This window comes from Neptuniibacter sp. UBA6509 (assembly GCA_002435145.1).
In the GTDB taxonomy this organism is placed as follows: domain Bacteria; phylum Pseudomonadota; class Gammaproteobacteria; order Pseudomonadales; family Balneatricaceae; genus Neptuniibacter.
Window position 1 is genome coordinate 27,030 of sequence record DJLT01000094.1, and the last position, 57,671, is coordinate 84,700.

Here is a 57,671-nt window from a genome sequence, read left to right on the forward strand (position 1 = left end):
GGAGCAGGTGCTGCGACCGGAGCTTCAACTGGCAATTCAGCCACCCGAGGAACTGCTTGTGGGATGCGCTGTGGTCGCGCCTCACCTGTACGTGGTACAGACGTACCACCTAGATACATTGACATAACGTTTTCCTGACTTTCCAGGAATTGACGCATCATATCAAAGTACTCTGCCATCACTGCCGGACCACCAGCATTTGGTGCTTGCCTGCGCCCATCCATTGTTCGCTCCTTGTTATGCTTAAAATGAGTTCTATTACTTTTTGGGTTTGTAGCCATTGGTGCCAGCGCTGTAGACGTTTCATGCACAATACTCGTAGCTTCTGCTAGCGGAGTCTTTTGCATTTGCATCTGTGCCTGCTCCAAGGTTACACCTATCTGTTTTATCGGATCTGATGCACGTCGTGCACCGCTACCATTTAGAATCCAAGCATGTTTAGACACCGGACTCTGTTTTACAAAACCGTTAAGCGCGTCAGATTTTTCAGTCTCACACGCAAGGCCTGCTAATAAAGGAAGTAGATCAAGTTCAACCCCTTCACTAATCAGTTGCCCTAATGCGCTAAGAATGCCGTAAACACCCTCTTGGCTATTATCAAGTGCAACTGTTGTATGAGGAAGATCCCCTAATGTTTGAGCAATGAGTCGTGACAATATAGATTTAGGCCCAACCTCAACAAAGACCCGAGCGCCATCTCGATACATTGATTCAATCTGTTTTACAAATTCAACAGGATTGACCAGATGCTCTGCCATTGATGACTTTAACTGCTTAATTTCAGACTGATGAATATCACCCGAGCTATTAGAATAAACAGGAGACTCTGGGGCACTCCAATCAGTTTGCTCAATTAGCTTCGCAAGATGTGATTGAGCTGGCTGCACAAACTGCGAATGGAATGCAGCGGCTACTGGAATAGGGGTTGCTGTAATATCAGCCTTAGATAACGCCTTAATTGCTTTATCTATTCCCTCTTGAGAGCCAGAAATAATACATTGTGCAGGTGCGTTATGGTTCGCAACAATAACGCCCTCAACCCCAGCAATAGCAGATTCAACTTGATCACGCGTTGCTTGAGCAGCCGCCATTGTTCCAAGTTCACCACCCGCTTTACTAGATTCATCAACAATGAAACGCCCGCGCGCTTCAGATAATGCGATCAATGTTTCGTAATCAAAGCCACCTGCTGCATGCAATGCAACAAACTCACCATAGCTATGTCCGGCAAACATATCGGCTTTGAAATCTAACGACTGTAGCAGTCGCCATAAACCTGTCTCAACTGCACCCAAAGCAGGTTGAGCCACATCAGTACTTGTTAAGGCTTTTGTAGCTGCTTTTTTCTGTTCTGCTGTATAAGTCGCACGCGGATAAACAAAATCACTCAGCGTAAGGTTTTTTCCAAACCGTTCAGCAAATGGAGTCTTCAAAAAACCATCAGCTTCAGCCAAAGCGGCATTAACCGCAGGGAATGTGTAAGCAACTTCACGCGCCATATGCGTGTATTGAGCCCCCTGCCCAGGGAACATCGCAGCTACTTTACCTTCAGTTTTCTGACCATTACCGTGATATACACCTTCAGGCAGCGCTGAAATTTCATCTTTCAAATAACCTAGCGTTGCGACCACTTTTTCAACAAGGTCGGCATGATCTTTCGCAACAATAACGACTGTCTCAAGACCCGCTTTACGCTTTTTAATAAGATTGAATGAAAGCTTTTTCAGATCTAAAACATCAACTGAAGCGAGTTCATTCGCAAGTTCAGAAAACTTAGCGATTAACTTCTCGCCCGATTCCGCACTCCAGATAAGAAGTTCAGCAGGCCCATTTTGACGCGCAGCTTTCTTCATCCAAGGACGGTATTCACCTTGATATTCTTCCAAAACAACATGAAAATTGGTGCCACCGAAACCAAATGCGCTACACGCTGCACGGCGAGGCTCACCTTTACTTAACCAAGGCTGAGCCTCATCAAGTAAATAAAGCGGAGAAGATTCATCAGCAAGCACGTTATTTGGCTTTTCTACACCATAATGGGGAGGCAGAACCTGATGTTTCAAAGCCAAAGCAGCTTTAATCAAACCCGCCACACCAGCAGTTGCTTTCGTATGACCGATCATTGTTTTGACCGAACCGACAACCGCATGTTTAGCTTCAACGCCCGCTTCTTTCAGCAGCCTAGTTGTACTTTCTAGTTCCGCAGTATCGCCGGCAACCGTACCTGTGCCATGAGCTTCAAAAAGACCTACGGTTTCAGGACCGAAGCCCGCTTGTTGATAAGCGCGACGCATAGCTCTGAGCTGGCCTTGAGGAAGAGGAGCGGTTAAGCCTTTCGCTTTACCATCACTGCTACCACCAGCACCTTTAATAACTGCGTAAATTTGATCGCCATCCCGTTCAGCATCCTCAAGGCGCTTCATTGCGACCATTGCGATACCTTCAGAAATAACAATGCCATCGCCCGTTGAATCAAACGTACGACATCGACCACGTGGCGATAAAGCTTGGGTTTTACTGAAGCAAAGGTAACCAAACGGGCCTTGAACTGTATCAACCCCCCCAGCAAGGACAAAATTACTGCGACCTGCAGTTAATTCAGAAATGCCCTGATAAATAGCTGTCAAAGATGATGCACATGCGGCATCAGTGGTAAAGTTTACACCACCAAAATTCAGACGATTTGCTATACGCCCAGCCATTACATTGATCAATATTCCGGCGAACGAGTCTTCCGTCCATTCAGGTAACATATCAGCAATATGGTCAGGCAGATCGCCTTTAAAACGAGGCATCTCCGCACGTAATCCATACTGCATGCCTACATCACCGGCCCCACCACTGGCACCAATGATAACGGAAGCATTCTCACGATCGAATTCACGTTTATCATAACCTGCATCAGCAAGTGTTCGCGAAGCTACCTCCAAAGCCATTAACTGCATTGGATCGACCGCATCTACGGACTTTGGCGGCATCCCATATTTTGTAGGATCGAATGCCAAATCATCAATAAAACCACCCCAACGGGAGTATATTTTATCTTTCGCATCTCGATTTTCATCAAAATACAAACGCCAATCCCAACGGTGAGAAGGGATCTCTGTGATAGCGTCCACTTTATCAAGAATATTTGACCAATATTCTTCAGTAGAGTTTGCCTGCGGGAAAAGACCTGAAATACCCACAATAGCAATATCAACAGGCTTAGAGTCAGCCTCATCCGCTTGCTGAGCATCAACGGCATTGGCAGCTAGCAATGCAAGCCCACCTCCAGTTACTTGCTCATGCAAAGCATCAATATTTAAGAGATCTGTTCGCAGAGTCGCGACCTGACCCAGCATATACATACCATCAGCATGCTGAGTTTTCTCATCAAGCGCCGTTAATTTGGCATTTTCACCTACACGCGCACAACCTTTAGAGGCAATACGTAAACGGCCCATTATCAAATCATCAAGCGTAGCGCGTGCCTCATCCACAGGCACAGACTGCTCAATCATCTCACGGCGTTTATTAAAAAACATTTTTGCAAAAGGCGTGTAAGCACAACGACTCGCATGACCCGGACCCGATTCCAAGCTTACCGTATGCTCACACTCAACAACCTCTTTCTGGAAAGCAGGAACAATAGCCCCCGATTCAACAATCTCCTTAGTGAAGAGATAGCTACTTCCCATTAGCGCACCGACTTGAACGCCCTTACTCAGTAATGGCGCTGCTAATACCTGCACCATTGCAGCAGACACTTCATCATGAACACCACCAGCAAACAGTACCTGAATACCCTCAGCCTTGGATCTACCTGAATCAATCTCCTCCAAAAGGCGATCAACCATTGTACTCCACAAGACGAAGCTGCTTAGCGGTCCAATATGCCCACCACACTCACGCCCTTCAAAAATAAAGCGATGAGCACCTTCTTGTAAAAACAGTGGAATCAAATTAGATGAAGGCACATGCAAGAAAGACTGAACCCCTTCCTGCTCTAGCTTTACAGCCTGATCTGGACGACCACCCGCAATAATCGCATATTTAGGCTTATATTTTTGCGCTAGAGATATCTGCTCATCCAATAAGGATTGAGGGGCAAACCCCAACAAACCTATACCCCAAGGTTTATCACCTAAACGCTTATCAGTGTCATCCAATAGTTTATCTAACGCAGCACCTTTCAATAATGCAAACGCTAACATTGGCAAGGCACCACCATCAGCAACAGCACCTGCAAATTCAGCATTATCCGATACACGACTCATCGGCCCCTGAACAAGAGGGAAGCGAATCCCAAGAGCTTCAGCTAGAGGTGCATTTTCCGATAAAGGCTTATGTTCAAGCGCTTGCTCAATCGATTCACCAACGGTTTGATCAATCGCGGTAAACAGATCTGATAAGTAGCCATATTTATCACGCCAAGCTTTGGCAAAACAAATATCTTGGCCTAGCGGCAACAAACCTTTCTGAGGAGAATCCCAATTCACCTTACCTAGAACATCTTCAGGCTTAACCACCTGACCTGACATTTCAGTATTAAATGACTGAGCATTACGATAACCCGGACGAACTAGAACTCGAAAATAAGCGCCTAACTCCTCATCACCGATCGCTACCGTTTCATTGCCTGATAAGTTGCCAACATATGGAGCGAGATTATCTGCTAAAGGTGAATCTTTTAACAAAAGAACTTGGCTTTCTAATACGCCACCTTGAGCACCTACAGCACTACAAGCGGCAGCAACATGCGGTGTAATACCACCACGCACAAACAGCGGCAGCGTAGTTTTCCCTGCCCATTTTTGCAAAAGAATAAAGCTACTACCTTCACCCACAAATCCGCCAGCTTCATGGCCTTTAATCATCAAGCCATCAGCATGCTTTGCCAGCATTGCTTCATCGGTGTGGGCATCCACAACCTCAACGAAGACAATTACACCCTTCTCACGTAAACGCGCAATTTCTTTAGCTAGAGAAGCAACTAGAAGGTCATCTATAATCAGATAACTAAAACCTTGATCGATTTTAGCTTCTGCGGCAGCCAGCAGTTCTGTATTAACCGTATCCAGCTTTAAACCAAACTCATTACGACCATGCTTAGATAACAGATCTAATTGCTCAAGCAATTTGGCAGATTCGACACTCAACTCAGCATTTAATATACCAACGCCACCCGCTCGACACGCGGCAATAGCAATAGAAGCATCACTATAACCTGCTGGCGTATATACAAATTTCTTAAACTTATTCATCTAATCATCCTTGCCAAAACAATACTGCCCGCAGTTTAAATACAGACAGAGCATTTAATCTTTTGTATAAATACATGATAAATATTTAATGAGACCGTCAAATGGACCTTAATAGAAACTTAATATGACTATACCTGAGCTTTTTTGCAACGCAACACAACCCTGCTGATAAAACTACACTATCCTATAGACAGATCATGACATTTCCGTGAAAAAAGCTCAAATTACGCACTATCAAGCCCCTTCTCAACCATCGCTACAGCACTAAAAATAGCACGCCCTTTATTCATCGTTTCCTTCCACTCCAAACGAGGAACCGAATCAGCCACAACGCCTGCCCCCGCCTGGATATGCAAAATTTCATCTTTGATAACTGCTGTACGTATCGCTATTGCAGTATCCATATTTCCATTCCAAGATAGATACCCCACAGCGCCGCCGTAAACCCCACGCTTTACAGACTCCATCTCATCAATAATCTCCATTGCCCTCACCTTCGGAGCACCACTAAGCGTGCCCGCTGGCAATGTTGCTCTTAGCACATCCATTGCAGAAACTTTAGGCTTAAGCTTTGCATTAACATTGGAAACTATATGCATAACATGCGAATAGCGCTCGATGACCATTTTATCTGTCAACTCAACGCCACCCACTTCGGCAACACGTCCGACATCATTACGACCCAAATCAATCAGCATCAGATGCTCAGCAATCTCTTTAGGATCAGCCAAGAGCTCTTTTTCCATTGCCAGGTCTTCTTCAGGCGTAGCACCTCGCTTACGCGTTCCAGCAATTGGACGAACACTGACCTGACCATCCTCAACGCGGGCCAAAATCTCCGGAGAAGAACCAACCACATGAAAATCATCTAGATTTAGCACATACATGTAAGGAGATGGATTCAAACAACGTAGCGCACGATAAAGATCTAACGGCTTACGGCTGAACGGTATAGACATACGCTGAGAGATCACGCACTGCATAATGTCACCATCAAGCACGTACTCTTTGATCTTATCCACAGACTCCATAAAAGCCTGTTCACCAAAGCTAGACTTAAACTCCGTCTCTTTAACCTCTCGCTGATCCTCTACTGCTGGCTTATCATACGGAATCGCCGCTCTTAACTGCTCAACAAGAACATCCAATCGATCTTGTGCAGCCTCGTAAGCGCCCTCTTGAGCAGGGTCTGCATGACAAATCAATACGAGCTTACCAGCCAAGTTATCAAACACTACGACCTCATCAGAGACCATCAGCAAGATATCTGGCGTGCCTAACACATCTTCAGGACAGCTATCTTTCAGGCGCTTCTCAACATAGCGAACGCAATCATAGCCAAAGTACCCGACCAACCCACCATTAAACCGAGGCAATCCTTCAAGCTCAGGAACGCTGTAGCGCTCTTGAAAACGTTCAACGAACTCTAAAGGATCTTCGACATCATGAGATTCAACCAACTCACCGTCATCAAAAATAGAAACCTGTTCACGCTGAACTTTAAGCACCGTCCGACAAGGCAAGCCAATAATTGAGTAACGCCCCCAAGTCTCGCCACCTTCAACAGACTCCAGAAGGTAACTATAAGGCGCATTAGCCAGCTTTTTATAGGTTGATAAGGGCGTATCCAAATCAGCAAGCACTTCACGTGTTACGGGGATACGGTTGTAATTCTGCGCGGACAGTTCCGCGAACTGTTCAGGTGTCATAACAGGTCACTCTTAATGCCAAAAATTATATTCAAGGAGGCGAAAGAGCAGACATTTTAGAAAAGGAAGGGATATCAGATACTTCTTACTGCTGGAGCGTAATCCAAATAATGCGAATACATCAACTGATTACTTAACCTGCCTAGACCCATGCCTGCTTTTGAAAATCAGACACGCCATCGCCATCGTCTATCCGAACAGGATAAACACACTAATTCAGCATCAAATCTTTGCATTGCTGGAGAAACGGGCATTTTTTAGGCTTACATTAAGTTTATGGAACTATAAACAATATAGCAGCGATCAATTTGAATCAACCGCTGGCATTAAATAGACAGCTTCAAGAACAGAAAAAAGCCCCGAGAACGGGGCGCACAAATGCTGTGATAAGAGCCTGCAAGTTCAGATCTTTCAACTTAGCAGTACAAGCCAATATATGAGGGATGGCTTGCGAGCCACTCTAATATTAAAGGAATAGGATTTTTAAAAAAATCGATTTTAATCATTCAATTGATCGCTTTTTACGACATACAATAAAACCAACTAGCGTAAAAGATGATCTAAGCGCTCAACCATAAGATCAGGAGCGGATAAGGAGATACACTCACCATGATTATAGCCATAAGGAACGCAAGCCACTGCGCAGCCAGCAGCTCTTGCAGCACTCACATCACTGATAGAATCACCTACCATTAATGCTCTATCCGCAGCTACACCACACTGACGCATAATTTCTTGCAAAGGCAGCGGGTCTGGCTTTTTCTTGGCAAGACTGTCTCCACCTAAGATCACCTCAAAGAAGCCCGTTAACTCAAAACCATCAAGCATGGTACGAGTAAAGCTAATAGGTTTATTGGTCACCAAACCCATCTTGATGCGATTCTCTTTTAATAACTTCAAACAGGCTAGAGCCCCTGGGTACAACTGACTTTGATCCGCAGTTGCCTTAGCATAGAACGCCATAAAAAGAGATAAACCTTTTTCATAAAGCTCTTCTTCATGAGCATCAACGCTCATATTATCCGCTAAGGCTCTTCTTACTAGTACGGCAGCGCCATTACCAACCCAATTTCTGACTTTACCAACACCTGCTAGTGGCCGATCCAGAGCCTGTAACATTCGATCAATAGCCACAGCCAAATCTGGCACGCTATCAACCAGCGTGCCATCTAGGTCAAACATCACCAACTCAGGATTGACCCCATCGAACAGCTCTTTCATCCTTATGAGCCTACTAAAGCCAGCTGCTTACGCATCTCTGCGATTGTCGTCTGATAATCATCCGTATTAAAAATTGCTGAACCCGCAACAAAAGTGTCCGCACCCGCCTCAGCGATTTCACGAATATTCCCTATACCAACACCACCATCAATCTCTAAGCGGATGTCATAACCACTTTTATCAATCAGTTCACGCGCTTGCCTAAGCTTATCTAGTGTACCTGGGATAAACTTCTGCCCACCAAAACCGGGGTTCACAGACATCAGCAGAATCATATCCACCTTATCCATCACATACTCAAGCTGGCTTAACGGCGTAGCTGGATTAAAAACTAAACCTGACTTACAGCCACCATCACGAATCATCTGCAATGAACGATCGACATGCTCTGAACCTTCCGGATGGAAAGTAATATAGCTCGCACCCGCTTCAATGAAATCACCGATAAGGCGATCAACAGGCTTAACCATTAAATGAACATCAATCGGAGCTGTTACACCATGCTTTCTCAAAGCAGTACAAACCATCGGCCCGATAGTTAGATTAGGAACATAATGATTATCCATTACATCAAAATGAACAATATCCGCACCAGAAGCCAGTACGTTATCCACTTCTTCACCTAAACAAGCAAAATCAGCAGAAAGTATTGATGGGGCAATTTTAAAATCAGGCATGGTTTATTGTCCGAAATAATAAATGTGAATGCTATTTTAACGGAGCAAGTATCTTGCTGTCAGCCAGCTTCTTACTCATAATCCACATTATGAGATTTATTTTATCTACTTTTGCCACAATTCTGCTTCTTTCTTTGCCTAGCTATGCTGCCGAAGGTGAAGAAAACTCTAGCACTGAGAACACAGCTGAGGCTGGTAGCTCTCCTACACCTGCACCCCAAATACCGAGAACAGAACCCAATACAGATAAAAACCGTATTCTAGAACTACTTAAAAGCCAAGATCCTGAAACCGAGATACTTCAACTAGATACCGGCAAAGAAGATGAAAAACTAATTGCCTTCTATCGCATTGAAGGGAGCGGGATCAAACAGGGGGGCATCATCATGTTTCCTGACCAAAGCACTCATATGGATTGGCCTGATAAGATAAGCTACCTCAGAGAAGGCCTCTCAGATTATGGCTGGTATACACTGTCTATCTACCTTCCTCAGCCTGCAAGAAACCAAATCCCTAAACGAACCCTACCTGTTCTTTCCGCAGTAAAACCGGACTCACCAAATGAAGCGAGCACAGAAGAAGGTAGTGGTGGTGAAGAACAAACAGAACAGAACCCTATCGAGGAGCAACCAGCACCTCCAGCCGAAGCACCAAACAACACAGACGCGGCTACGCCCGAAGATAATGCAGAACAAGAACCAACCGAGCCTTACCAAGATAGAACGAATCGCTTAGGCAAAGCAGCCTTCAACCACATGAAAGCCAGTGATGATCTAAACCGTTTTATTATTCTGGGGGTTGGCACAGGCGCTACATGGGCCGCCCAATACGTTCAACAAAACGAAAAGGAGCAAGATTTAAGGCTCCTAATGATCGACGCAAGAGACCCATTACAAGAGAATGCGCCCAAGCTACTCTCTCTGCTGCCAGAAATCTCAAGCACCATTATCGATCTGCACCATAGCTCACGGATAACAAACGAAAATGATTTAACACCCGAATCACCTGCTAGACGTTTACGCCTCGCTAGACATAAACGAATGAATAATTTCCATCAAAGCAGAATGCCCGAAGTTTCAGATAACTGGAAACGAAACAACTCTTGGCTCCTTAAACATACACGCGGCATGATCAACACTTACATTATTAAAGCCGAACAAAACAAGCGTGCTATTCAGCTAGATAATAATCAAGTTACCGAGTCAGAAAAAGCGCCGGGGTAAACGATAAAAAACATAAAAAAATCAAGCCTTCCTAGCGTTTTTAATACGCTCATAGGCCGCTTGAATTTCCTGTGATTTTTCTTTGGCTATTTCAATCATCTCTTCAGGCAATCCTTTAGAGACTAATTTATCAGGATGATGCTGACTCATCTGACGACGGTAAGCCTTCTTAACTTCAGCATCACTCGCACTTTCTTCGACACCTAAGACCGCATAAGAATCCTTAAGCAATACTTCACTATCAACACCCTCTTGACCATGCTGATAGAAATCTCTTTGCGCCTTAACTCTTGCGATGACCTCATCAACAGAATCCGCACCAAAATCCAACGCAAGGCACAAAGCCTCAATAACTCGTAACTCCTGCGTACTTACTTCACCATCAGCCATAGCGGCTTGCAGCTGTATCTCTACAAACATCAATTTCACAGAAGGTCTGCGCTTCAGCATAATGGAAAGCGGCTTAACGACTTTATTTAGATCAAATGCAGGGTCTTTACCCTCAGTAAAGAACTGCATAGCCTGACGCCTTCTAGCCTCATCCAATCTCATCTGAGCCATAACATTGCGCGCATACTGGATTTCATCCTCAGTAACACGCCCATCAGCCTTTGCAATTTGCCCCATCACAGAGAATGTCGCACGAAAAAAGGCTTCTTGAGGATTAAGCGATGCAACAGCTTTCTTTAACGCCCGACTAATTAAAAAACCGACAACGCCACCAAAGATCAGCCCCCAAAAACCACCTGAAAACAGACCAACTACAGCCCCCAACAAAATTGAGGTAGAGTGCCTTTTAAATGTATCGCCTAACTCAGCACCTTTCTCTTGCGCATCAAAAGCCATCTATCTTCTGCTCCTTAGTTCGTTGATCAACTTGCCTTAAACGTTCTGGCGTACCTACATCAGTCCAAAAGCCTTCGTAAAGCTCAGCACCTACTTTCCCTGATGCTATAGCGCAGCGCAAGATAGGCCCTAGCGCTTCAGGCTTATCCAACTGAAGTTCCTGAAACATCGCTACAGGCAACACACTGACACCACTATATGTATATTTTTCACCTAAATGAGGATCTAACACCCCCTCAACCAAACCGAAATCCCCCGCTGGGTTATGCGAAGGATTAGGCACTAAAACAAGGTAAGGCGCTTTTACCTCTTCGGCAAGCAATCGTTCAAAAGGATAATCTGTAAAGATATCACCATTTACAACTAGAAATGCTTCTTCACCCCCAGCGGTTAGCAAAGGTAACGCTTTACGAATCCCCCCTGCTGTTTCCAATAACTCAGGTTCTACAGAATAACTAATTCTCGCACCAAACCGCTCCCCAGCCCCTAAATATGCTTCAATCTGCTCCCCTAGCCATGAGTGATTGATAACAATATCTTTACAGCCCGCGGCGACAAGTGCTTTCACATGATATTCAATTAAAGGAATACCTGCGACTTCAAGCAAAGGTTTAGGTTTGGTAAGCGTTAATGGCCTCATCCGTTTACCCAGCCCAGCAGCCAGTATCATCGCTCTCATTCAACAACCCAATTATCGAGTACATTAGCTTCAAAATAAGGGCTCTGCCTCATTTGAGGCACCACCTTTTGCACCAACCACCCCGCGATAGGTTTCAACTCTTCAGTTTTAGCAGCAACAGCGATGAGATAATTCATTGTCCGCGGAATATCAGCTAAATAACCCGACTTACCATCACGAATATTGAGTCGTACAAAGATCCCTATCGCCTTCAGATGACGCTGAGCACCCATCAGATCAAACCAACGTTTAAAGTAAATTGAGTCAGGTAACACTTTCCCCCGCTCAATCAGGCTTAAACGAAAATCTTCCACCCATTCATATACTTGCTCATCGGGCCAGCTAATATAGCAGTCTCTCAAAATCGAGACCAAATCATAGGTGAGAGGACCTTCCACCGCGTCTTGAAAATCAATCACACCCGGCGCTTTATTTTCACGATACATTAAATTTCTAGAATGATAGTCGCGATGAACAAAGACCGTAGGCTGCTCTAACGCGGCATCGATAACATAGTTAAACAAAAACTCTACCATCTCTTGCTCTTGTTCATCGAGCGTCATACCTAACAGCTTTTGTAAAAACCATTCCCGAAACAGCTCGACCTCTCTCGACAACAAAGGCCTATCATAAAGAGGAAACATTCGGCCATTTGAAGGCTGGCACTCTTGCATGGCAAGCAAAGTATCTAAAGCTTGCCCATAAAGGCGACCGACAGTCGTCTCATTTAACTTGGCCATATAGAGATCATCACCAAAGTCTTCAAGCAACATAAAGCCTTGAGACAAATCATGCGCATGAATATGCGGAACCGATATACCCGCAGATTCCAGTTCGCCTGCAATCGTTACAAATGGCAAACTATTTTCTTTTTCAGGGGGCGCATCAACAGCGATCCAACTCATATCGCCAGACTGAGCACGAAAATAACGTCGAAAACTCGCATCTCCCGATACTGCAGATAATTGCCATTCACATCCATCATATGTATCTAGCTTTGGCAACTCTTGCTCCAGCCAGTTTTTCAATTGCGCGCAACGCTGATCCATTAACTACAACACCCTAATAAAAGAAACATGTTCGTTTAAGCGTATTATTACATTTCAACCACAAAAAAAGGTATTAGATCATAAACTTTCAACCTCATTAATTGCTTCATCCACATAAAAACCACCCGAACGCTACACTCGCTGCTGAGAATGATTTATCATTCCTCGCTTTACGCTTTCTTCAGGGGTTCGGATTATGGTCGAATTCTCCGAAAAACTGTTAAAACGGATTTAGTTAATAGATGCCCTTCGCCAAACGCTCTACCTATACACTGACACTTGCGATTAGCGCAGCTCTCGTATCGGGTTACTCCTGTGCTGAAGCGACGCCTTCCGAAGCTGAAATGGCTTGGAACTGCAGCATGACAAAAGATGGCGGCTGGGACTGCGATGTCAATGAAGAAGCAATAAAACGAGCAGAACAGGAATCTCAAAGCGAGACTGTCTCTAATCAGGCAAGTGACCGAACTTCAATCCAAAACCAAGAGCCTAATACTGAAAGCAACGTTGCGACCGAAGAAGTTACAATTAAACCTGCCGCAACAGCTACTGCCGCCACTATAACTACAATCCCCAAAAAAAATCCCCAAAGCACTCCAACTGCCCCAACATCAACGCCTAAACGTCAAATAACATCACAACAAACAAACAATGGTGTTTGGGACTGCGTCGCAGGTGCGAATGGTGAATGGTTATGTAACGGTGAAGGTGAAGGTGAAGGTCAAAGCAATCAAGAACTTGCTGTACAACCACAACAGACGCAACCAGCAGAAACTGCTGCTTACGTAGCTAGTAGCCCGCAAGTTGCAGCCAGCAATAAACCTGTTGTCACAAACGAGGTTATTGGGAGTGAATGGCAATGTGGAACATCAGCTAGTGGCGACTGGGATTGCAACAAAGTCAACATACATGCGTTATCTGTACCGACCAACAGAGCAGCCTCTGCTACGGCAATCGCTGCGACCAGCTACATTACCGAAAACCCATACTCTCATTTAGATTGGGCCTATTACCGCGACCAAAGCCAACAACAATGCGCAGGACGTTACCTAGAGCCTGAGTTTGCGATTAACGGTGATGAAAATAATCCAAATCCGCCTTTACATTTAGAAGCGGACCGTTCATCAACAGTGATTGGTGGACTTAGCACCCTAAGCGGCGGCGTTAATATGCGCCAGGGCAATAGACGCCTAATTTCCAGCAGAGCTGAACTTGATCAAATAACTAATAAAGCCCGCTTTGAAGGAAACGTTCAATACCGTGAGCCTGGCTTACTCATGTTAAGCGATAATGCTCAGATAGACACAACGACCCAAGAGGCAATCTTCGACAATGCTCAATATGTCCTTCATGAAGATGGCTTACGTGGTAAAGCAGATCGTGTTATTCGCCTAGAGGACAAACGCCTAAGGCTTGAGGATGGTGATTATACCTATTGCCCTCCATACAGTGAGGCGTGGAAACTCAATGCAGACAGCATCGTACTCAATAAAGAGAAGGGCTATGGTGAGGCAGAAGATGCTGTACTGAAAATTGCCGGGGTACCCGTATTTTACACCCCTTACTTCACTTTCCCTATAGACGACACAAGACGCTCTGGTTTCTTGTACCCTAGCATTGGCTACAGCAACGACAACGGATTAGATCTCGCTGTTCCATATTATTTCAACATCGCACCGAACCTAGATGACACACTAACACCTAGAATCATTTCCGATAGAGGGCTTCTTCTGGAAAATGAACTGCGATATTTAAATAGCTGGTCAAACAACACTCTAAACACAGCTTACCTACCTGACGACGACATAAAGAATGACAACCGCTGGTTATTAGGCATTGATCATAAGGGCACACTTGCTAAAAACTGGCAGACTGATATCGATTACACATCAGTCAGCGATGTCGACTATTTTGAAGATTTAGATACTAATTTAGAAGTTGTGCGTCAGGACCATCTAAATCAAAAAGCAAGCATCACCTACAAAGCTAAAAGCTGGAAATTCCAAGCTAAAGCACATGATTATCAAACAATAGATGATGATAGCAAAGCACCTTATAAGCGATTACCCCAGCTATCATTAATTGGTGATAATGAATTTGGCTCCGGCGGAAACTTCACTTACGAGGCCGAATACACCCAATTTGATCGCAATATTAACGGGCTAACAGGGTCCGATCGAGTTATCGGTGATCGTCGATTCTTTCTACCCAGCATCAGCTATTTATGGCAATCCCCATGGGGTTATCTGAAGCCCGAACTAGGCTTATGGAATAGCTCTTACTCTTTAGAAAACCAAGTCACAGATTATAGCTCAAGCCCAAGCGTGAGCGCGCCAATACTTAGTGTTGATAGCAGCCTAGCCTTCGAACGAGTGCTCGCGAGCGGTAGCATACAAACATTAGAACCTCGATTCTTTGGTCTCTATGTACCTGAAGAAAACCAGGATGCAGTACCAGATTTCGATACAAGCTCACTGACATTTAATTATCAATCTTTATTCCGTCAAAACCGTTTCAGTGGGTATGACAGATTAGGTGATGCTCAACAAATCTCTTTAGGTTTAACAAGCAGACTTTATACCGAGAATGGCAATGAAACTGCTAACTTCAGTATAGGCCAAGCCTACTATTTTAAAGACCGTACAGTACAACTGGACAGCTCTACACCTGATGAAACAGACGGTCAAAGCGATATTGCGACTCAAGCGACTTGGTATGTATCTCCTAACTTTAAAGCCAGCCTAGATGCCATATTCAGTCACAGTAACTTTAAAGCAACTGAAACAAATACTCGACTCCGCTACAATAGCGATATAAATCATCAAATTGACTTTCGTTATCGCTACAAAGAAGATAAACGAGATCAAACTGATCTATCATTCATCTGGCCCATCACTCGAAACTGGACAGGCATGGGCCGCTGGCTTTATGACATTGAAGACAGTGACAGTTTAGAAACCGCATTAGGTCTAGAATACGAAAGCTGCTGTTGGAAAGTTAGCGTTGCAGGTCGCCGCTGGCTAGACGACACAGATGAATTTGATACAGGCGTATTCCTTAACTTTACCCTAAAAGGACTCGGCTCATTTGGAAGTGGTACTAATGACTTCCTAAATGACATCATAGGCTATGAAGAGCGTGAAGAGCAAAATGACAATTAAGCTTCGCAAATTACTATCTATTGCAGTATTCGCACTGCTTACTCCCACTCAAACCTTATTGGCTGAAGCAATACCGCTTGATCGTGTCGCTGCCGTTGTCAATGAAGGTATCGTTATGCAGAGTGAGCTAACGCAACGAATCGCGATTACCAAAGAGCAACTATCCGCACGAAAAACACAACTTCCTCCTGAGCATATTTTGCGCAAACAGGTGCTCAACCGTCTAATTTTGGAAAGCATTCAAAAACAGATGGCAAGCAGACAAGGCATCCGTATCTCTGATGGTCAGCTAAACGGAGCACTAGGCCGTATTGCGAGCCAAAATGGCCTATCCATTGAACAGTTCCGCGAAGCTCTAATAGCAGAAGGCCGTGATTACAAACAGGCGCGCGAACAGATTCGTAATGAGCTTTTAATCAACAGCGTACAACAGAACTTTGTTAACCGACGTATTCGTGTTACCGAGCAAGAACTAAATAACTTCCTCAACTCTGAAAATGGTAAAGCTGAGTTATCCGCTGAATACTCACTAGGCCATATACTGATCGCCACCCCTTCTCAAGCGTCTCCTGAGATCATCCAAGCTGCGGAGAAATCTGCTCACGAGGTTTATAATAAACTAGAAAGTGGTGCGGATTTTTCACAGTTAGCCGTAGAATTTTCAAATGCACCCAACGCATTAAAAGGTGGTGACTTAGGCTGGAGAAAAGCGGCTGAGCTACCTGAAACTCTTGGTGATGCAGCGCGTAAACTCTCACCTGCTGAGTTCAGCAAACCTATTCGCTCGCCAAGTGGCTTTCATATCATTTTAATGAAAGATAAACGCGGTGGTGCTGTACAATTAGTCGAACAGCTTTTGGTTAGCCATATTTTACTTAAACCAAGTGAAATTCGCACATCAGCCCAAGCTAAACGCCAGATAAACCAATTAAGCCAACGCATCCAGAGCGGTGAAGAGTTCACCTCGATTGCTAAAGAGTACAGCGATGATTCAGCAAGCGGCTCTGAAGGGGGCTCTTTAGGCTGGACTCAAAATGGGCAGATGGTGCCAGAATTTGAGCAGGTGATGAACAATACACCGATTGGCCACGTTTCAGCACCTTTTGAATCCCGTTTTGGCTGGCACATTTTGACCGTGCTAGATAAACGTACTCAAGATCTTGGTGAAGAGATGCAAGAAAGTCGTGCCCGTGCTGTAATCCAAAAGCGAAAGTTCAATGAAGAACTAACAAACTGGTTACGCGAGATACACTCTCAAGCTTACATCGACATCAAGGAGTAATCACTTGGGGATCAGTCGCCTTGCCATTACACCTGGAGAGCCTTCGGGCATAGGCCCCGATCTGTGCATTCAAATTGCACAGTCCGGGCATCCTGATGAGCTGGTCGTTATTGCGGACCCTGAACTACTTCGCAAGCGCGCCAGCCTGCTTCAGCTGCCACTTTCAATTGAGCAGTTTGATCCTCAGCTACCTGCATCACCAACACCTGCACGTACCCTAAAGGTCATTCCTGTAGAGCTGAAAGTGGATGCTTTACCTGGCGAACTCAACAAAGCGAATGCTGAATATGTTCTTAAAACGCTCAGCATCGCAACCCAAGGCTGCCTTGACGGTACCTTTTCGGCATTAATTACTGCGCCTGTTCACAAAGGCGTTATTAATGAAGCGGGCATACCTTTTAGTGGACATACTGAGTTTCTAGAAGCATTAACAGAAACGAAGAAAGTCGTCATGATGCTCGCAACTGAAGGTCTACGTGTTGCTTTAGCGACAACACATCTTCCACTTCGTGAGATAGCCGATGCAATAACGCCGGAACTACTTAGCGAAGTGATTCACGTGTTAAATGACGATTTAAAGACGAGCTTTGGAATAGCCAAGCCCAAAATATTGGTCACTGGCCTTAATCCTCATGCAGGTGAAGGTGGCCATTTAGGCATGGAAGAGATCGAAACAATCGAACCCACACTTTCGGAGCTCAGAGCGCAAGGCATTGATCTTGAAGGGCCACTTCCAGCAGACACTCTTTTCACCGAAAAATACTTACAAACTGCAGACGCAGTATTAGCGATGTATCACGATCAAGGCCTGCCTGTACTAAAATACAAAGGCTTTGGTAAAGCAGTGAATATCACTTTAGGCATGCCTATTATTCGCACCTCCGTAGATCATGGCACTGCCTTAGATCTTGCAGGTACAGGTCATGCAGATTCTGGCAGTTTACTTACTGCCATCGACTATGCTGGCGAAATGTCTCGTCACCGCAATCAACGCGCGAACTAATTCATGAGCAAAAAACCTGTAGCACACAAAGCCCGTAAGCGTTTTGGGCAAAACTTTCTGCATGATCATGGCGTGATTCGTCGTATCATTCGTGCAATAGCACCTCATGAGTCAGACCAGATCGTAGAGATTGGCCCCGGCTTAGGTGCATTAACTGAAGAACTTCTATCTGAAGCAGGCGAGCTAGACGCCATTGAGCTCGATAGAGACCTTCCGCCGATTCTACGCACTAAATTCTTTACCTATGAAGATAAATTTCGCATCCACGAAGCCGATGCTATGAAATTTGATTTCTCCCAACTTCGCAAAGGTGAAAAGCGTCTAAGGATTGTCGGAAACCTACCCTACAATATATCCACGCAACTTATTTTCCACCTTCTAAGTCATGCAGAAAACGTAGAAGATATGCATTTCATGCTACAAAAAGAAGTTGTAGATAGAATGGCTGCTGGGCCTGGGGAAAACAACTATGGTCGCTTAAGCATCATGGCGCAGTACTTTTGCAAAGTTGAATCCCTATTTATGGTTCCGCCTGGTGCATTCAACCCTGCCCCTAAGGTCGATTCAGCTATTATTAGATTAACGCCTTACCAAACGCTACCTGATATCGCTGAAGATAAAGAGCAGTTTGAGATAGTGGTACGGACTGCATTTAATATGCGCAGAAAAACTTTACGTAATAACCTAAAACCACTTCTGAGTGCTGAAGATTTAGAAAGCATCGGCATTGATCCAACCCTACGCCCAGAAAGACTATCTGTTGCTAATTTTGTAACCATTAGTAACTTTCTTACCCAGCAAAAAGGCAAATAAAAAGTTAATGGATAATTTTGAGCTTGGACACAACGTAAACATCAAAGTGGAAACAAACTATCTGACCAAGCAATCGGACCCAGACAGCAAACGCTTTGTTTTTTCTTACTCGATTACCATTACCAATAACAATGTCATGCCGGTACAGCTTTTAAATAGGCACTGGTTGATTACTGATGGTAACGAACACATCCAAGAGGTCCAAGGAGAGGGGGTTGTGGGCGAACAACCGGTTATAGAGCCCAATACTAGTTACACTTATACCAGTGGAGCAGTTCTAGCTACGAGTGTTGGCAGCATGCAAGGCCATTATGAAATGAGCACAGATGAGGGCAGTACTTTCAACACCCCTATCGATGCTTTCACTCTCGCAAGCCCTAACGCACTGCATTAATGATACAAGCCCTTAAAGCTAGAGTCGCGATATATGGCTACCTACGCAATTGGTGACATTCAAGGTTGTTATGACGAGCTGCAAGCACTGCTAAAGCTCGTCAACTTTTCTGAACAGGACCAATTATGGGTCGCAGGTGACCTAGTTAATCGCGGCCCAAAATCTCTTGAAACCCTCCGTTTTCTAAAATCATTAGGCCCAAGAGCAACCTGCGTTTTAGGTAATCATGACCTGCACCTTCTCGCTATCTATTTTCAAGCCACCAAGCAAAAACGCAGTGACACTCTGGCCCCAATCTTTAGCGCACCAGATAGAGATGAACTTCTATCTTGGCTTCTTCAACAAAAACTAATGGTTCACGATAAAGAAAATCGTGTAGCGATGATTCACGCAGGTATCCCACCCTGCTGGAGCATACGCAAAGCAAGAAAACGCGCTAAAGAAGTTGAAAACGTTCTTAACAGTACTTTAGCCAAAGAATATTTCGCCCACATGTATGGCAACAAGCCTGATACTTGGACCCCCACGCTCGAAGGCTGGGATCGATTAAGGCTGATTACCAACTATTTAACACGTATGCGCTTTTGCACACCTGAAGGGAAGTTAGATTTTTCTGCTAAAGGCACCCTTGATTCTCAACCTGAAGGGCACAAGCCTTGGTTCAGACTACCGCGCAAAAACCCTAAAGAACAAAACACTCGGATCATTTTCGGGCACTGGGCTGCCTTAGAAGGCGAAGCCGATGCGGATAATGTATTCGCATTAGATACCGGATGCGTTTGGGGTGGAAAATTAACAGCGCTGCGCTTAGAAGATATGAAAACGTTTAGTATCAACGCGATACAACCCAAACATACTCCGCCACCCACTAGCCAATATTTATAAAAGAGAACCCTTATGAGCGAATTCAAATGCATCGATTCCAACCAAGCCGTTGCACTAATGGAACAAGGCGCTGGGGTTGCAGATATACGTGACGCACAAAGTTATGCACAGGCCCACATTTCAGGCTCGGTCAATCTAACTAATGAAAATATGCATCAGTTTATGCACGATGCCGACATGGACAATCCCCTACTCGTTTGTTGCTATCACGGCATTAGCAGCCAAAACGCTGCACAGTTCTTAATCGAGCAAGGCTTTGATGAGGTCTATAGCATCAATGGTGGTTTTGAAGCATGGCGTGTGGAACAACCTAACTTGTGCGAGCAAAGCTAATGCAAATCTATCTAGTGGGCGGAGCGGTACGAGACAAACTATTAGACTTCCCTATTTTTGATAAAGATTGGGTTGTTGTTGGCGCCACCGCACAAGAGATGATCGATTTAGGCTACCAGCAAGTTGGGCAAGACTTTCCCGTCTTTATCCACCCCAAAAGCGGTGAGGAATACGCACTTGCTAGAACAGAAAGAAAGTCAGGTAAAGGCTATACTGGCTTTCAGTACCATGCAGACCCATCCGTGACCCTCGAAGAGGACTTACTGCGTCGAGATCTCACCATTAACGCTATGGCCATGGATGTTGATAGCGAGGATGATGAAGGACAGATCTATGATCCCTATAACGGCCAACAGGATTTGGCTGACAAGCTACTTCGCCATGTATCTCCCGCTTTTTCTGAAGACCCGTTAAGAGTATTAAGAGTTGCCCGCTTTGCGGCACGCTATCATCACTTAGGGTTCTCGATTGCAGATGAAACCCTTCAACTCATGACAGAGCTATCCACAGGTGATGAATTGGAACACCTCACATCGGAACGTGTGTGGAAAGAGTTTGAACGTGCACTTTCAGAACCGTCACCCTGGATATTTTTACAAGCTCTGCAAGAGTGCAACGCAATTACCAAAGTGCTCCCTGAATTAGCCCCCTCTATAAATGATTCACTCATTGCAGCTTTTCAGGTCGTAAGCCAACAAACAACCAAAGGGGAAGGGGAAAGCGAAAACGCAATCACTCGCTTCGCCTGCCTTCTATCTTTATCTAACGATCTAAACATTAACTCTTTTTGTGAGCGCTTACGTACCCCAAACCTCTATAAAGAGTTGGCGCTACACTGTAAAAACAACCACCAGCAATTCTCGCAGTTTGATCAACTCAGCGCCGAAAAAAAGCTCAATACGATTTTAGCGCTTGATCTAATTCGAAGACCTCAACGCCTACCGCAGTTAATTGAATGTATTAACGCATTACATACGAACGTTAGCATGAGCCATCTAAATCCTATACTCGAATTGATCGCGAAAATTCAGCCAAAACAACTAATGGAAGAAGGATTCAAAGGGCCTGAACTAGGCGAAGCGATCAACCAGCGTCGCCTGTCTATCTGCGAGCAATTTAGCGAAGACTAAGAACATTAAAAATTAAGGAAAAGAGTAATGAGCCGCCCAACCGATAAAGACGACCCCAACATGACTGAAAGCAAAGTCGCTCTTATCACGGGTTCAGCCAAACGCGTTGGCGCGACTATCGCTAAAAAACTGCACGCACAAGGCTACTCAATCCTGATCCACTACAATCGATCTAAAACAGAAGCCCTAGCGCTTACCGATTCGTTTAACCAACTTCGCCATAATAGCGCTCATTGTATACAGGCTGATTTAAACAACATGGATGATGTCGTGCTATTAGCGAAAGAAGCGGTACAACCCTTTGGAAGAGTAGATCTATTGGTTAACAATGCCTCTGCGTTTTATCCAACGCCGGTTACCGAAAGCAGCCAAGCACAGTGGGATGAATTGATTAATTCAAATCTGCGTGCACCCTACTTCCTTTGCGCTGAACTGAGCGAAACCTTAAAGGAAAACAACGGCTGTATTATTAATATGATCGATATTCATGCTCAAAGAGGCTTACCCGGCCACCCGATCTACTCTATTGCCAAAGCAGGGCTAGAGATGATGACCAAAAGCTTAGCCAAAGAACTCGCACCCAAAGTACGTGTTAACGGCGTATCTCCCGGCGCAATTCTGTGGCCTGAAGCAGACCTAACAGCCGAAGCGAAACAAGCGATTGTGGATAAAACGTTATTAGGGAAAATTGGACAAGCAACTGATCTAGCAGAAACGGTAAATTACTTAGCTAATGCCAGCTACGTTACAGGCCAAATATTGGCGGTCGATGGTGGGAAGTCGCTCTACAGCCATTAGAAATGAACTGTAGGAAGCCACCCTGTGCGCGAGTTTTTTGGTTTTCTTCTATATTCTGAAGATCATTTACCTCTCTTCACAAAGAAGCGCTGAGATCCTACGAAGGCCAGCTGCACCCTCAAATCTTTACTCTAACCCGACTTTACGCCTTACCCCACAGAACAAGGCAATGAATTCCCCTGCCACTCAAACTCTACAGACCATAGTGATTGCTGCTCAGCATAATCCTGCCACAGTGCAGAATAAGAGATCTGAAGTTCAGGGTGCAGCGTATCTCCTGCGATATCAGCCAAAGGCTTTAAGACAAACGCATTCTTTGTGATCTCACCACGCGGTAACTGCACACCCGAATGCTCTCCCACCAGCTGATCATAGGTAAGAATATCAATATCTAAAGTTCGGCCGCTAAACTTAGGGCCTTTTCGGCAACGACCATTTTCATCTTCAATTCGCTTCAGCAGTGTGGATAAGTCAGCGACTGAAAGCTGGGTATTAAACGCGGCGACAAAGTTAAAAAAGTTATCACCACTAAAGCCAACCGCTTCGCTTTCGTACACTGTGGATATATTTAGTGCACCAAAATGCTGATGCAACGCATCAAGTGCAGAACGCGTGTAGTATTCACGTTCTGTATTACTCCCAACACTGACAAAAACCTGCGCCATTAGAAACGCTCCCCGCGCTCAATAATCACGCCAACATCTGCCGCTTTAGGCACTGCACCCGGCTTACCCAAACGCAATTTCAACCACTTAACCGAAAATTCATTCATCACAATCTCTGCGATCTGTTCAGCCATGGTTTCCACTAACTGAAACTCACTCTTCTCGATAAATGCAATCAAGCGATCTGATACGGATTTATAGTTCAGCGTATTATCTACATCTTCAGTGTTCGCCGCCTGACGAATATCTGTACCCATCTCTAAGTCCAGATTAACGCGCTGACGAATCTCACGTTCCCAGTCATAAATACCAATGACTGTTTCCACCTCTAACTCTCGAATGTACACTATATCCATAACTTCACTCTTGGATTCATAATGACCGATACTGGACTTGTCACCATCGGACTTATTTTTCTTGCTTACCTATGGGGCTCAATCCCCGTAGCAGTGATCGTTTGTCATGCCTTTAATATTCCTGACCCTCGCCAGCAAGGTTCTGGTAATCCCGGCACAACCAATGTCTTACGTATTGGCTCAGCTAAAGCCGCCACATTGACACTCTTTGGCGATATTGGCAAAGGCATATTGGCACTACTGCCCGGTCTACTTTTACCTTTATCCAACACAGAACAATCCCTTTGCGCATTAGCCGCTATTCTCGGCCACCTTTTCCCGATTTTTTCATCATTCAAGGGCGGCAAAGGTATCGCCACTGCGCTGGGTGTTTGTATCTGTTTGTACTGGCCATTGGCAATTGCACAGCTGATTGTGTGGGGAATAGTTGCAGCAATTAGCCGTACAGCATCACTTGCCTCTACTGCCTGTGCACTTGTTAGCCCAATCTTTATTTGGCTAACCGCCCCGGAGTATTTTGCTGTCATGCTAATCATTTCAGCGCTTTTACTCCTCAGCCACCGTACAAATATACGTAATCTGCTTAACAGTTCAGAACCTCGGCTTTAAATCGCCTCAAGCGTATCAAGCGGCCAACGAGGTTTTGTTACGATTTCTAGACCACTTTGCTGGCCTGCTACTAAACGCTGACAACCTGCAAACGCGATCATCGCACCATTATCTGTGCAGAATTCAGGACGCGCATAAAAGAGTTCAGAGCGCTCCTTTTTAACCATCTCTTCTAATCGTTCACGTAACCGCTGATTTGCACTCACACCACCGGCAATGACTAACTGCTTAAATCCAGTATGCTGCAGGGCGCGTTTACATTTTATAGCTAGGGTATCGACAACAGCTTCTTCAAAAGCACAAGCGATATCATTAATTGTCTGATCATCCAGCTTTCCATTTTCATCACGATGATCATTAGAAGTATTCAGGGTAAATGTCTTTAAGCCCGAAAAACTCATATCCATGCCGGGACGGTCGATCATCGGGCGAGGAAAACGAAAACGCGTTCGATCACCTAATAATGCATGTTTAGCGACTAACGGCCCGCCCGGATAATCTAAGCCGAGCATTTTCGCGGCTTTATCAAAAGCTTCTCCGGCTGCATCATCGAGTGATTCACCCAGAAGCTCATACTGACCAATACCATCGACACGCACTAGCTGGGTATGTCCACCCGATACCAGTAAGGCAACAAATGGAAACGAAGGAGGGTTCTCTTCCAACATCGGGGCTAGCAAATGACCTTCCATATGATGCACGCCGATGGCGGGCTTACCCCATGAGAGCGCCAACGCTCGACCGGTTGAGGCACCTACCATCAGCGCACCAATCAAACCGGGGCCTGACGTATAGGCAATAGCATCCACATCACCTTTCTTTACATCAGCCTTTTCAAAGACTTCATCCAATAGAGGCAGTAATTTTCGCACATGATCACGTGAAGCCAGTTCAGGCACGACACCACCGTATTCAGCATGCATCTTTACTTGGCTGTATAACGCATCAGCCAATAAGCCTTGCTCACTGTCATAGATTGCAACACCGGTTTCATCGCAAGAGGTTTCTATTCCTAATACACGCATCTTTTACTATCTCAATTTAGATTTATAGCGCTACCGAACATTACAAAATCATACTAGCCGGTCGCTTTGCGGGCATTATACATCTGCCCTTGGCCGACTGCATGCAAACCTGTGTAGAAAATAGCCTGAATAGCCATTAACTGCTTTACTTAGCCTAGTGAAAGGAATAAAATTTCGCGCCTTGCCATAGAACCGTCTGTTTTATGAGCAAGTTTCATTAAGTATTAACTAAACAATTATAGGGTTTGTTAAAACATGCCAGCTGTAAAAGTTAAAGAAAACGAGCCATTTGATGTTGCTCTACGTCGTTTCAAACGTTCTTGCGAAAAAGCAGGCGTACTAGCTGAAGTTCGTCGTCGTGAATTCTACGAGAAGCCAACTTCTGTACGTAAGCGTAAAGCAGCTGCTGCTGTTAAGCGTCACGCTAAGAAAGTATCTCGCGAAAACGCACGTCGCGTACGCTTGTACTAATACTCGAGATATACACAAGATCCCATTCAGGTAATTAGAGGTAAGTTATGTCGGAGCTTAAGCAGCGAATCACTACAGAGATGAAAGCTGCAATGCGTGCCAAAGATAAGGAACGCCTAAGCACTATCCGCATGATGTTAGCCGAACTCAAGCGCATCGAAATCGATGAACGCATTGAGCTGGATGATACCCGAGTTATTACGGTGCTAGACAAAATGTCTAAGCAACGTCGAGACTCTATCTCACAATTTGAAGAAGCGGCACGTATGGATCTTGCTAGTGCTGAGCGACGGGAGTTGGAGGTGATTAAAACTTTCCTGCCGCAACCGCTTACGGATGAAGAACTTGTAGCCATTGTTAAACAAGCTACAGAAGAGTCAGGCGCGCAGTCCATGCAAGACATGGGCAAAGTCATGGGGCTAGTAAAACCCCAAGTTCAAGGCCGCGCCGATATGGGTAATATATCCAAACTTGTTAAGGCCGTACTAACAAGTTAAACACGATCTAGCTAGGCTGATATCAAGTTAGACACTACCTAGCTAAAGACTATCAAGTTAAAGACTATCCAGTTACACTCCCGCTGATACCTAATCAGCAGTTGAGCTCATGGCCGGACGCATACCCCAAACATTTATCGATGATTTATTAGCACGCGTCAATATTATTGACGTGCTAGATGGTCGTGTCCAAAAGCTAAAACGCGCCGGCAAGAACTACTCAGGCCTTTGCCCTTTCCATAAAGAAAAAACCCCCTCCTTTTCTGCTAACCAAGAGAAACAGTTTTATTACTGCTTTGGCTGTGGAGCAGGTGGAAACGCACTGGGGTTTCTTATGGAATATGAGAATATCGGCTTTCCTGAAGCGGTTGAAGAGCTCGCTAAATCCGCCGGAATGGAAGTCCCACGTGATGATTCCCCGCAGCAACGCGAAAAAGATCAGCAATTAAAAAAGCTGTACGAACTGCTCGATGCCGCCAGCCAATACTATGAAGATCAGCTACGTAGCAATGACAGTCGTACTGACGCTGTTAACTATCTAAAATCACGCGGCCTTAGCGGCCAAGCAGCCAAAGCATTTTCGATTGGTTTTGCACCCTCCGGCTGGGATAATTTACTTAAGCACCTAGGTAAAGATGATCCGCATAAAGCCAAGCTTCTAGAAGAAGCGGGAATGCTTATTCACAATGAAGAGCGTGACAGCCGCTACGATCGATTTCGTAATCGTATTATGTTTCCGATTAGAGACCAGCGCGGCAGAACTATAGCTTTTGGTGGACGTGTACTAGGTGACGATAAACCGAAGTACCTTAATTCCCCGGAAACACCCACATTCCATAAAAGCCGTGAACTTTACGGTCTTTATGAAGCAAGAAAACACAACAGCAAGTTAGATCGCCTTATTATTGTTGAAGGCTATATGGATGTCGTTGGTTTAGCTCAATACGGCATTCACTATGCCGTGGCGACCCTAGGTACCGCCACGACAGAACAACACTTAGAGCGACTTTTTAAAATAGTACCGGAAATCATCTTCTGTTTTGATGGAGACAATGCAGGTCGAGAAGCCGCTATGCGCGCACTCAAAACCGCAATACCCGTTATTGAAGATGGTAAAGAAGCCCGTTTTTTATTCTTACCTGATGGCGAAGACCCTGACAGCTTAGTACGCCAAGAAGGCGAGATAGCCTTTAGTGAAAGATTATCCACAGCCCAACCCTTGTCTGAGTTTTTCTTTAAAAGCCATTCCGAAACTGCGGACTTAGATAGCATGGATGGACGTGCGCGCTTTAGCACTGAAGTGCTTCCCGCTATCAACTCAATGCGCCCAAGCCTGCTACAGCAGATGATGCTAGATCGAATTTGTGAGCTAACAAACTTATCCCTCGATCAGATTCAAACCACTGTTAATTTTCATGAAGCGCTTACAACCACATCCACTCCAGCAAGCCAAAACACAAGCACTTCTGATGCATATAGCCCTCCGCCAGCACTAGAGTATGATAACTATCCTAGCGAAGAGCCGCATTACGCAGACTTTGAATCTGGCTATCAAGAGTCATACCAAGAACAGCCAAGTAAGAAAAAGGGCAAATTCAAAAACGGTTACAAAAAAGATAAATTTGGCGAGCAGCCAGGCCCTCGGTTACCGCGCCCAAAAAACACAGAGCTTTCGTTTGCCGAAAAACTCATATCACTGCTTTTGCATTACCCTCAACTCGCAAGCGAATACACACCGCCACAAAGTCTATCTCAGGCCGAAAGCACAGATATTCAGCTTCTCATTCAGTTAATTACCTATTATACAGAGAACCCATCTGCATCACTTGGTCAGCTCGCTGTTGATTGGCGCGAAGATGAAAAACTCTCACAAACTATCATCAGCCTATATGAGATATCCACTTCGCTAGAAATACACTCAGAAGAAGATGCTCGCCTTTACTTAAAAGACGCTAAAAATCAGCTAGAACTGATCGCCTTGGAACAAGAGATCTCTGCACTACAAAGAAAACAACAACAGACCGGCAAATTAAGCACTGAAGAAAAAGTATCGCTGGCGCAAAACTTTCAGAAACTAAATCAGCTAAAACATATCACCAAAGAATAGCCCCAGCCCAAGCGACAACGCAAAAAACTGGCTCCACCCTTGAAAAAATAGAGCCTAATCACCATATACAAGATTAAGTTACCGATCATTTCAGCAAGTCGCTGAAAAATAGTCTATTTTTAACGGGTAACTGACTAAAACTGGCACGGCCTTTTCCCTAGCAAAATAGCGACTTCATCGTTATAATGGCCTGCTCGAATTTTCATCCATTTTTACAAGTCACAGGGTCCTATGTCCGATACTTCGCAGCAACAGCAGTCTCGCCTCAAGGAATTGATCGCACGTGGTAAAGAGCAGGGCTACCTTACCTTCGCTGAAATCAATGACCATCTACCACAGGACATTGCCGATCCGGATCAAGTAGAAGATATTATCCGCATGATCAATGACATGGGTATTTCCGTGTCAGAAGAAGCGCCGGATACTGAAACACTACTGATGACCGAAGGTGATTCCGCAGAAGTTGATGCGGATGAAGAAGCTGTAGCAGCACTTGCTGCTGTAGAGTCTGACGCCGGACGCACGACTGACCCTGTCCGCATGTATATGCGTGAAATGGGTACCGTTGAACTATTAACTCGCGAAGGCGAGATCAGCATTGCTAAACGAATTGAAGAAGGTCTTCGAGAAGTTATGTGCGCTGTTGCATGCTTCCCTGGCACTGTTGATGCCATCATTGAAGCCTACGACCTTACCATCCAAGAAGAAGGCCGCTTAAGCGACATCTTCAGCGGCTACATTGATCCTGATGATGGCGTCATGCCTGTAGCTCCTCCTGCAGCACCTGCCGAAGATGACGATGAAGAGGAAGAAAAAGAGAAAGGCCCAGATCCTGAAGAAGCCGCACGTCGCTATGGCCTAGTTCGCGAAAAGCTGATTGCACTAAAAGACATTGTTGAAGAACACGGCCGTGGTAGCAAAGAACATAAGAAAGCCCAGTTCGAACTTGGCGAAGTGTTCTCTCCGATTAAACTTTCGCCTCGCTACTATGAAGCGCTAGTCAACCGTGTTCGCTCTACGATTGAAAATATTCGTAAACAAGAACGCACTATCATGCGTATCTGTACACAACGAGCAAAAATGCCACGTAAAGCCTTTATTAAAGACTTCCCTGGCAACGAAACAAATACAAGCTGGTTCACCGATATTATTGATTCCAAGAGCGATTACTCGCGTGCAATCAAAACAAATATCATTGAACTTAAGCGTGCACAAAGAAAACTTATTAATGCAGAGATCGATACAGGCATAGCCCTAACAGAGATCAAAGAGATTAACCGCGCAATGTCTATTGGCGAAGCAAGAGCACGCCGCGCGAAAAAAGAGATGGTTGAAGCCAACCTACGTCTTGTAATCTCCATTGCTAAGAAATACACCAACCGCGGTCTACAGTTCCTAGATCTAATCCAGGAAGGTAACATCGGCCTAATGAAAGCGGTAGACAAATTTGAATACCGTCGTGGTTATAAGTTCTCAACTTATGCTACATGGTGGATCCGCCAGGCAATTACTCGTTCCATTGCCGACCAAGCACGTACCATACGTATTCCAGTGCATATGATCGAAACGATCAACAAACTGAACCGTATTTCCCGTCAGATGCTACAAGAGATGGGACGTGAAGCAACGCCTGAAGAACTTGCCGAACGCATGGAAATGCCTGAAGACAAAGTACGTAAAGTTCTGAAGATTGCCAAAGAACCAATCTCAATGGAAACACCAATCGGTGATGATGAAGATTCAAGCTTAGGCGATTTCATTGAAGACGTGACTATCTCCTCCCCAGTTGACTCAGCAACAGGCGAAGGCCTACGTGAAGCAACAAAAGAGGTATTAGCCGGCCTGACAGTACGTGAATCTAAAGTTCTGCGTATGCGTTTCGGTATCGAGATGAATACAGACCATACGTTAGAAGAGGTAGGTAAGCAGTTTGACGTAACGCGCGAGCGTATTCGTCAGATCGAAGCCAAAGCCCTGCGCAAGCTTCGCCACCCTAGCCGCTCAGAGCACCTACGTGGTTTTATTGACGACTAGCATATTCTTTTAAATCAAAACCTTGCACCCATGATTCCTACTCGGTATTATGGGCGCCCTCTCCTTTTGGAGAACCTCAAATTGATTCAAAATTAACTGTTTTGTTACTGTTTTGAATTCAATTCGCAAGAGCAATCTTGCTCTGGGGGCCTATAGCTCAGTTGGTTAGAGCGCTCGACTCATAATCGATCGGTCGCAGGTTCGAGTCCTGCTAGGCCCACCACTTTAAAGACCGCACAACCTTCAGACACCCCCTGCGCACTCTTAGCGAACCTGCAACATAAGCCCCTCCACAATATAGCAGCATAAGTCGTAATTGAGCCTCCCTATCAAGCATGTAGATTTTTTTAATAGGATAAATCCACAAAAAACGACTATATTAATAAATACTAATACAACAGGAGATGCTACATGAAGTGGTGTAAACCAAGCTATAACGACTTGAGAATTGGCTTCGAAGTAACAATGTATTTTGCCAATCGATGATCCACGAGGTCGGGAGAAAAGGAATTCTCCCGAATATCCTTCGACAAACCCAAAGCCAAAAACCTGAATGAGGTCAACACATTGCGACCCCATTCAGATATGCCTGCTGTAAACTAAGCAAACAGCAGGGCTCAGACCTTACAATATTGACTACCTTTCACATCAGTTCCTACCCAAAACTCATCAGCTCGAGGATACATCAGCAGGTGCAACATTCCTTAAATCAAGCGTATAAGGATATTCATTACTAAAGACTTCCTCTTTAAGTGCCGCAGGCTTTGCAGGACGATCATCAGGTGAGAATTCGCGTACGACCCTTGCACCAGTGGTAGCCGTTATCTCTCCCGGAGAGTGTCCAAACTCATCATAACGAGAGACCCTTCTCGCTTCAGCTTCATGACCATTAACTGGATAGGTATCATAACTCCGTCCACCCTGATGACTCACATGATAAGTACACCCACCTATACTCTGGCCGTTCCAAGTATCAACCAAGTCAAAGGTCAACGGCGCATGCACCCCAATAGTCGGATGGAGGGCTGAAGGTGGCTGCCATGCCCGATAACGAACACCTGCTACATATTCACCATTACGCCCAGTACTTCGCAATGGCACACGATGGCCATTACAGGTCACGACATATCGTCCCTCATCTAGGCCTGAAAGCTTAATTTGCAAACGCTCCACAGAAGAATCAACATAACGTGAAGTCCCAAAACTACTGATCTCTTCACCCAACACATGCCAAGGCTCAATAGCCCAACGCAACTCAATAGCCACATTATCAATCTGAACCCGACCATAATGTGGATAACGAAACTCTTCAAAAGGCGCCAACCAATCAAGCTGGAAAGGTATGCCATGATCCTGAAGATCCTGAACCACACATTTCAGATCCGCCCACGCATAATGAGGCAACATAAACTTATCATGCAATTCAGTCCCCCAACGCGCTAATGGCTTGCTATAAGGCTCATCCCAGAACCGCGCCACCAAGCTACGAATAAGAAGGGCTTGAACCAAGGCCATGCGTGAGTGCGGCGGCATTTCAAATCCACGAAATTCCAGTAAACCCTGCCGCCCACTGGCACTACCAGGTGAATACAATTTATCAATACAAAATTCAGCACGGTGAGTATTGCCGGTCATATCAACCAACAGATTTCGCAAAATCCGATCCACTAACCATGGCTGATCAATGATACCCTCAGGCATTTGCTTAAAAGCAATTTCCAGCTCATACAACATCTCACCTCGGGCTTCATCAACCCTCGGCGCCTGACTGGTAGGGCCAATAAACATGCCAGAAAATACATAGGATAATCCAGGGTGATGTTGCCAATAGGTAATCAAGCTACGCAAAAGGTCCGGACGGCGTAACAATGGGCTGTCAGCCGGTGTATTAGCCCCTATCGTAATATGATTACCGCCACCGGTACCGGTATGGCGCCCATCTAGCATAAATTTTTCAGTTCCCAGACGACACTCATGCGCGGCCTGATAAAGTCGAGTTGTATTATCCACCAGCTCATCCCAACTTTCAGAAGGGTGGATATTAACTTCAATAACACCTGGATCAGGCGTCACTAATAATTTTTTAAGGCGACTGTCTTTTGGCGGCTCATAGCCCTCTAACACTATCGGCAATTTAAGCTCTGTTGCGGTTTTCTCTATGGTCGCAATGAGCTGAAGGTAGTGTTCAAGGTAGGTCATCGGCGGCAGGAACAAATACAACTTACCATCACGAGGCTCAATACATAACGCAGTACGTATCACCTCAACCTGATGCGTGGTTATAGCATCCGATGCAGGCATCTCTTTAAGCTGCTCAACCGTTTCCGCGAACTGACTATGCTTAGGTAAAGGACGGGATAATTCAAAAGGATCAGATTCTGCTTGAACCTCACGTTCCTCTTCAGTTTGATAGGGAAGAGAATCTAGCGGCAATCGGTACCCCAAAGATGAATCACCTGGGATTAACACCACCTGCTCGCGTCTCATAGGCCAATGAGTTGAGTGCCAATTAGATTGTGAATAATCCCACGCAAGTGGCAAAACAAAACCACTTGGGCTATTTAAACCACGCTGCAGCAGCTTAGCGATGCGTTTACGCTCTAGATCACTATCCAAATCAGCTTTTAATGGATCAATGTTACCCGGTAGATTTTGCTCTTTCCAAGCAAAATACAGCGCATCTTCATAAGCTGGGAGGATAAATTTATTATCAAGCTGAAGGTTATTACACAACTGAGTAAAAAACTTTTCAGCAGAACTCAAATCATGACCATAATCCTGATCAACTCGCGCTAACAATGACGGTTTAGACCATAAAGGCTCACCATCTTCACGCCAAAAACAACCTAGCGCCCAACGAGGGATCTCCTCACCGGGATACCACTTACCTTGACCGTAGTGTAATAGGCCACCCGGGGCATATTCTTCACGTAAGCGCAGTAACAGATCTTTGGCTAATTTAAGCTTATCGTCACCCAATGCATCCGTATTCCACTGCGGAGATTCCATATCATCAACAGAAACAAAGGTTGGCTCCCCACCCATGGTCAAGCGAACATCCTGCTCATTCAGCTGCTGATCTATTGCAGATCCCAACTGCATAATATCTTCCCACTGCTGATCGCTATAAGGCTTAGTGACCCTTGGATCTTCTTGAATTCGCGTTACGCTGTTTTCATGTTCAAATTCAACCTCACATGGGCTAGTCGCACCTGTCACAGGAGCCGCTGAAACTGGATCTGATGTACATGCCAAAGGAATATGCCCTTCTCCAGCAAACAAGCCCGATGTTGGATCAAGACCGATCCAGCCGGCACCCGGAATATAAACTTCACACCAAGCATGTAGATCAGTGAAGTCCTCATCAGCTCCTGCTGGACCATCAAGAGGTTTTACATCAGGCTTGAGCTGAACTAGATAACCGGATGTAAAGCGAGCAGCCAAGCCTATTCGACGGAGTATCTGAACAAGTAACCATGCGGTATCTCTGCAAGAGCCTTTTTTACTAGATAACGTTTTCTCGCAAGTCTGAACACCGGGCTCCATGCGGATACCGTAATCAATCTCTTGCTCAAGTTGCTGGTTTAGCTCAACCAAAAAATCATTGATTGGTTTTGGCTCTTTATCAACCTTGCTCGCCCACTTCTTCAGTAACGGACCTTTTTCTGAGCACTTTAGATAAGGCAGCAGCTCCTTTTTTAACTGAGCATCGTACTTAAATGGATAGTTTTCAGCATATTCTTCAACAAAGTAGTCGAATGGGTTAATAACGGTCATATCCGCAATCACTTCTACTTCAATGCTAAATTCATCTGTTTTTTCTGGAAAAACGAGTCTAGCCTGATAATTGCCAAAAGGGTCCTGCTGCCAGTTCAAGAAATGCTCTTCAGGGGTTATTTTGAGAGAGTATCCGTGAATATGTGTACGCGAATGAGGAGCTGGCCGTAAACGTAATGTATGCGGAAATAGATTAACTCTACGATCAAACTTGTATTTTGTCTTGTGATTCAAGGCTACACGAATTGCCATTCCTTAATGCTCCTAAGCTGAACGCACTGTACCAAATTGCGAGATAAGCAAACTTTGATCCTGTTTAATCCTTTATTAAGTACTCAATCTAATTACATGCCATATGGGCTAATAAAGCATTCCACAGCACTGCGATTATCATCCCTTAATATAGAGAGTGTTAAACAACTGCTTTATTACACAGCAAGCTTCAAGCCAATTCATATCAAGCACCGCAAAAGCCTATGATCGTAATACAACGCCATCACCCAGCTCATTAGCCCTATAGCCCCGTAAAAAAGCACATTAAATATTAATGGCCTAATATTTGCTCAATCCCCTTTAGATAAAATATTTATAGATTCTTCGGTCTATTAATCAGGCCGAAGCACCAAGGCAGGGCCAACAAAAAGCCTTGCTCACCTTCGCCGCACTATAATAGTGCAGTCTTAAGTTTTCGGATATCAGGGAAACAAAGGGTATGAATAGCATTTGGGATGGTTATGAATCGGTGTCACATTTTGACGAGCTAGTCTCGTCAAAAGGTAAACCGCGAGAAGCGGCGGACAAATTAGTAGAACATATTGCAGACATGGAAGATGGAGAGCTAGATAAGCGCCGCCAAATGGCTGAAGCCACCATTCAGGAGATGGGGATATCTTTTACTGTTTATACTGAAGAGGGCAATATAGACCGTGCGTGGCCCTTTGATATTATCCCAAGAATAATTCCATCTGATGAATGGAAACAGGTCGCTGAAGGGCTTAAACAACGACTCAGTGCCCTAAATATGTTTATCGATGACCTTTATCATGAACAAAAGATTATTCGTGACGGTGTGGTCCCCGAACATGTAATCCAAGGCTCCCCAAACTTTCTTCCCGAATGCATTGGTGTCAATCCGGCTCATAGTGTCTGGGCACATATATGTGGTACCGACTTGGTCAGAGATGGTGACGGTAAGTTCTTTGTTCTGGAAGATAACTTACGCGTCCCTTCTGGGGTTTCCTACATGCTCGAAAACCGAGCTATTACTAAGCGCGTATTACCTGAAATTTTTGAGAAAGAGAACATCCTCCCATTAGACGATTACTGCGCTCACCTGTTTGATATGTTGGCCTCTTTATCTCCTAGGGATGTTGAAGAACCTGAAATTGTTGTCTTAACACCTGGCATTTTTAACTCTGCTTACTTTGAACATGCCTTTCTAGCTCAACAGATGGGAGCCGAGCTCGTAGAAGGCAGCGATCTATTCGTCGAAGATGATTGCGTATACATGAAAACAATTGCCGGGCCGGAACGCGTTGATGTGATCTATCGTCGAATTGATGACGCCTTTATCGATCCGGAAGTATTTAGGAAAGACTCAGCATTAGGTGTACCCGGCTTGATGAAAGCATGGAAAAAGGGCAATGTTGCTTTAGCGAATGCCCCGGGGGCAGGTGTAGCAGATGATAAGGTTGTTTATGCTTACGTACCAGCCATCATCAAATACTATCTTGATGAAGAACCGATTCTATCCAATGTTGAAACCTATCTGTGTGAAGATCCCAAACAAAAAGAGTATGTACTGGCTAATCTGGATAAATTGGTTGTAAAACCAGCCAACGAATCAGGTGGCTATGGAATGCTCGTGGGGCCGCACTCGACCAAAAAAGAGCAAACTAAATTTGCTCAGCTAATTAATGAGAACCCACGTAATTATATCGCCCAACCTACATTGAACCTTTCTACCGCTCCGACACTGATAGGACAGGGAAAGTTAGAACCACGCCATTTAGATCTTCGCCCATTTATTTTACAGGGTAAAGACGCCTATGTGACGACCGGAGGGTTAACACGAGTTGCCATGAAAAAAGGCTCGCTTGTTGTTAATTCATCTCAAGGTGGCGGTAGTAAAGATACTTGGATTGTTGATACGGAGACTGAATAGTTATGTTATCTCGTGTAGCCGAAAGAATTTATTGGGGTGCCCGTTACCTAGAGCGTGTTGAGAACATTGCACGCCTAGTCAGCGTTTATGACAGTTTGCTGTTTGATCTACCAAAGAAAACCAATATCAGCTGGTATAACCTTATTCGTATCAACAGCAATGCTGATAGCTATACTGAACGCTATAAAGTTCGGGACGAACGAAATGTCGTGAAATTTTTACTAGCCGACGATTCCAATCCCTATTCGTTACTCTCATCTCTGAGGCACGCAAAAGAAAACATCCGCACAACAAGAGATGTAATACCTCAAGATACATGGGAACAAATTAACGAATTGGACCTTTATGCTCGACACAATATTCAGCAAGGTATAAACCGAACCAATCGGCATAAATTTTTAAACACGTTAATACAGCGCTGCCAAGAAATAACCGGTCTATTCGAAGGCGCCATGAGCCGGGACGCCACATGGCAGTTTGTCGTCATTGGCAGAAATATTGAACGAGCAGATATGACGACGCGTATTCTTGATGCCGGCGCTTCCGTCATACTGCAACCAAATGAAGATAAACGCGTAAATCTTGACCAAGTCGTATGGGGGAACGTACTTCGCTCAGTTAGCGGCTATATGAACTACCGACGCGGAGTAAGAACAGCAGTTCAATCGCAAAAAGTTGCAAGATTTATGTTGGAAGATCCTCACTTTCCAAGAACCCTGCGTTTTTGCCTAAACGAAATACATGCAGCCGCTCAAAAATTACCACGCCCTGAAAATATTTTAAGGGGTATAGAAACGGTTAAAGAACTACACTACCCCTTAAATAATGGAGAACAGCTTAATGAGACGTTTCGAGATCACCTCAACGATCTACAGATAAGCGTTTCTCAACTGCATGACGACCTTAGCGCTAACTGGTTCGCTTTCACTCCGTGTATGCGCAAGCTCGCTCTTCCAAAAAACAGCATAACGAGCATGCAAACATCGCAACAGGGATAAACTTGACGAAAGCAAAATCGCTCCTTTAAAAGTCACAAATTTTATTTCTACATTTGCAGTGACACTGAAAGCAGATTTTTTACAAGTAGTCGCTATAATGTGCGCAACTAGAATCAAATAGTGGGCAAGTCAGTGCAGAATCAATCACAATCAGTCATGAGTGAACCATCAAGTAACTTCTCAGTTCCCGATGGTCACTATAATGAGGCGTTTGATCTAGGTCTGCCTCGTTCGCACTGGCAATACCTACTAGAAAGCATCGAAACCCTTGGACACGATGGGCTTCAGGACCGACATAAAAAAGCAGAACGCATATTACGTGATGATGGCGCTACCTATAACCTTGCTAGCGGGCCTTTAGACAGTAAAACCTGGGAACTAGACCCTATTCCAATGCTTATTCCAAGCGAAGAATGGAGTCTCATCGAAGCAGGTTTAACCGAACGCGCTGAACTTTTAAACCTCATTTTGAAGGACATTTACGGTCCCAGAGAGCTTATTCGTCAAGCCGTTATTCCGCCTGAAATCATTTATAGCCACCCGGGTTTCCTACGCCAGTGCCAAGATATTCAACTTCCCAATGATCATCAGTTGACACTTCATGCCGCAGATATGATCAGGGGAGCTGATGGTAAGATTATCATCATCGGAGACCGTACCCAGTCACCAAGCGGTGCGGGTTATGCGCTCGAAAACCGCACGGTCCTTTCTCGTGTGGTGCCCAGCCTATTTCGTGATAGCCAAGTACATCGGTTATCTCATTTTTTTCAATCTCTTAGAAATACACTCGCTTCGCTTGCTAAAGATAAAACCGATGATCCATTGATCGTCATCCTAACACCGGGTGCTTACAGCGAAACCTATTTTGAACATACCTATCTTTCCAACTACCTCGGCTACCCTTTGGTTCAGGGTAGTGATTTGATAGTTAGGGATGGATGTGTCTGGCTTAAGTCCCTAAATGGGTTAAGCAAAGTTAACGTTATAATGCGCCGTGTAGATGATATTTACTGTGACCCCGTTGAGTTAAAGTCTAATTCCTATCTGGGAATTCCTGGCCTCCTTGAGGTCATCCGCAACGGCAATGTTGCAGTCAGTAATCCGCTTGGTTCCGGCATTCTAGAAACGCCCGCTTTATTAAAATACATGCCTCAAATCAGCCAGCACTTTCTGGGCCGCGATTTAAAACTACCGTCTGTCGATACTTGGTGGTGCGGCGATAAGAGTGATCTAAACTTCATTAAATCTAACTTGGATTCTCTTATCATTAAACCCGCTATGCGCAAGGCCAGCAGCCCCAGCGTATATGGCCATATGCTAACCGCGGAAAGCCGATCAGAAATACTGGCTCGTATCGAAGCATCCCCCCATGAGTTTGTGGCACAAAGCTATGTCACCCCTTCCTATCTGCCAGCGTGGCAAGATAATGAGATTCTGACACGACCTTCAATTTTTAGAAGTTTTACTGTATCGAATCAGGTGGCAAATCAAAGTACATATACCGTAATGGCCGGCGGCTTAACTCGGGTTGGCTTAAGCCAGCAAGCCACCGTTGTGACGAATCAAGCGGGGTCACAAAGTAAAGACACCTGGATACTAGCATCCGAACCTGAAAAGCAGACCACTCTAATTGAAGATAACAGTGGCATCATAAATCTAGCACACGAAGCTAATCTACCCAGCCGAGTCATTGAAAATCTTTTCTGGATGGGGCGCTACGCGGAAAGAGCCGAGTCCAACATGCGCTTAATGCGTACCGTTTTCATGCAGATGAATGGCATTGAGCCATTGCCCGAAAAATCTAAAAAGATGCTATTGCAGGCTCTATCTCAGCAAACCAATTGTCTTCCTGGTTTTATGGATATAGAGAAACTGGATAATCCCGACCAAGAGCTGATCGATATCATCTTAGATAGCAATCGCTCCAGCAGTATTAAATCCAGTTTATTAGCACTCTTAACTTGTTCGGAAGAAGTCAAAGAGATGCTATCCGCAGACACACACAGAATCATTAACGATATTCGAGATAATCTGTTTGAACTGGAGCGTTCTTATATCAGTGGTTTACCCTCAGCGCCTGAGGAATCACTGGATCCACTAGTAACGACCTTGCTTGCGATGTCGGGTCTAAGCCATGAAAGTATGCTCCAAGGCGTTGGCTGGAAGTTTCAAGAGATTGGCCGCCGTACAGAAAGAGCGCTACAAACTGCTCGGCTCATTCAATCATTACTAACAACCGCACTGCCCCAATCGCAACAACAGCAAATTCTTGAATCAGTGCTTCTTAGTGTCGAAGCATTAATAACCTTCAGACGACGCTATCGTACACATACCGATGTTGCACACGGGTTAGAGTTACTGATGTTAGATGAAACTAACCCACGCTCTATCATCTACCAGCTACAGTGCCTTCTAAACCATTTTAAAGACCTACCACAACCTGATTCTCTAAAACCAGGCTTAAGTCCGGGTGAGAAGCGACTTATTCAATCACTCAGCAACATTCAAATGGCAGACCTTGATGCTGTATCAAGATATGACACAGAGACTCAATCACGCGGCCAACTTCAACAACTACTAAAAGAAGTAATCAAGCACATTGAAGATTTCTCTTCTGTGCTCAGCGATCAATACTTTGATCACCAATCAGAGCCTCAGCAACTTGAAGCCACCCAAGGGATTGTATTTCTATGATTTACCGCATCCGACATATCACAGAATATACCTACAACAGACCTGTTTCGCTTTGCTACAACCAAGCTCACCTTCTACCTCGCAGTACAGACAATCAAATTTGTCAGAACATGCAGGTAAACATTACTCCTAAGCCGGACTATTTTTCCCAGCGAGAAGATTACTTTGGCAACAACTGCTTCTACTTTTCACTGCAAAAGCACCATAAGAAATTAGTAATCGACGTTACCACCGAGATAGATACCCAATCCGAGCGTGCATCCCTGGATCTTGATCTGGGTAAAACATGCTCTCAGGTAAAACAAGAATTAGAACTATCGACTCTGCCTGAAGTTATCGAAGCCAAAGAGTTTTTGTTAGATTCACCAATGATTAAAATCAGCAGTGAATTGAAGGACTACGCACAAGAACTGTTTGATGAGAATCGCCCTCTATGCTCAGCAGTACGCGCCCTAACCACTAAGATATTCAACGAATTCAAATATGACCCAAGTTCAACCAACGTAGCCACCCCACTACATGAAGCGTTAGAGAAAAAAAGCGGGGTATGTCAGGATTTCGCCCATATTGCTATCGGCTGTTTAAGAGCAATGGGGTATCCAGCACGCTATATTAGTGGCTACTTAGAAACCTTACCCCCACCGGGAGAAGAAAAACTAATAGGCGCTGATGCCTCCCACGCATGGTTTGCTGTCTACTCCCCGGGTGAAGGCTGGTTTGAGTTTGATCCAACTAATGACGACATCCCCGCGGATCAGCACATAACAACAGCTTGGGGGCGTGATTACTCTGATGTAACCCCACTGAGAGGGGTTGTTTTTGATGGAGGGAACAGTCAGGAGCTAAGCGTATCTGTGGATGTAAGAAGGCTTTCCTAAAAAAGCACACTAAATTACGCCCTTAATATTCAATTTCTTCATTATTAGAGAAACTTGCAGCTTGCGTAGACATAAAAGGTAAACACATTTCTCAGATCTGATCAGCTGAACCGCTTAGAGCACTTGAACAGCTTATTGCAACCTCCATTTCTAGGGGGCCCCAATTTACATTTATTTAACAAACTAGTAATCAATTCAGCTATTTCATTGCATCCCTATCAGATGTATTGAAACCTAAAAAGCATTCCCCGCTCAGCTTTTAGTCTTCATAATCTAATTTAATAGAAGTTTTAACCAGTATGGAATGAGACTGAAAGCTCTACAACACCCTAAAGAAACATTTAACTCAGAAAAAAATAATAAACGTATTCTTGATTTCAAAAAATTATAATAATGAAGTCAATAGGGGAGAAATTGACATAAACAGGTGTAAGATGCTTTTTAAACACAGTTTTTAAAAATAACCTCTAGCGCACAAACCGCTTTTGGGCAACATTCCTAAACAAAACTATAGCACTACCAATCACAGCACCGAAGAAAATCGATACAAGGAAAGCAAGTGCAGGCCTAGGTGTCTTTTTTATTGCTACTGACCCAAAAGATAACGCTTTCGAACCACTCTGAATCTGCATAATAGTTCTTTTGGCATTAAGAAGATTATTTACAGCTCTCTCTGTACCAAGCAATTCATTAGATAGTTCAGTTTCAATGACTTCTAGTTCATACATAGCTTCTTTTAAAATGAGCTGCGTTAACTTGTCATTCATCATAGAAAGCTCTTCTATATAACTTTCCGCCTTTTTGTATTTATCAGTCTTCAAAGACAAATACCTACCGCTCTTAACGCTCTCCCAGCGCTCTTCCGAATAAGACATAAAAATTGCTGGCAGACCTAGTTCTAAACACTCGATATGCATGTCACAGAGCTGCTGATCTCCAATCATTCTCATATTGGTACTAACAGGGATAGAAACGGTATATACTGGTTTTGAAAACTTTAAGTACCCCCAATTCAACACTAAACATATAGAAATACTAATAACTATAAGCCATTTCCCCTTCCACAAAACCTCAGCGATATCAAACAAATCAAATTGTCCCTCACGCATCAAATTTTCAGTTGTCATTTATCTCGCCTACAAAAAAAATAATCGCCAAAACAGCAATACTTAAAGCCACCAACAGCTTCCCAAAATTTAATATGTACACCAATCAAAGAAGCTAATGCAAAGGAGCAGAGATGTCTTCATCAGCAGCTCTTACAGCTAACCAATCGACAACAGGTGAACTTGGCTTATAACCACGAACAGCACTTTCCAATATAGCTCTGGCCGCGACAGCATCACCGGAAACTTCAGCCTCCTCTAATTTTAAGATGACATCCAATAATATTTCATGTTTAAGTACCTCCTCTCTTGCCATCATAATCTTTGAATGATCTGTACCTATAACATCATCACCAATCAAGAGCTCTTCATATAATTTCTCGCCAGGTCTCAAGCCACTATATTCGATTGACACCCCATTTGGATTCTCTTTATCTTTCACTTGACGCCCCATGAGATGAATCATTCGTTTCGCTAAGCTTGTAATTTTGACTGGTTCCCCCATATCCAACACAAACACATCCCCTCCTTTGGCCATAGAACCTGCCTGAATAACCAATGTAGCAGCTTCAGGTATTGTCATAAAAAATCGTGTAATCTCAGGATGAGTAACCGTAATAGGCCCCCCCGCCCCTATTTGATTACGAAAAAGAGGAACAACTGAGCCAGAAGAACCTAGAACATTACCAAAGCGAACCATTGAAAAAACTGTGCTGTGACCCCTTTGAGCTAAATCCTGCAAAATCAATTCAGCTAACCGCTTTGTCGCACCCATAACATTTGTGGGTCGAACTGCCTTGTCGGTAGAAATCAAAACAAAACGTTCCACAGAAGCCTTCACTGCGGCCTCAGCAATAATTTTTGTTCCTATAGCATTATTACGAATACCCTCGAATATATTATGTTCAACCATAGGAACATGTTTATAAGCAGCTGCATGATAGATTGTGTCAATCTTAAATTTCCTGAGAACTCTATCAATACGCTCAATATCTAAAACCGAACCTAAAACTGGATACACATCGATACTTATCCCTAAACTGCCTGCCAACTCCCTAAGCTCATGTTCTATGCTATATAAAGCAAACTCGCACATTTCATATAAAATTATAGATTTAGGATCGTTAACTAGCACCTGCCGAGATATCTCTGCTCCTATTGACCCCCCAGCCCCACTAATAAGAACCGCCTTATTACTAATACTTCTAGAAACTAATTCCACATCTGCGGGCACAGGGTCCCTGCCCAATAAATCCTCTAATTCAACATCCCGCAAACTATCAACTGATTCCCCGGATACGATTTCAGACATCGGAGGCACAGTCTTAACATAAACAGGGAATGCAGATAAAGACTCTAAAATTACACTTTTCTGAGAGAGGCTTGCCGAAGGTAGAGCCAATAACACATGTGTAATTCCCTGGTCCCCGATCAATACAGACAATTGCTCAGGACTGTATACTGGTAGCCCATTAACGGTACTACGATGCAACCCCTGATCATCATCTATAAAACCTACCGGCATATATTCCGCCCCATTTACCAAAGCAGCTGCCAACTGAACTCCTGACCCCCCTGCACCATAAATAAGAACTGGATCTTTTTCTACATAATAGCGTAACAACCAATGATAATAGCTACGAACTAAAAATCTACTCCCTCCAACATAAACTAATGCTGCAAGTGCAAAATTAACTGGTACTGAACGCGGGAAAGGCTGTACATTTAAAACAATTGCAGCAACCCAAAGAAAGGCAGCTAAAATAACAACCCCTTTAATAACGGAAAAAATTGCTTGGGCACCCATGAACCGAACAACCGCACGGTAAAGCCCAAGCCGCATAAAAACTAGCAGACCTACAATTGGAAGCATAATAAACAAAGGCCAAGCCGGCTGAATAAATTCAGCTGGCCACCATTCAGCTAGACGAAGGGCGAATCCAGACCAAAGCGCCAGAGGAAGAGCAATTAAATCAGCGAGAACCATGATTGTCTTCTTACTATTTCTCCCCAATGCCATAATTCTGTAGTGAGGGGATTTAACAGGGGCACTAAACCCATTCATCATAAACTCCAATTTATTGAAATAGACTTAAAGAACCAATAAAAACCATTTGCCACTTAACTCCAATAAAAACGAATCTTAAGAAAAAATATGGCACTAATCCTACTCGCCATTACTGGCAATCACTCGTGGGCCCAAAGCAGCATTATTATACATGTCTATTATTAATACTATCTCATGATCTCTTCATACTTTTTTAAACTCTACTTTCTATTAAGATCACTCAAAGAGGGTAGGAATAGGTTTGCTAATCCCCCTTATAAACTCAAATCAAAACATATTTACGGTAATGGCCGCTGAAAAACATCTCTTAGAACTTCACAAGTTTTATCAATCTCTTCCTGAGTCAATGTTGGATGACACATACACATTAGGCTAGATTTACCTAACTCTTGCGCAAAAGCTAGCGCATTTTTAGGCCTGATACCTGTACCATCAAATGCTTTTTCCAAATACACCTCTGAGCAAGTACCAGAGAAGCATGGTACACCTTTGGCATTTATTTCAGCCATAAAGTGATCTCGGACTTTCTCCGCTTCATTTATAGGGACATCAACAAAAAAATAACACTTATAAGCGGCATGCAAAATCGTAGAAGGAACTTCAGGCACCCTTATAACGTCCAAGTCTTTTACAGCATCCCATATTTGCTCAGCATACTTTAAACGAACACTCTGCCATTCATCCATTTTCTTAATCTGAATCCGCCCAATCACAGCCTGCATTTCTGTCATGCGCCAATTAGTTCCAAATGACTCATGCAACCAACGAAATCCCGGAGGATGCTCTTGCTCATAAACAGCCCCCCAGCTTTTACCATGGTCCTTAAATGACCACATAGATGACCAAAGAGAATGATCGTTAGTTGTAACCATTCCTCCTTCCCCACCTGTTGTCATAATTTTATCCTGACAGAAAGACCAACAGCCTATATGACCAATACTTCCAACTGATTGATTTTTATATTTAGCACCATGTGCCTGAGCACAATCTTCAATTACAAATAAACCTTTACCCGATGCTAGCGACATGATTGGATCCATATCACACGGCCAACCTGCTAAATGAACACAAATAATTGCTTTAGTTCGAGAAGTGATAACAGCAGAAATCGTCTCAGCAGTTATATTTTGACTATCTCTGTCGACATCAGCAAACACAGGCATTGCTCCTGAATTTACAATGCTTGAAACTGACGCTAAAAAAGTACGAGAAGTTACAATAACCTCATCACCAATGCCAATCCCTAAAGCCTTCAAGGCTAGGTCCAGCGCGACAGTTCCATTAGCTAAAGCAATCGCATATTTAGCTTCAGCAAAACAAGCAAACTCCCGTTCAAAATCTCGCCCTTCTCTACCAGTCCAGTAATTAACCTGATTAGTAAGTAGCACATCTCTCACTGCATCAGCCTCTTCTTTAGAGAATGATGGCCAAGAGGAAAAAGGTCCATTTAACATTTAACGAACAACCGTTTTAATTATACACTCGAGATCAAGTTTTATTGACCAGTTTTTAATATACTCTAGATTAATTTTAACCTTATCAGGCCAAATAACTTGTTTGTTATATAGTTCAGGATTATCAACATGAGCAAGAATAGTTTCTTCATTTTTATATTTTAAAGTTGCAGGACCTGTAATTCCAGGGCGAACGTTCAATAAAGCACACTCATCACCCTTTAATTCATCGGCAAAGCCAGGAACGTCAGGCCTAGGTCCGACAAAACTCATATCACCAATTAATACATTCCACAACTGCGGCAACTCATCTATTTTTGTATTCCTAAAAAAAGCACCGCAGGTAGTAATTCTAGGGTCCGATGAAAGAGTTACTGTTGTTGACATTGACTGTATTGGGCTCATAGTTTTGATCTTAAACACATTAAAGCGCTTACCATTTAGTCCAACCCTACACTGAACGAACAAACCATTACTCTTTGTATCTGCACATGCAATAATCCAAGCTAGTAAAATCAACCACCAGAAAACTATCAAACCCGACAAAGCTAAGATAATATCAAGAGACCTTTTTAGCCTTTCTTGAGCTCTACTTAAACAAATCTCTTGATCGTCAGTAACCATAACGCCCCAACGTTTCACCTACAAGCTTTTCCAAAACTTCCACTTCACTATCTCCTAAAGCTTCCCGCCCCTTTCCCACACTCTCACTAGAAACCTTTGCAATAGATTTTTCTATAGCCTGCTGATCAAATTCTAAGGACAAAAACTTAGCAATGTTAATCAAATTAAGTTCCGGTTGCGAAACAAATTCCTCATAACTCAATCTAAAGACCCGGTCTTGCGGCATTTCACGAAAAGCGTTTTCAGCACTTTCTATGCAACGCTGCCACTGAATTGCACAAACTTCGTTTAACGTATAGTTTATTAAAATCTCATCCATATCATGAAGAATAGGCCCCCAAAAAGCTAATCGCTTATCTGACGAAGTCAATCGATGCAAACGACTCTTAAAATACCTCAGCGCATAAACTGGCAAATCAAGCAAGGGAACGAAACGCACCTTTTCCAACAAGTATGGTATATCTAATGTGGCAGTCCACCTTAATCTTGCCGAACCTACAGCATCGATACCATCTCGATAAATAAAAATATATTTAGAATCCGGCAATACTTTATCTACAAAAGGAATTCTCAGACTGCTAGCACATGTTTTCTCAACTACAGTATGAGCACCATATTTTGCTGCAACCCAATTAAACTGGCGATGTATATATTCACTAAGAGCTGCAGTAACTTTTGAGGGCGGGATTTCATCCGAAGGGAAACTGATATTCCCATGTCTCCATATGTAGTTAATCTCATCACATGGCCAAGTTTCCACCCCATCAAGGGAACACAATACATCCCTCAACATATTAGTACCACTTCGTGGGGCGCCGACTATAATTACATTTTGCCTTCTCATTTTTGATTACCCCCTTTCAAAAGCAAGTCCACCCACTGCGTTAAAATCTTAGTTTCCGAAAAAGACTCTATAGCTGTTCTTCTTGCATTTTCTTTCATACATAACAACGTATATTCAGAATCAGCAAAAAGTTTTAACATTTCAGCTAACGCATTACTATCTCCAGGAGACACCCCACCCCCATATTTACCAGACAAGACATCTCTAGAAAGTCCACTTTCAGCTTCTACAGCCACTATAATCGGACATCCTTGCTCTAGGTAAGTCATTGTTTTACTAGGGTATGCATAGCGATAAAGACCTTTAGATAAACTAACAAAGCCAATATCAGCTTTCAGCATTGCAGCCTTCGCAATTTCAACAGGATGATGCCCGATAAAACTGATATTTAGAGCATTATCTGAAACCTGCAACTCTAGTTCCTTTTTTGCTGCCCCTTCCCCCATTATCACAATATGAATATCCGGCCGATGCCTAAGCTTTTTCATTGCTGCGACAAGAATATCCAACCCTTGAAAACGTCCCACGTTACCAGCAAACAACATAGTAAGCGTTACATTTGGCCATTCGAAAGGTAGTTCATTAGGTATAATTTGTTCAGAAGGGAGACTAAAATTATTGATGACTTGAATATTATAATCTCCTCTGCCGCGAGCTCGTAAGGAATTTTCCATATCTTCTGATAACACTACTACAGGGGCAGCTCTACTGCATGTCCAATTATCAGCCCAAAGCAACAGTTTATAAACTATGGGATTAGAAAACTCACCAGATACCCTACCTATTTCAGGATGAACATCCATACAATGGTAAATAAACCTTGCCCCAGTTAATCTAGCAGATAGTGCAGAAAAAAAACCGCCCAAGACCGGCGGAGCAGTTGAGACCATTATTACATCATATCGCCCCCACAAGGCCTTACAAAAAACCGCCCACCCCAATTTAAAAGCATTCCAAATTCTACGTATAGGCTTACCTGACTCATTTGGTAGCTCTAATCTATATACGGTAGCTCCATCTACAATTTCCACTTTTGACCGAGTTTCGTTTTTTAACTCCTGCTTGTAAGAAGGCTGTGAGGAAAGAACATTTACGATATGCCCCTCCTGCTTCCAACACCTTACAATTTCTCTTAACATGGAAGCATACGGTGGAGTATCGGGCCAATAATACCGGTGCACAACTAGTACCTTTAACCCACTGCAACTACGTTTATTCCTATTTGCCATCAATACTGTTTCCAAACAGTTCTCATAACATAATCACGATAGCTATGTATTATACGCACAACCTTATCGGAAACATTGGGTTTACTGTAATCATCGACCAAATGCAGTAAACGCTCCTTACCTACAGATTGATCTTCTAAAATATCCAGCCCTTGCATTACACGTTCCGTCGACAAGCCCACCATCATAACAGATGCCTCTTCCATTCCTTCAGGGCGCTCATGAGCTTCTCGCAAATTCAGCGCGGGGAAATTCATGATTGATGATTCCTCATTAATGGTGCCACTATCAGATAGGACAGCCTTGGCGTTTTTCTGGAGGTGATTGTAATCATGAAACCCCATAGGCTTCAGCAACTGGATATTAGGATGAAATTCTAACCCTTGCGCTTCGATACGATTACGAGTACGAGGGTGCGTGGACACAATAATTGGGAGATCGTAATGCTCGGCAACAGTATTCAGTATATTAGCTAGGTTCTTCAGCTGTATTGGGGAATCCACATTCTCCTCACGATGAGCACTCACAACAAAGAAGCAACCTTTTTTCAAAACTAAACGCTTCAAAATATCGGAGTTATCAATTTGCGGCATGTAATACGACAATACCTCAAACATGGGGCTACCTGTTTTAATCACTCGGTCTGCTGGCAAACCTTCGGCTAATAAGTAGTCACGCGCAATAGTGCTATAAGTCAGATTGATATCCGCAGTATGATCAACGATCTTCCGATTAGTCTCTTCCGGTACACGCTGATCAAAACAACGATTCCCTGCCTCCATATGGAAAATTGGCACTTTACGGCGTTTAGCTGGTATTGCTGCAAGACAAGAATTCGTATCACCCAGTACAAGCATGGCATCTGGCATAGCGCTTTCAATCACATTATCAACCGCTATAATCACCTGCCCAATAGTTTCAGCTGCGTTTTTACCTGCTGCATTCAAGAAAAAATCTGGTTTGCGGACACACAAGTCATTGAAAAAAACTTCATTCAGCTCAAAATCATAGTTTTGGCCGGTATGGACAATAATATGTTCGCAATGCTCATCGAGCTTAGCTAATACTCGAGATAAGCGGATAATCTCTGGCCGAGTACCGACAACTGACATTACTTTTAATTTATTCATCATTAGCACTCTAGCTACAAAAGGTGAGCAAACGTATCAGGCGCATTTCGATCAAAAATCTCATTCGCCCATAACATTACAAGCAGTTCATCATCACCAATATTCGTTATGTCATGAGACCAGCCCGGCACGGTTTCAACAACACGGGCCTCATCACTATTAACTGTTGTCTCAAAGCACTCCCCAGTAACAATGTGCTTAAATTTAAACAAGGCAGTTCCTTTAACCACCAGAAATTTTTCATTCTTAGTATGGTGATAGTGGCCGCCTCTAGTGATGCCAGGATGCGCTGAAAAAAAAGAAAACTGACCCGCACCTTCTGTTTTCAACATTTCACAAAAAATTCCGCGTTCATCAGAGTATGTGGGTAAATTGTAACTAAATTGCTCCGGAGAGAAATAGCTTAAATAGGTCGAATACAATGCACGCTCCAAGCCTTGACCAACATTTTCTGTGACCAAAGTTTGGCGGCTCTTTTTAAAAGAATGCAATAATTCAGAGACTTTACCTACCGTCGTGGAATACGCAGGCAACACTTGTCGATACCCTGATGCAGTACCATTTTTTAACAAACCCATTAACTCATGACAAAGGTCATCGATATATACCAATGTCACAGGCGCCACTGGATTATTGATAGTAATTTCGATGTTATTAGCGATATTGTGACAGAAGGTAGCTACAAATGAATTGTAATTTGGGCGGCACCATTTACCGAATACATTAGGAAAACGATAAATAAAGTAAGGCGCATCTGTTTCCCCACCGTAAGCAACAACCTCTTTTTCAGCGCTTAACTTACTCAATCCATAAAGATTATCCATTTCCGCTTGAGTTGAAGAACTGAGCATTAACGGCGTTTTTCGTCCTGACTTTTCTAATTCACCTACGATAAATGCTGTTAGATCAGCATTACCTTGCTGAAATTCAGCGTCATCTTTGGGACGGTTCACTCCCGCCAAATGAAAAACAAAGTCAGCACATTGCAGAGCGGCAATCAGTTGATCCTGAGACGTATCGCGATCAATACGAACAATATCGCTGTGACCATTCTCTTCCAACATAATGCAAAGGTTTTGACCGATAAACCCTTGCGCTCCTGTCACAACAATTTTCATTTTAGATATCAGCCTCATAAGCTTCACCAGCTCGAATCGCGCGTATCATTGCCAATTTTAACAACAAGACTTTCATACCCTCCACATCTAACCGTTCAGTATTATGAGAATTATAATCCTCATACTGTGAGATGCGAGCATCGCCATCCTCTACAAACTTCCCGTAATTTAAGTCTCTCAAATCCGGCGGCACACGATAGTAATCACCGCGATCCTCCGCAGCGGACATCTCTTCACGGCTTAACAATGCTTCATACAGTTTTTCACCATGACGTGTTCCAATAACGTTCACAGGGTGTTCAGGCAAGCCAAGTAATTCTTTCATCGCATCAGCGAGCGTTTGAATAGTGGCCGCAGGTGCTTTCTGGACAAAAATATCACCATTTTTGCCATGTTCAAAAGCATAAAGAACCAAATCAACAGCATCCTCAAGCGTCATCATGAAACGCGTCATATTAGGGTCTGTAATAGTCATCGGTTTTCCCACTTTAATTAAGTCCGCAAACAGTGGAATAACCGAACCACGTGAAGCCATCACATTGCCATAGCGAGTCCCACAAATAACGGTGTTAGTGCCATCCAAGTTCCGAGATTTAGCCACCATAACTTTTTCCATCATGGCTTTAGAAATACCCATAGCATTTATTGGGTAAACCGCTTTATCAGTACTTAAACAAACAACTCGCTCAACATTATTCATGATCGCAGCCTCAAGCACATTCTCTGTTCCCATTACGTTCGTCTTCACCGCTTCCATAGGATGAAACTCGCAAGAAGGTACTTGTTTGAGTGCTGCAGCATGGTAGATGTAATGTACACCGCGGGTCGCATTCAACACACTATTATAGTCTCGCACGTCACCAATATAGAACTTTAATTTGGTATTTCCATATAGCTTACGCATGTCATCTTGCTTCTTCTCATCTCGACTAAAGACTCTTATTTCAGCAAGACCAGAATTAAGAAAACGTCTCAAAACTGCATTTCCGAAAGAACCTGTCCCTCCGGTTATTAGAAGTATTTTATTATCAAACATAGATCAACCAGTTGTAATTCAAATAAATACAAAAACTATTACTCTGATCTTTAATACAAAATTCACAATAATAATTATTGGCCACTTAACCAAGAATAATCAGACTCATAACCTAAACGTATCAAATGAGCACCTGCATACTCATTAAAGATTTCTTTAGATTGGAGCGTGAAATGATTCACCCAATCTCCGGACACCCCCTTTCTAAGATAACTGGATGATTCCTCATCTCCCTGCACTCGTCCAGATTGATTGGAGAAACTATAATTACTTATTATATTATCTATCTCCAAATCAGAAACATTATTACATCCGAACCAAGCTAATGCTCTTTTTAGCTCTTGTTCCGGCTCACTAAGAAGCTGTTCATATTTAGTATGAAAAACAGGTTTATCAAGCCAAGCATCCACAAATTCTGTCCATGAAAATCTAGGCTGAATCTGCTCTTGAAAAGAATATTCAATGAATTTTGATAAATTATGCTGTATATCATTAGGATCCTTAAAACCTAAATATTTCACAACAGCATTTGTAGCTTTAGCACTACTGAGTTCATTCCCAACCACTTTATGAAAATACCAAGAGACCATAACATCACGGCCATCTCGCCAAACTACACATACATCTTTAAAGCTTTGAGAATATAAGTAATGCCCATGCAATACTGAGTCGGCAAACATTGGCAAACGATTCCTCGGAAAAGGCAACCCCATGGAATCAGCAAGCATTTGAGCAAACCATGAGCCTCCCGACTTAGGATACTCATTTACTAAAGGGTACCTATTACCCAATAGATCTCCATGTTTTGCCAAACACAACCTCAAGGCACCGTTTAGACTGAACCAGAGTCTATGATCAATCTGCTGTATCATTACACAACCTTTTATAATTTTTATGCAAATCTGATTCAGCTAATAACTCCTGACCACATTGATTCATTGTTATGAATTCCAGTAAGCCTTTCTTTCTAAGCCCATCCGCTTGAATCAAAAAGCATTTAAACGCGTCACCAACTGCACGGTCTCGTAACAAGTTAAAGGGATGTAACCACAAATGATAAATATCCTTTTCCATTCGAGGTTCAGAGGCTGAAATCAAAATTTTTCTAAGTATTGCTTTTAAACAAAACCGCTTCACAAATGCCGCACGCCCCCCATACCAGTTAAAAAGAGCAGACCCTGTTTGAAGAACCTCTCCGCTCATACCTAACATCACTCTAGAAGGAGGAGCTCCATTTGTAATCTCTGATGTATACTTTAAAATTCTAGGGAGGTTCGATCTACGAAGAATTTTGGGATTAATTCGAGCTCCAAGCCCGAATTTTTTAGCTATAGCTTTATGATAATGTGCTTCGTCACGTGGGTAAACAATATTGGTAGGTACTCGACCCAATAAAAGACCTATATCATCTAATGAAATTCTCACGTCATCCATATAAACATCCTCATCAATGTCACAATGTGAAGGATAAGGGTGAGTCGCTGTATGAGTCGCTATTTCATGCTGTTCAAAAGATACAACTTGTTTAATAAGATCTACTGCTGAACGCGAGGTCGGTTTCGAACAGTGAAGAAATGATTCTACGGATTCTCGATAACGCCCTTTGAGATGTTCAGTCTGTATATGGCCGGTTTCTGAATTCAATAAATTTGACACGATTGCCCATGTTACCGGAACGGACATCTCCTCTAACAAACGAATATAGGCAGGCAACTCGGCATGACAGGCATCGTACAAACCTGAACGTTCTCTCACCTCCCATTCATACGAATCTGCCACCCCCCAAGCCAATTCAAAATCGAAGCTAATTACAACTTTCACGCGTTTCTGCCTTTTTATCTAAACGATTAATCATATTCAAGTAAAGAGAGCACCTATCAAGCTCTTCTCCTTGGCGAATAAGCAATTGACTCCCTGAAACTACAAGAACCCCATTAGAGTATGAAATATCGCATAAAGGTAACCCCAGAAAAGACCAAACACTTTTTATTGTTTGGACAGGGTTCTTCTCAAATTCAGAAAAATCTATATTAAAAAATCTATCATTGGGTATATTTGAATCAACTACAAAAGAGTACAGAGCTTCCCATTGAGCGAGAAGAAAATCATCGGAGTATTGCTCTCCCATAATATCAACAAACATAGCTGGCGGTGTGGATTTTTTCTTGATCCCCGCAATAGTAGAATATGGTTCTCTTATCACATTTATAACGAAGCAGTTTGGGAATGCTTCATTTAACTGGTTAAGCATAACTGTATTACTAATACTTTTATCTAAAAACATGGTATTTTTTCTACACCATGGCGAAATCTCCAATCTAAATCGATCCTTGTCAAAAAAAGATAATTTCATGTTAGCCACATCCTGTAAATTAGAATACAACCCTCTAGGGAAGTAACCCACATCAAAATCCACTAGATCAGTAGTAATAGCAGAGCCTTCTACAGGAGGCGAGCACAACATAGGATGCAAGCATATTGCATCTTTTATAATTGTTGTGCCCGAATTGTAACAACCAGACATAAAAACCATACCTAGCACATCCGGCTTTGGAAAGAACCTTGAAATAACGCTTCTCAAAAAAGCGTTTCTCATAATTTTAGCAAGAGACTCTCGAAAGAAACCTTTAAAAAAATTATCACCGTGCCTTTCTTTAAATCGAACCATTTTCCTATAAATCATTAAAAAATCCTCACGCCACATAAAAATAGGATCACTCAATCACGAACCCGATCATTTTGAGAAAATCTAAGTCCTAGAGCTAATGAAAGATATCCTGCAGGAGTCAACAAACCTTCGAATGAACTTCCAACCATCATCCCGACACAGGGGACAACAAGTATAATTGCCGCATAATTATTACTAAAAATTGAAACACACAGTCGTTTAGTCACCAAATAAAAAAATGTAAAAGAAAAAACAAAGCCTAGAACGCCAAACATATACATCTGCGAAAGAACAAAATTATGAATATATTTATCCCCAAACTTATACCCATACCCTCCCCCAAACAAAAAAGACGACAAATCAACTGAAAACACCTCTTTAATCATACCGAACCTAGCAGTATCCCATAAATAAAAATGACGTGTTAAAGAAACATCGCCAAAGACAAAGATCTTTATAACAACCAAAGAAAAAACAACAAAAGATATAATAATAAAATTATTGACAACCAAAGCGTTTACACCACGAAAGTAAACAGCCAATATAATTAAAAAATCAATTATCGCCCTCCGTGAAAAAGTAAACAAAACCATAAAAGAAGAAATCATCACCGAAAACAAACCCAACTTCCCCTTTGAAGCAAAGCAACCAAAAAATATCAGAAAAGCAAACAAAGAAAATATCTCACCGTAAGTATTTCTCATTATATCTTTTGACCTAACCCCATTCAAATCATACTGAGGAGAGAAAAATGTATAAATTTCACTAACCATAGGTAGAGTCATCTCCCAATAGCCAAAAACCTCAACTTCTAACTGAAAAAACAAAAATACTATAAGACAAAGCAAAAAAACAAAAAAAACAAAAACTGAAAGAGCCACTCCTTTAATAAGACTTAACAGTCTCTCATTCTCAATCGAAACAAGATAACACCTAATACCCATATATGAAAAAAACAAATATAATGTTTTAAAAATAATAATATCAATCTTGTAATCAACATCTAAAAGCGCATAAGTTGAGTTAAAGAAAACCAGCAGAAATAATATAAAATCAATTTTACATATGCCAAACGCACTAAACCCTGTTACAAGAGCCCAAAACCCCAACAAGAAGTAGGGAAAAACAACAAAATAATATACACTCACGCCAGTATCAAAAAACTTAACCGAAAAAAAACCTAAACTAACAAACAAAAAACAAAAGTAAAAACCAGCAAGCCTAGACAGCATAACTTTACTTCCTAAATCTTATTTTAGCTAATATTCGTTTATTTAATTGATACGGCCTTCTTATAAAGTTCCTATGAAAAAATTCCATAACTAGATACTTACACTCTAGAAAGAAATATTTTTTTAAATCTAAACTACCAACTTCATAACCTAAAGACGCCATTTCTTCACTTAAATGTGCTTCAATAAACTGAATATCATTGATAGGAAGCCACTGCCAATTAGCTATACTACCTGTAAAAATTGGTTTCAAAGTTTCAGCATGATGCTTTTGTTCTGGTTCAAAATTAGCTTGATCTCGAGCTGCAAAATCAAGGACGCTACTCGATATTGGTAACGCCAAAAAGGATTGTATTTTTTCTATGACATTAACTGTATCTAGTATTAAGTCTTCATACCTAACACTCATATATTTTGGATTACCATTAAGCTTATTATGAATCTCTATTACTCGCTTCCAGTTATTAACAAAGGACAAAGGGTACTGATACCCAACAATCATTTTTTTATATGATGCATATATCGCTCTAGGGTCGCGTACTATATGTATGACTCGCGCAGCTGGGTAATCCCTAAGAAACCTTTCTGCCTGAAAAACATGAGCAGGAGTTTTCTCCCCGAAAAGAGTAATACCATCTTGCTCAGCGCCTTCCATAAGCAACGAGAAGAAAGCCGCATCAACCGAATTTAAGCTAGATTCCTTCACTCTTCGTTCAAAACATGACCAATCACTGACTCGACTCTGTATCCACCATTTACTTTTTAAGGTTTTTATAAGACTTTCAACGGAATCCCTCCTTCCACCATCTTTAAATATCGAAGTATAAAAGAAAGTTTCTGGTGGGATATGGACAGACTGGTGGCAACTGAGCATAGATTTAAGCAATGTCGTACCAGATCTACCAGAACCAACTACTAAGAAAAAATTTTCCGATACTTTATCTACACTATTCATCAAATACCTTTACGAAACAATCCAATAATACTGACATCAATCTTAAACTTATAATAAACCCTAATAGCAAGAATAGCATTCAGAAAAGCAGTTACAAAAAGTTGAATATAAGCTGCTGACTCCGCGCTATAAACTGGTGCTATTATGTATATAAGTAAACCCAAAACAACCACCGATATCACTGAAAGCACTCCGGCAAAAAGCTCATCTCCCGCCATAGCTAGAAAAACAAATACAGGGCCACATAAAGCAGAAAAAACCTTAGCTAAAACTAAAACATTTAACAAACTGTCATTAGATACGTATTCTTCATTAACAATGCCTAGAAGCTCCGTAGAATAAGAAATAACCACTATAGCAGGCAGCACTGTTAAAACCGCAACAAAAACCATTGTCATTTTAATTTCTTTCAGTGCAACAGAACGACTTATTCTATCTTTAAACATACGAGCGATTATTGGGGCCAAATAGAGATTCAGAGCAACAGAAGACAGGTTTAATAACTGGCTAGCTTTAGAAGCTATAGCGTACCCCCCTGCTTCTATATTCCCGCATACAACAGAAACCATATAAATATCAATCTGATTCAACAACCCTGGACCTATTGCAAGCATTGCAAAAGGGAATAACTTCTTAAAAAAACACCACTCCCCACCTAGCACTGGCATATTTAACAAAAAACCAAAAACAGTTGTCTTTTTAACCAAAAAAAACACTTGAGCCACAAAAGCAATTCCCCATGAAAACATTAACACATAGATAAGACCTTCAGAAGAAACTCCTTCAAAATCATAATAATTAAAAACAACAAAAATCATAAAAACAAACAAAAAAGGACGAAAAACATTTAACAAAAACTCTGCCAAAAGCCGATTTCCGCTCCCCCGAAGAAGCGAAGTCGAAAGAACAAACAACACATTAAACATCACCGTCAAAACAACAAAAAACAAAATATAAAAATCACCATAATACTTTAAAACAACAACAACAAAAACAACCAAAAAACAAAACAACAAACATTTAATCAAAATTAAAATATTACTTTCAAAGAAACTATTCAAACCGTAGCTTACCGAAACTTCTTTGAGTAAGTATCTATCCCCTCCGAAAACTGAAAGAACCACACATATAGACACAAATGAAATCAAGGATGCGTATTCACCATATTCATTTGCATCCATAAAAAAAGCAGGAACAACCTGACCAACGAATAGAAAAGAAACCCCTATTAATTTAAAGCAAACTACTAAAACTCTATCCATATTATTCTATAACCAATGAAAATTCTTTTATAAACCTTTCTTTCGAAAAGTATTGTACATGCTTAAGCCCCTCCTCTACTGTTTTCTTATACAGAGAAGAATCCTCCTGTAATGCTATAACCATTTCCGCCATAACGTTGGGATCATCATCTTTGAAAAGCCCGTAAACATTGCCCATCGATTCTCTTGCAGAGCTATTATCAGCAAGTACACAGGGGCAA

At 43.0% G+C, this 57,671-nt stretch carries 47 protein-coding genes and 1 tRNA gene (1 of these 48 only partly in view); 21 read left to right on the top strand and 27 right to left on the bottom strand.

The window, feature by feature from the left end; translation table 11 throughout:
• The 4 genes from B4K11_RS11840 to rpe all read right to left on the bottom strand — a co-directional run.
• On the bottom strand, nt 1–5,246 hold a 5,246-nt coding region (locus tag B4K11_RS11840), incomplete at its 3' end, for a type I polyketide synthase (RefSeq protein WP_292959396.1).
• Between the two features lie 224 nt (nt 5,247–5,470).
• Complete coding sequence (gene trpE, locus B4K11_RS11845; RefSeq protein WP_292950909.1) at nt 5,471–6,955, bottom strand: anthranilate synthase component I; 1,485 nt, start codon at nt 6,953–6,955, stop codon at nt 5,471–5,473.
• 543 nt (nt 6,956–7,498) lie between these two features.
• The gene (locus B4K11_RS11850; protein WP_292950911.1) at nt 7,499–8,176 is read right to left on the bottom strand and encodes a phosphoglycolate phosphatase; all 678 of its coding nucleotides are present in this window, start codon (nt 8,174–8,176) and stop codon (nt 7,499–7,501) included.
• A 2-nt stretch (nt 8,177–8,178) separates the two neighbouring features.
• Complete coding sequence (gene rpe, locus B4K11_RS11855; protein WP_292950913.1) at nt 8,179–8,853, bottom strand: ribulose-phosphate 3-epimerase; 675 nt, start codon at nt 8,851–8,853, stop codon at nt 8,179–8,181.
• A gap of 89 nt (nt 8,854–8,942) precedes the next feature.
• Between rpe and B4K11_RS11860 the strand changes: the two genes are divergently transcribed.
• A complete protein-coding gene (locus B4K11_RS11860; protein WP_292950915.1) occupies nt 8,943–10,076 on the top strand; it encodes a DUF3530 family protein in 1,134 nt (377 codons plus the stop codon).
• Between the two features lie 21 nt (nt 10,077–10,097).
• On the opposite strand, the gene djlA is transcribed toward B4K11_RS11860, so the two are convergent.
• Genes djlA through B4K11_RS11875 form a run of 3 tightly spaced genes read right to left on the bottom strand, consistent with a single transcriptional unit; the run spans nt 10,098 to nt 12,650 of the window.
• Complete coding sequence (gene djlA / locus B4K11_RS11865; protein ID WP_292950917.1) at nt 10,098–10,922, bottom strand: co-chaperone DjlA; 825 nt, start codon at nt 10,920–10,922, stop codon at nt 10,098–10,100.
• Nucleotides 10,912–11,601: an N-acetylmuramate alpha-1-phosphate uridylyltransferase MurU gene (gene murU / locus B4K11_RS11870; protein WP_292950919.1), complete on the bottom strand. Its 690-nt coding sequence runs from the start codon at nt 11,599–11,601 to the stop codon at nt 10,912–10,914. The genes djlA and murU overlap by 11 nt, the downstream gene beginning before the upstream one ends.
• Entirely contained in the window at nt 11,598–12,650 is a 1,053-nt protein-coding gene (locus B4K11_RS11875; protein ID WP_292950921.1) for an aminoglycoside phosphotransferase family protein, read from the bottom strand. Before B4K11_RS11875 ends, murU begins: the two co-directional genes overlap by 4 nt.
• Before the next feature lie 242 nt (nt 12,651–12,892).
• Here B4K11_RS11875 and B4K11_RS11880 point away from each other — a divergent pair, with 242 nt between their 5' ends.
• The 9 genes from B4K11_RS11880 to B4K11_RS11920 are packed head-to-tail and all read left to right on the top strand — an operon-like array spanning nt 12,893 to nt 22,449.
• Complete coding sequence (locus B4K11_RS11880; protein ID WP_292959397.1) at nt 12,893–15,811, top strand: LPS-assembly protein LptD; 2,919 nt, start codon at nt 12,893–12,895, stop codon at nt 15,809–15,811.
• The gene (locus tag B4K11_RS11885; RefSeq protein WP_292950925.1) at nt 15,801–17,093 is read left to right on the top strand and encodes a peptidylprolyl isomerase; all 1,293 of its coding nucleotides are present in this window, start codon (nt 15,801–15,803) and stop codon (nt 17,091–17,093) included. The genes B4K11_RS11880 and B4K11_RS11885 overlap by 11 nt, the downstream gene beginning before the upstream one ends.
• A gap of 4 nt (nt 17,094–17,097) precedes the next feature.
• Nucleotides 17,098–18,096: a 4-hydroxythreonine-4-phosphate dehydrogenase PdxA gene (gene pdxA / locus B4K11_RS11890; protein ID WP_292950927.1), complete on the top strand. Its 999-nt coding sequence runs from the start codon at nt 17,098–17,100 to the stop codon at nt 18,094–18,096.
• A gap of 3 nt (nt 18,097–18,099) precedes the next feature.
• Nucleotides 18,100–18,909, top strand: a complete 810-nt coding sequence (gene rsmA / locus B4K11_RS11895) for a 16S rRNA (adenine(1518)-N(6)/adenine(1519)-N(6))-dimethyltransferase RsmA (protein WP_292950929.1) — start codon at nt 18,100–18,102, stop codon at nt 18,907–18,909.
• Between the two features lie 7 nt (nt 18,910–18,916).
• A complete protein-coding gene (gene apaG / locus B4K11_RS11900; protein WP_292950931.1) occupies nt 18,917–19,303 on the top strand; it encodes a Co2+/Mg2+ efflux protein ApaG in 387 nt (128 codons plus the stop codon).
• Nucleotides 19,304–19,336: 33 nt separating this feature from the next.
• Nucleotides 19,337–20,188: a symmetrical bis(5'-nucleosyl)-tetraphosphatase gene (locus B4K11_RS11905; protein WP_292950933.1), complete on the top strand. Its 852-nt coding sequence runs from the start codon at nt 19,337–19,339 to the stop codon at nt 20,186–20,188.
• A gap of 12 nt (nt 20,189–20,200) precedes the next feature.
• Nucleotides 20,201–20,521 carry a thiosulfate sulfurtransferase GlpE gene (glpE, locus tag B4K11_RS11910; RefSeq protein ID WP_292950935.1) on the top strand — a complete coding sequence of 107 codons (321 nt, stop codon included), beginning with the start codon at nt 20,201–20,203 and terminating at the stop codon, nt 20,519–20,521.
• Nucleotides 20,521–21,651: a hypothetical protein gene (locus B4K11_RS11915; protein ID WP_292950937.1), complete on the top strand. Its 1,131-nt coding sequence runs from the start codon at nt 20,521–20,523 to the stop codon at nt 21,649–21,651. The genes glpE and B4K11_RS11915 overlap by 1 nt, the downstream gene beginning before the upstream one ends.
• Nucleotides 21,652–21,678: 27 nt before the next feature.
• Nucleotides 21,679–22,449 (top strand): pteridine reductase, encoded by a 771-nt coding sequence (locus B4K11_RS11920; RefSeq protein ID WP_292950939.1) that lies wholly within the window; start codon nt 21,679–21,681, stop codon nt 22,447–22,449.
• Between the two features lie 149 nt (nt 22,450–22,598).
• On the opposite strand, the gene folK is transcribed toward B4K11_RS11920, so the two are convergent.
• Together folK and folB are read right to left on the bottom strand one after the other, a co-directional pair.
• Nucleotides 22,599–23,114 (bottom strand): 2-amino-4-hydroxy-6-hydroxymethyldihydropteridine diphosphokinase, encoded by a 516-nt coding sequence (gene folK / locus B4K11_RS11925; protein WP_292950941.1) that lies wholly within the window; start codon nt 23,112–23,114, stop codon nt 22,599–22,601.
• Entirely contained in the window at nt 23,114–23,470 is a 357-nt protein-coding gene (folB, locus tag B4K11_RS11930) for a dihydroneopterin aldolase (protein WP_292950943.1), read from the bottom strand. Before folB ends, folK begins: the two co-directional genes overlap by 1 nt.
• Nucleotides 23,471–23,491: 21 nt before the next feature.
• On the opposite strand from folB, the gene plsY reads away from it, so the two are divergent.
• Nucleotides 23,492–24,079, top strand: coding sequence for a glycerol-3-phosphate 1-O-acyltransferase PlsY (plsY, locus tag B4K11_RS11935; protein WP_292950945.1), 588 nt, complete (start codon nt 23,492–23,494; stop codon nt 24,077–24,079).
• On the opposite strand, the gene tsaD is transcribed toward plsY, so the two are convergent.
• On the bottom strand, nt 24,076–25,104 hold the full coding sequence (gene tsaD / locus B4K11_RS11940; protein ID WP_292950947.1) for a tRNA (adenosine(37)-N6)-threonylcarbamoyltransferase complex transferase subunit TsaD: 1,029 nt from the start codon (nt 25,102–25,104) through the stop codon (nt 24,076–24,078). The genes plsY and tsaD overlap by 4 nt on opposite strands.
• A gap of 255 nt (nt 25,105–25,359) precedes the next feature.
• On the opposite strand from tsaD, the gene rpsU reads away from it, so the two are divergent.
• The 6 genes from rpsU to pqqA all read left to right on the top strand — a co-directional run bounded on the left by rpsU (nt 25,360) and on the right by pqqA (nt 30,699).
• Nucleotides 25,360–25,575, top strand: a complete 216-nt coding sequence (rpsU, locus tag B4K11_RS11945; RefSeq protein WP_067865199.1) for a 30S ribosomal protein S21 — start codon at nt 25,360–25,362, stop codon at nt 25,573–25,575.
• A gap of 47 nt (nt 25,576–25,622) precedes the next feature.
• Complete coding sequence (locus tag B4K11_RS11950) at nt 25,623–26,072, top strand: GatB/YqeY domain-containing protein (protein ID WP_292950948.1); 450 nt, start codon at nt 25,623–25,625, stop codon at nt 26,070–26,072.
• A 109-nt stretch (nt 26,073–26,181) separates the two neighbouring features.
• Complete coding sequence (gene dnaG / locus B4K11_RS11955; protein WP_292950949.1) at nt 26,182–28,179, top strand: DNA primase; 1,998 nt, start codon at nt 26,182–26,184, stop codon at nt 28,177–28,179.
• Nucleotides 28,180–28,410: 231 nt separating this feature from the next.
• The gene (gene rpoD, locus B4K11_RS11960) at nt 28,411–30,213 is read left to right on the top strand and encodes an RNA polymerase sigma factor RpoD (protein ID WP_292959398.1); all 1,803 of its coding nucleotides are present in this window, start codon (nt 28,411–28,413) and stop codon (nt 30,211–30,213) included.
• A gap of 146 nt (nt 30,214–30,359) precedes the next feature.
• A tRNA-Ile gene (locus B4K11_RS11965) sits at nt 30,360–30,436 on the top strand.
• A 188-nt stretch (nt 30,437–30,624) separates the two neighbouring features.
• Nucleotides 30,625–30,699 (top strand): pyrroloquinoline quinone precursor peptide PqqA, encoded by a 75-nt coding sequence (pqqA, locus tag B4K11_RS11970; RefSeq protein WP_292951019.1) that lies wholly within the window; start codon nt 30,625–30,627, stop codon nt 30,697–30,699.
• A gap of 183 nt (nt 30,700–30,882) precedes the next feature.
• Here pqqA and B4K11_RS11975 read toward each other — a convergent pair whose 3' ends face one another.
• A complete protein-coding gene (locus tag B4K11_RS11975; RefSeq protein WP_292950952.1) occupies nt 30,883–34,242 on the bottom strand; it encodes a DUF2126 domain-containing protein in 3,360 nt (1,119 codons plus the stop codon).
• 460 nt (nt 34,243–34,702) lie between these two features.
• Here B4K11_RS11975 and B4K11_RS11980 point away from each other — a divergent pair, with 460 nt between their 5' ends.
• The 4 genes from B4K11_RS11980 (at nt 34,703) to B4K11_RS11995 (ending at nt 40,724) form a co-directional block, all read left to right on the top strand.
• Nucleotides 34,703–36,154, top strand: a complete 1,452-nt coding sequence (locus B4K11_RS11980; protein ID WP_292950953.1) for a circularly permuted type 2 ATP-grasp protein — start codon at nt 34,703–34,705, stop codon at nt 36,152–36,154.
• A 2-nt stretch (nt 36,155–36,156) separates the two neighbouring features.
• Entirely contained in the window at nt 36,157–37,152 is a 996-nt protein-coding gene (locus B4K11_RS11985; RefSeq protein WP_292950954.1) for an alpha-E domain-containing protein, read from the top strand.
• 132 nt (nt 37,153–37,284) lie between these two features.
• Complete coding sequence (locus B4K11_RS11990; RefSeq protein ID WP_292950955.1) at nt 37,285–39,846, top strand: circularly permuted type 2 ATP-grasp protein; 2,562 nt, start codon at nt 37,285–37,287, stop codon at nt 39,844–39,846.
• Nucleotides 39,843–40,724, top strand: a complete 882-nt coding sequence (locus B4K11_RS11995) for a transglutaminase family protein (RefSeq protein ID WP_292950956.1) — start codon at nt 39,843–39,845, stop codon at nt 40,722–40,724. Before B4K11_RS11990 ends, B4K11_RS11995 begins: the two co-directional genes overlap by 4 nt.
• Before the next feature lie 467 nt (nt 40,725–41,191).
• On the opposite strand, the gene B4K11_RS12000 is transcribed toward B4K11_RS11995, so the two are convergent.
• The 16 genes from B4K11_RS12000 to B4K11_RS12075 all read right to left on the bottom strand — a co-directional run.
• Nucleotides 41,192–41,851, bottom strand: coding sequence for a Wzz/FepE/Etk N-terminal domain-containing protein (locus B4K11_RS12000; protein WP_292950957.1), 660 nt, complete (start codon nt 41,849–41,851; stop codon nt 41,192–41,194).
• A gap of 94 nt (nt 41,852–41,945) precedes the next feature.
• A complete protein-coding gene (locus tag B4K11_RS12005; protein ID WP_292950958.1) occupies nt 41,946–43,898 on the bottom strand; it encodes a polysaccharide biosynthesis protein in 1,953 nt (650 codons plus the stop codon).
• Nucleotides 43,899–44,176: 278 nt separating this feature from the next.
• Nucleotides 44,177–45,352, bottom strand: a complete 1,176-nt coding sequence (locus tag B4K11_RS12010) for a DegT/DnrJ/EryC1/StrS family aminotransferase (protein ID WP_292950960.1) — start codon at nt 45,350–45,352, stop codon at nt 44,177–44,179.
• The gene (locus B4K11_RS12015) at nt 45,353–45,994 is read right to left on the bottom strand and encodes a sugar transferase (RefSeq protein ID WP_292950962.1); all 642 of its coding nucleotides are present in this window, start codon (nt 45,992–45,994) and stop codon (nt 45,353–45,355) included.
• On the bottom strand, nt 45,966–46,820 hold the full coding sequence (locus B4K11_RS12020) for a sulfotransferase family protein (protein ID WP_292950964.1): 855 nt from the start codon (nt 46,818–46,820) through the stop codon (nt 45,966–45,968). Before B4K11_RS12020 ends, B4K11_RS12015 begins: the two co-directional genes overlap by 29 nt.
• Nucleotides 46,817–47,959, bottom strand: coding sequence for a glycosyltransferase family 4 protein (locus B4K11_RS12025; protein WP_292951021.1), 1,143 nt, complete (start codon nt 47,957–47,959; stop codon nt 46,817–46,819). Before B4K11_RS12025 ends, B4K11_RS12020 begins: the two co-directional genes overlap by 4 nt.
• 89 nt (nt 47,960–48,048) lie before the next feature.
• Complete coding sequence (gene wecB, locus B4K11_RS12030) at nt 48,049–49,182, bottom strand: non-hydrolyzing UDP-N-acetylglucosamine 2-epimerase (protein WP_292950966.1); 1,134 nt, start codon at nt 49,180–49,182, stop codon at nt 48,049–48,051.
• A gap of 11 nt (nt 49,183–49,193) precedes the next feature.
• Complete coding sequence (wbjC, locus tag B4K11_RS12035; protein ID WP_292950968.1) at nt 49,194–50,297, bottom strand: UDP-2-acetamido-2,6-beta-L-arabino-hexul-4-ose reductase; 1,104 nt, start codon at nt 50,295–50,297, stop codon at nt 49,194–49,196.
• A gap of 1 nt (nt 50,298) precedes the next feature.
• On the bottom strand, nt 50,299–51,333 hold the full coding sequence (locus B4K11_RS12040; protein WP_292950970.1) for a polysaccharide biosynthesis protein: 1,035 nt from the start codon (nt 51,331–51,333) through the stop codon (nt 50,299–50,301).
• Nucleotides 51,334–51,407: 74 nt separating this feature from the next.
• Nucleotides 51,408–52,205, bottom strand: a complete 798-nt coding sequence (locus B4K11_RS12045; protein ID WP_292950972.1) for a sulfotransferase domain-containing protein — start codon at nt 52,203–52,205, stop codon at nt 51,408–51,410.
• A complete protein-coding gene (locus tag B4K11_RS12050) occupies nt 52,189–53,154 on the bottom strand; it encodes a hypothetical protein (RefSeq protein WP_292950974.1) in 966 nt (321 codons plus the stop codon). The genes B4K11_RS12045 and B4K11_RS12050 overlap by 17 nt, the downstream gene beginning before the upstream one ends.
• Nucleotides 53,138–54,055, bottom strand: a complete 918-nt coding sequence (locus tag B4K11_RS12055; protein ID WP_292950976.1) for a sulfotransferase family protein — start codon at nt 54,053–54,055, stop codon at nt 53,138–53,140. Before B4K11_RS12055 ends, B4K11_RS12050 begins: the two co-directional genes overlap by 17 nt.
• On the bottom strand, nt 54,052–55,233 hold the full coding sequence (locus B4K11_RS12060) for a hypothetical protein (RefSeq protein ID WP_292950978.1): 1,182 nt from the start codon (nt 55,231–55,233) through the stop codon (nt 54,052–54,054). Before B4K11_RS12060 ends, B4K11_RS12055 begins: the two co-directional genes overlap by 4 nt.
• A 4-nt stretch (nt 55,234–55,237) precedes the next feature.
• Nucleotides 55,238–56,188 (bottom strand): sulfotransferase family protein, encoded by a 951-nt coding sequence (locus B4K11_RS12065; protein ID WP_292950980.1) that lies wholly within the window; start codon nt 56,186–56,188, stop codon nt 55,238–55,240.
• Entirely contained in the window at nt 56,188–57,450 is a 1,263-nt protein-coding gene (locus B4K11_RS12070) for a hypothetical protein (protein ID WP_292950982.1), read from the bottom strand. The genes B4K11_RS12065 and B4K11_RS12070 overlap by 1 nt, the downstream gene beginning before the upstream one ends.
• Nucleotide 57,451: 1 nt before the next feature.
• A protein-coding gene (locus tag B4K11_RS12075) for a glycosyltransferase (protein WP_292950984.1) crosses the window boundary here: on the bottom strand, nt 57,452–57,671 show its 3' portion. Its footprint extends 866 nt past the window's final position; only the last 220 of its 1,086 coding nucleotides appear in the window; the start codon falls outside the window, past its right edge — the gene reads right to left on this strand; its stop codon occupies nt 57,452–57,454.

Excerpts from the sequence above, each read along its gene's own strand:
- folB (WP_292950943.1), bottom strand. The coding sequence starts at position 23,470 with ATGGATATAGTGTACATTCGAGAGTTAGAGGTGGAAACAGTCATTGGT.
- B4K11_RS12045 (WP_292950972.1), bottom strand. The coding sequence starts at position 52,205 with ATGATACAGCAGATTGATCATAGACTCTGGTTCAGTCTAAACGGTGCC.
- rpsU (WP_067865199.1), top strand. The coding sequence starts at position 25,360 with ATGCCAGCTGTAAAAGTTAAAGAAAACGAGCCATTTGATGTTGCTCTA.
- tsaD (WP_292950947.1), bottom strand. The coding sequence starts at position 25,104 with ATGCGTGTATTAGGAATAGAAACCTCTTGCGATGAAACCGGTGTTGCA.
- rpoD (WP_292959398.1), top strand. The coding sequence starts at position 28,411 with ATGTCCGATACTTCGCAGCAACAGCAGTCTCGCCTCAAGGAATTGATC.
- B4K11_RS11885 (WP_292950925.1), top strand. The coding sequence starts at position 15,801 with ATGACAATTAAGCTTCGCAAATTACTATCTATTGCAGTATTCGCACTG.
- trpE (WP_292950909.1), bottom strand. The coding sequence starts at position 6,955 with ATGACACCTGAACAGTTCGCGGAACTGTCCGCGCAGAATTACAACCGT.
- B4K11_RS11985 (WP_292950954.1), top strand. The coding sequence starts at position 36,157 with ATGTTATCTCGTGTAGCCGAAAGAATTTATTGGGGTGCCCGTTACCTA.
- B4K11_RS11880 (WP_292959397.1), top strand. The coding sequence starts at position 12,893 with ATGCCCTTCGCCAAACGCTCTACCTATACACTGACACTTGCGATTAGC.
- B4K11_RS12000 (WP_292950957.1), bottom strand. The coding sequence starts at position 41,851 with ATGACAACTGAAAATTTGATGCGTGAGGGACAATTTGATTTGTTTGAT.
- B4K11_RS11950 (WP_292950948.1), top strand. The coding sequence starts at position 25,623 with ATGTCGGAGCTTAAGCAGCGAATCACTACAGAGATGAAAGCTGCAATG.
- B4K11_RS12025 (WP_292951021.1), bottom strand. The coding sequence starts at position 47,959 with ATGTTAAGAGAAATTGTAAGGTGTTGGAAGCAGGAGGGGCATATCGTA.
- B4K11_RS12065 (WP_292950980.1), bottom strand. The coding sequence starts at position 56,188 with ATGAATAGTGTAGATAAAGTATCGGAAAATTTTTTCTTAGTAGTTGGT.
- rsmA (WP_292950929.1), top strand. The coding sequence starts at position 18,100 with ATGAGCAAAAAACCTGTAGCACACAAAGCCCGTAAGCGTTTTGGGCAA.
- plsY (WP_292950945.1), top strand. The coding sequence starts at position 23,492 with ATGACCGATACTGGACTTGTCACCATCGGACTTATTTTTCTTGCTTAC.
- B4K11_RS11995 (WP_292950956.1), top strand. The coding sequence starts at position 39,843 with ATGATTTACCGCATCCGACATATCACAGAATATACCTACAACAGACCT.
- B4K11_RS12040 (WP_292950970.1), bottom strand. The coding sequence starts at position 51,333 with ATGTTTGATAATAAAATACTTCTAATAACCGGAGGGACAGGTTCTTTC.
- B4K11_RS12070 (WP_292950982.1), bottom strand. The coding sequence starts at position 57,450 with ATGGATAGAGTTTTAGTAGTTTGCTTTAAATTAATAGGGGTTTCTTTT.
- wbjC (WP_292950968.1), bottom strand. The coding sequence starts at position 50,297 with ATGAAAATTGTTGTGACAGGAGCGCAAGGGTTTATCGGTCAAAACCTT.
- B4K11_RS11975 (WP_292950952.1), bottom strand. The coding sequence starts at position 34,242 with ATGGCAATTCGTGTAGCCTTGAATCACAAGACAAAATACAAGTTTGAT.
- B4K11_RS12060 (WP_292950978.1), bottom strand. The coding sequence starts at position 55,233 with ATGCTGTCTAGGCTTGCTGGTTTTTACTTTTGTTTTTTGTTTGTTAGT.
- dnaG (WP_292950949.1), top strand. The coding sequence starts at position 26,182 with ATGGCCGGACGCATACCCCAAACATTTATCGATGATTTATTAGCACGC.
- B4K11_RS11915 (WP_292950937.1), top strand. The coding sequence starts at position 20,521 with ATGCAAATCTATCTAGTGGGCGGAGCGGTACGAGACAAACTATTAGAC.
- B4K11_RS12010 (WP_292950960.1), bottom strand. The coding sequence starts at position 45,352 with ATGTTAAATGGACCTTTTTCCTCTTGGCCATCATTCTCTAAAGAAGAG.
- B4K11_RS12020 (WP_292950964.1), bottom strand. The coding sequence starts at position 46,820 with ATGAGAAGGCAAAATGTAATTATAGTCGGCGCCCCACGAAGTGGTACT.
- glpE (WP_292950935.1), top strand. The coding sequence starts at position 20,201 with ATGAGCGAATTCAAATGCATCGATTCCAACCAAGCCGTTGCACTAATG.
- B4K11_RS11980 (WP_292950953.1), top strand. The coding sequence starts at position 34,703 with ATGAATAGCATTTGGGATGGTTATGAATCGGTGTCACATTTTGACGAG.
- B4K11_RS11920 (WP_292950939.1), top strand. The coding sequence starts at position 21,679 with ATGAGCCGCCCAACCGATAAAGACGACCCCAACATGACTGAAAGCAAA.
- B4K11_RS12005 (WP_292950958.1), bottom strand. The coding sequence starts at position 43,898 with ATGATGAATGGGTTTAGTGCCCCTGTTAAATCCCCTCACTACAGAATT.
- B4K11_RS11905 (WP_292950933.1), top strand. The coding sequence starts at position 19,337 with ATGGCTACCTACGCAATTGGTGACATTCAAGGTTGTTATGACGAGCTG.
- B4K11_RS11850 (WP_292950911.1), bottom strand. The coding sequence starts at position 8,176 with ATGAAAGAGCTGTTCGATGGGGTCAATCCTGAGTTGGTGATGTTTGAC.
- B4K11_RS11875 (WP_292950921.1), bottom strand. The coding sequence starts at position 12,650 with ATGGATCAGCGTTGCGCGCAATTGAAAAACTGGCTGGAGCAAGAGTTG.
- rpe (WP_292950913.1), bottom strand. The coding sequence starts at position 8,853 with ATGCCTGATTTTAAAATTGCCCCATCAATACTTTCTGCTGATTTTGCT.
- wecB (WP_292950966.1), bottom strand. The coding sequence starts at position 49,182 with ATGATGAATAAATTAAAAGTAATGTCAGTTGTCGGTACTCGGCCAGAG.
- murU (WP_292950919.1), bottom strand. The coding sequence starts at position 11,601 with ATGAGAGCGATGATACTGGCTGCTGGGCTGGGTAAACGGATGAGGCCA.
- djlA (WP_292950917.1), bottom strand. The coding sequence starts at position 10,922 with ATGGCTTTTGATGCGCAAGAGAAAGGTGCTGAGTTAGGCGATACATTT.
- B4K11_RS11860 (WP_292950915.1), top strand. The coding sequence starts at position 8,943 with ATGAGATTTATTTTATCTACTTTTGCCACAATTCTGCTTCTTTCTTTG.
- apaG (WP_292950931.1), top strand. The coding sequence starts at position 18,917 with ATGGATAATTTTGAGCTTGGACACAACGTAAACATCAAAGTGGAAACA.
- folK (WP_292950941.1), bottom strand. The coding sequence starts at position 23,114 with ATGGCGCAGGTTTTTGTCAGTGTTGGGAGTAATACAGAACGTGAATAC.